General features: G+C 72.4%; 50 protein-coding genes and 1 pseudogene (2 of these 51 cut by a window edge). 24 read left to right on the top strand and 27 right to left on the bottom strand.

Going from position 1 to position 56,579, the window contains the following annotated elements; genetic code table 11:
- From OG875_RS30225 to OG875_RS30205, 5 genes and pseudogenes are all read left to right on the top strand, one after another.
- Window positions 1–681, top strand: partial view of a carbohydrate ABC transporter permease gene (locus OG875_RS30225; RefSeq protein ID WP_330177413.1) — the 3' portion only. It extends 141 nt beyond the left edge of the window; the window shows 681 of its 822 coding nt (coding positions 142–822); its start codon lies off the left edge, out of view; the stop codon is at window positions 679–681.
- Window positions 678–3,062 (top strand): annotated as a pseudogene (locus OG875_RS30220) (glycoside hydrolase family 3 N-terminal domain-containing protein); the annotation flags it as partial. The gene OG875_RS30225 and the pseudogene OG875_RS30220, both read left to right, overlap by 4 nt.
- 146 nt (window positions 3,063–3,208) lie before the next feature.
- Window positions 3,209–4,831, top strand: coding sequence for an alkaline phosphatase D family protein (locus OG875_RS30215; protein WP_330177412.1), 1,623 nt, complete (start codon window positions 3,209–3,211; stop codon window positions 4,829–4,831).
- Between the two features lie 150 nt (window positions 4,832–4,981).
- Complete coding sequence (locus OG875_RS30210; RefSeq protein ID WP_330177411.1) at window positions 4,982–5,848, top strand: helix-turn-helix domain-containing protein; 867 nt, start codon at window positions 4,982–4,984, stop codon at window positions 5,846–5,848.
- A 97-nt stretch (window positions 5,849–5,945) separates the two neighbouring features.
- Window positions 5,946–6,212: a DUF6296 family protein gene (locus OG875_RS30205; protein ID WP_330177410.1), complete on the top strand. Its 267-nt coding sequence runs from the start codon at window positions 5,946–5,948 to the stop codon at window positions 6,210–6,212.
- A 99-nt stretch (window positions 6,213–6,311) separates the two neighbouring features.
- Here OG875_RS30205 and OG875_RS30200 read toward each other — a convergent pair whose 3' ends face one another.
- Entirely contained in the window at window positions 6,312–7,364 is a 1,053-nt protein-coding gene (locus OG875_RS30200) for an iron-containing redox enzyme family protein (RefSeq protein WP_330177409.1), read from the bottom strand.
- Window positions 7,365–7,606: 242 nt separating this feature from the next.
- Window positions 7,607–8,635 carry an alpha/beta fold hydrolase gene (locus OG875_RS30195; RefSeq protein ID WP_330177408.1) on the bottom strand — a complete coding sequence of 343 codons (1,029 nt, stop codon included), beginning with the start codon at window positions 8,633–8,635 and terminating at the stop codon, window positions 7,607–7,609.
- A 253-nt stretch (window positions 8,636–8,888) separates the two neighbouring features.
- Between OG875_RS30195 and OG875_RS30190 the strand changes: the two genes are divergently transcribed.
- Entirely contained in the window at window positions 8,889–9,080 is a 192-nt protein-coding gene (locus OG875_RS30190; protein ID WP_330177407.1) for a toxin-antitoxin system HicB family antitoxin, read from the top strand.
- Entirely contained in the window at window positions 9,077–9,373 is a 297-nt protein-coding gene (locus OG875_RS30185) for a hypothetical protein (protein ID WP_330177406.1), read from the top strand. The genes OG875_RS30190 and OG875_RS30185 overlap by 4 nt, the downstream gene beginning before the upstream one ends.
- A 166-nt stretch (window positions 9,374–9,539) precedes the next feature.
- On the opposite strand, the gene OG875_RS30180 is transcribed toward OG875_RS30185, so the two are convergent.
- A complete protein-coding gene (locus tag OG875_RS30180) occupies window positions 9,540–11,441 on the bottom strand; it encodes an RICIN domain-containing protein (RefSeq protein WP_330177405.1) in 1,902 nt (633 codons plus the stop codon).
- Window positions 11,442–11,759: 318 nt separating this feature from the next.
- On the opposite strand from OG875_RS30180, the gene OG875_RS30175 reads away from it, so the two are divergent.
- Window positions 11,760–12,314 carry a TetR family transcriptional regulator C-terminal domain-containing protein gene (locus tag OG875_RS30175; RefSeq protein ID WP_443079303.1) on the top strand — a complete coding sequence of 185 codons (555 nt, stop codon included), beginning with the start codon at window positions 11,760–11,762 and terminating at the stop codon, window positions 12,312–12,314.
- Window positions 12,315–12,360: 46 nt separating this feature from the next.
- On the opposite strand, the gene OG875_RS30170 is transcribed toward OG875_RS30175, so the two are convergent.
- Window positions 12,361–12,951 (bottom strand): helix-turn-helix domain-containing protein, encoded by a 591-nt coding sequence (locus OG875_RS30170; RefSeq protein ID WP_330177404.1) that lies wholly within the window; start codon window positions 12,949–12,951, stop codon window positions 12,361–12,363.
- A 138-nt stretch (window positions 12,952–13,089) separates the two neighbouring features.
- Between OG875_RS30170 and OG875_RS30165 the strand changes: the two genes are divergently transcribed.
- The 3 genes from OG875_RS30165 (at window position 13,090) to OG875_RS30155 (ending at window position 15,666) form a co-directional block, all read left to right on the top strand.
- Window positions 13,090–13,782, top strand: coding sequence for a class I SAM-dependent methyltransferase (locus OG875_RS30165; RefSeq protein ID WP_330177403.1), 693 nt, complete (start codon window positions 13,090–13,092; stop codon window positions 13,780–13,782).
- A gap of 73 nt (window positions 13,783–13,855) precedes the next feature.
- On the top strand, window positions 13,856–14,350 hold the full coding sequence (locus OG875_RS30160; protein WP_330177402.1) for a MarR family winged helix-turn-helix transcriptional regulator: 495 nt from the start codon (window positions 13,856–13,858) through the stop codon (window positions 14,348–14,350).
- A complete protein-coding gene (locus tag OG875_RS30155; protein WP_330177401.1) occupies window positions 14,347–15,666 on the top strand; it encodes an MFS transporter in 1,320 nt (439 codons plus the stop codon). Before OG875_RS30160 ends, OG875_RS30155 begins: the two co-directional genes overlap by 4 nt.
- Before the next feature lie 18 nt (window positions 15,667–15,684).
- Here the strand turns inward: OG875_RS30155 and OG875_RS30150 are convergent, their stop codons facing one another.
- The 4 genes from OG875_RS30150 to OG875_RS30135 all read right to left on the bottom strand — a co-directional run bounded on the left by OG875_RS30150 (window position 15,685) and on the right by OG875_RS30135 (window position 20,975).
- On the bottom strand, window positions 15,685–17,130 hold the full coding sequence (locus OG875_RS30150) for a GH1 family beta-glucosidase (RefSeq protein WP_330177400.1): 1,446 nt from the start codon (window positions 17,128–17,130) through the stop codon (window positions 15,685–15,687).
- A gap of 217 nt (window positions 17,131–17,347) precedes the next feature.
- Window positions 17,348–18,277, bottom strand: coding sequence for a carbohydrate ABC transporter permease (locus OG875_RS30145; protein ID WP_330177399.1), 930 nt, complete (start codon window positions 18,275–18,277; stop codon window positions 17,348–17,350).
- A gap of 18 nt (window positions 18,278–18,295) precedes the next feature.
- Complete coding sequence (locus tag OG875_RS30140; protein WP_330177398.1) at window positions 18,296–19,384, bottom strand: carbohydrate ABC transporter permease; 1,089 nt, start codon at window positions 19,382–19,384, stop codon at window positions 18,296–18,298.
- Between the two features lie 202 nt (window positions 19,385–19,586).
- A complete protein-coding gene (locus OG875_RS30135; protein ID WP_330177397.1) occupies window positions 19,587–20,975 on the bottom strand; it encodes an extracellular solute-binding protein in 1,389 nt (462 codons plus the stop codon).
- Between the two features lie 272 nt (window positions 20,976–21,247).
- On the opposite strand from OG875_RS30135, the gene OG875_RS30130 reads away from it, so the two are divergent.
- On the top strand, window positions 21,248–22,276 hold the full coding sequence (locus OG875_RS30130; protein WP_330177396.1) for a LacI family DNA-binding transcriptional regulator: 1,029 nt from the start codon (window positions 21,248–21,250) through the stop codon (window positions 22,274–22,276).
- Window positions 22,277–22,423: 147 nt separating this feature from the next.
- Window positions 22,424–23,659 carry a D-mannonate dehydratase ManD gene (manD, locus tag OG875_RS30125; RefSeq protein ID WP_330177395.1) on the top strand — a complete coding sequence of 412 codons (1,236 nt, stop codon included), beginning with the start codon at window positions 22,424–22,426 and terminating at the stop codon, window positions 23,657–23,659.
- 20 nt (window positions 23,660–23,679) lie between these two features.
- Here manD and OG875_RS30120 read toward each other — a convergent pair whose 3' ends face one another.
- On the bottom strand, window positions 23,680–24,051 hold the full coding sequence (locus tag OG875_RS30120) for a DUF952 domain-containing protein (protein ID WP_330177394.1): 372 nt from the start codon (window positions 24,049–24,051) through the stop codon (window positions 23,680–23,682).
- Window positions 24,052–24,455: 404 nt separating this feature from the next.
- On the opposite strand from OG875_RS30120, the gene OG875_RS30115 reads away from it, so the two are divergent.
- Window positions 24,456–25,772 carry an MFS transporter gene (locus OG875_RS30115; RefSeq protein WP_330177393.1) on the top strand — a complete coding sequence of 439 codons (1,317 nt, stop codon included), beginning with the start codon at window positions 24,456–24,458 and terminating at the stop codon, window positions 25,770–25,772.
- Between the two features lie 32 nt (window positions 25,773–25,804).
- Entirely contained in the window at window positions 25,805–26,560 is a 756-nt protein-coding gene (locus OG875_RS30110) for a Clp protease N-terminal domain-containing protein (RefSeq protein ID WP_330177392.1), read from the top strand.
- Between the two features lie 63 nt (window positions 26,561–26,623).
- Here OG875_RS30110 and OG875_RS30105 read toward each other — a convergent pair whose 3' ends face one another.
- A complete protein-coding gene (locus OG875_RS30105) occupies window positions 26,624–27,703 on the bottom strand; it encodes a glutathione S-transferase family protein (protein WP_330177391.1) in 1,080 nt (359 codons plus the stop codon).
- 125 nt (window positions 27,704–27,828) lie between these two features.
- A complete protein-coding gene (locus OG875_RS30100; RefSeq protein WP_330177390.1) occupies window positions 27,829–28,719 on the bottom strand; it encodes a transglutaminase domain-containing protein in 891 nt (296 codons plus the stop codon).
- Window positions 28,720–28,833: 114 nt separating this feature from the next.
- Here OG875_RS30100 and OG875_RS30095 point away from each other — a divergent pair, with 114 nt between their 5' ends.
- Window positions 28,834–29,628, top strand: coding sequence for a nucleotidyltransferase domain-containing protein (locus tag OG875_RS30095; protein WP_330177389.1), 795 nt, complete (start codon window positions 28,834–28,836; stop codon window positions 29,626–29,628).
- Here OG875_RS30095 and OG875_RS30090 read toward each other — a convergent pair.
- The 6 genes from OG875_RS30090 to OG875_RS30065 all read right to left on the bottom strand — a co-directional run bounded on the left by OG875_RS30090 (window position 29,540) and on the right by OG875_RS30065 (window position 36,893).
- On the bottom strand, window positions 29,540–31,450 hold the full coding sequence (locus OG875_RS30090; protein WP_330177388.1) for a glycoside hydrolase family 13 protein: 1,911 nt from the start codon (window positions 31,448–31,450) through the stop codon (window positions 29,540–29,542). The two genes, OG875_RS30095 and OG875_RS30090, sit on opposite strands and share 89 nt — an antisense overlap.
- A complete protein-coding gene (locus tag OG875_RS30085; protein ID WP_330177953.1) occupies window positions 31,447–32,463 on the bottom strand; it encodes a glycoside hydrolase family 130 protein in 1,017 nt (338 codons plus the stop codon). The genes OG875_RS30090 and OG875_RS30085 overlap by 4 nt, the downstream gene beginning before the upstream one ends.
- A gap of 80 nt (window positions 32,464–32,543) precedes the next feature.
- Entirely contained in the window at window positions 32,544–33,377 is an 834-nt protein-coding gene (locus OG875_RS30080) for a carbohydrate ABC transporter permease (protein WP_330177952.1), read from the bottom strand.
- Window positions 33,378–33,463: 86 nt separating this feature from the next.
- Complete coding sequence (locus OG875_RS30075) at window positions 33,464–34,393, bottom strand: carbohydrate ABC transporter permease (RefSeq protein ID WP_330177387.1); 930 nt, start codon at window positions 34,391–34,393, stop codon at window positions 33,464–33,466.
- Window positions 34,394–34,407: 14 nt separating this feature from the next.
- Window positions 34,408–35,811, bottom strand: a complete 1,404-nt coding sequence (locus OG875_RS30070; RefSeq protein ID WP_330177386.1) for an ABC transporter substrate-binding protein — start codon at window positions 35,809–35,811, stop codon at window positions 34,408–34,410.
- Between the two features lie 2 nt (window positions 35,812–35,813).
- Window positions 35,814–36,893, bottom strand: coding sequence for a LacI family DNA-binding transcriptional regulator (locus OG875_RS30065; RefSeq protein WP_330177385.1), 1,080 nt, complete (start codon window positions 36,891–36,893; stop codon window positions 35,814–35,816).
- A gap of 454 nt (window positions 36,894–37,347) precedes the next feature.
- Here OG875_RS30065 and OG875_RS30060 point away from each other — a divergent pair, with 454 nt between their 5' ends.
- From OG875_RS30060 to OG875_RS30050, 3 genes are all read left to right on the top strand, one after another.
- Entirely contained in the window at window positions 37,348–38,571 is a 1,224-nt protein-coding gene (locus tag OG875_RS30060; RefSeq protein WP_330177384.1) for a hypothetical protein, read from the top strand.
- A 448-nt stretch (window positions 38,572–39,019) separates the two neighbouring features.
- The gene (locus OG875_RS30055) at window positions 39,020–39,538 is read left to right on the top strand and encodes a lytic polysaccharide monooxygenase auxiliary activity family 9 protein (protein WP_330177383.1); all 519 of its coding nucleotides are present in this window, start codon (window positions 39,020–39,022) and stop codon (window positions 39,536–39,538) included.
- Window positions 39,539–39,811: 273 nt separating this feature from the next.
- On the top strand, window positions 39,812–40,477 hold the full coding sequence (locus OG875_RS30050) for a chitinase (protein ID WP_443079301.1): 666 nt from the start codon (window positions 39,812–39,814) through the stop codon (window positions 40,475–40,477).
- 101 nt (window positions 40,478–40,578) lie between these two features.
- On the opposite strand, the gene OG875_RS30045 is transcribed toward OG875_RS30050, so the two are convergent.
- The gene (locus OG875_RS30045) at window positions 40,579–40,989 is read right to left on the bottom strand and encodes a DUF3592 domain-containing protein (protein WP_330177381.1); all 411 of its coding nucleotides are present in this window, start codon (window positions 40,987–40,989) and stop codon (window positions 40,579–40,581) included.
- Window positions 40,990–41,193: 204 nt separating this feature from the next.
- Entirely contained in the window at window positions 41,194–41,514 is a 321-nt protein-coding gene (locus OG875_RS30040; protein ID WP_330177380.1) for a hypothetical protein, read from the bottom strand.
- Window positions 41,515–41,622: 108 nt separating this feature from the next.
- Between OG875_RS30040 and OG875_RS30035 the strand changes: the two genes are divergently transcribed.
- On the top strand, window positions 41,623–41,787 hold the full coding sequence (locus OG875_RS30035) for a hypothetical protein (RefSeq protein ID WP_330177379.1): 165 nt from the start codon (window positions 41,623–41,625) through the stop codon (window positions 41,785–41,787).
- Window positions 41,788–41,904: 117 nt separating this feature from the next.
- Here OG875_RS30035 and OG875_RS30030 read toward each other — a convergent pair whose 3' ends face one another.
- From OG875_RS30030 to OG875_RS30000, 7 genes are all read right to left on the bottom strand, one after another.
- A complete protein-coding gene (locus OG875_RS30030; protein WP_330177378.1) occupies window positions 41,905–42,366 on the bottom strand; it encodes a DUF5954 family protein in 462 nt (153 codons plus the stop codon).
- 65 nt (window positions 42,367–42,431) lie between these two features.
- On the bottom strand, window positions 42,432–43,286 hold the full coding sequence (locus tag OG875_RS30025) for an NmrA family NAD(P)-binding protein (protein ID WP_330177377.1): 855 nt from the start codon (window positions 43,284–43,286) through the stop codon (window positions 42,432–42,434).
- 106 nt (window positions 43,287–43,392) lie between these two features.
- Window positions 43,393–44,883, bottom strand: a complete 1,491-nt coding sequence (locus OG875_RS30020; RefSeq protein WP_330177376.1) for a UDP-N-acetylmuramoyl-L-alanyl-D-glutamate--2,6-diaminopimelate ligase — start codon at window positions 44,881–44,883, stop codon at window positions 43,393–43,395.
- A gap of 507 nt (window positions 44,884–45,390) precedes the next feature.
- Entirely contained in the window at window positions 45,391–46,386 is a 996-nt protein-coding gene (locus OG875_RS30015; protein ID WP_330177375.1) for a DUF2510 domain-containing protein, read from the bottom strand.
- A 120-nt stretch (window positions 46,387–46,506) separates the two neighbouring features.
- Window positions 46,507–47,925 (bottom strand): carboxyl transferase domain-containing protein, encoded by a 1,419-nt coding sequence (locus OG875_RS30010; RefSeq protein WP_330177374.1) that lies wholly within the window; start codon window positions 47,923–47,925, stop codon window positions 46,507–46,509.
- On the bottom strand, window positions 47,918–49,372 hold the full coding sequence (locus OG875_RS30005; RefSeq protein WP_330177373.1) for an acyl-CoA synthetase: 1,455 nt from the start codon (window positions 49,370–49,372) through the stop codon (window positions 47,918–47,920). Before OG875_RS30005 ends, OG875_RS30010 begins: the two co-directional genes overlap by 8 nt.
- 73 nt (window positions 49,373–49,445) lie before the next feature.
- Window positions 49,446–50,738: an SLC13 family permease gene (locus OG875_RS30000; RefSeq protein ID WP_330177372.1), complete on the bottom strand. Its 1,293-nt coding sequence runs from the start codon at window positions 50,736–50,738 to the stop codon at window positions 49,446–49,448.
- A gap of 169 nt (window positions 50,739–50,907) precedes the next feature.
- Here OG875_RS30000 and OG875_RS29995 point away from each other — a divergent pair, with 169 nt between their 5' ends.
- Both OG875_RS29995 and OG875_RS29990 read left to right on the top strand, forming a co-directional pair.
- Complete coding sequence (locus tag OG875_RS29995; protein ID WP_330177371.1) at window positions 50,908–51,615, top strand: FadR/GntR family transcriptional regulator; 708 nt, start codon at window positions 50,908–50,910, stop codon at window positions 51,613–51,615.
- Window positions 51,616–52,150: 535 nt separating this feature from the next.
- Entirely contained in the window at window positions 52,151–52,792 is a 642-nt protein-coding gene (locus tag OG875_RS29990; protein ID WP_330177370.1) for a histidine phosphatase family protein, read from the top strand.
- A gap of 144 nt (window positions 52,793–52,936) precedes the next feature.
- Here OG875_RS29990 and OG875_RS29985 read toward each other — a convergent pair whose 3' ends face one another.
- The gene (locus OG875_RS29985; RefSeq protein ID WP_330177369.1) at window positions 52,937–54,133 is read right to left on the bottom strand and encodes a fatty acid desaturase family protein; all 1,197 of its coding nucleotides are present in this window, start codon (window positions 54,131–54,133) and stop codon (window positions 52,937–52,939) included.
- Between the two features lie 422 nt (window positions 54,134–54,555).
- Here OG875_RS29985 and OG875_RS29980 point away from each other — a divergent pair, with 422 nt between their 5' ends.
- The gene (locus OG875_RS29980) at window positions 54,556–55,356 is read left to right on the top strand and encodes a TetR/AcrR family transcriptional regulator (RefSeq protein WP_330177368.1); all 801 of its coding nucleotides are present in this window, start codon (window positions 54,556–54,558) and stop codon (window positions 55,354–55,356) included.
- A gap of 49 nt (window positions 55,357–55,405) precedes the next feature.
- Window positions 55,406–56,579, top strand: partial view of an MDR family MFS transporter gene (locus OG875_RS29975; protein WP_443079300.1) — the 5' portion only. It continues 389 nt past the right edge of the window; 1,174 of the gene's 1,563 nt are visible here — the first part of the coding sequence; it begins with the start codon at window positions 55,406–55,408; its stop codon lies beyond the right edge, outside the window.

Genomic DNA, 56,579 nt, shown 5'->3' with positions numbered 1-56,579 from the left:
CCGGAACAGGTCACCTTCGCCAACTACGCGGACAGCTTCTCCAACGGTTTCGGCCGGTACTTCGTCAACACCCTGATCGTGACGGCCAGTGTGGTCGCGATCGTGGTGGTCCTCGTACCGCCGCTGGCGTTCGCGATCGTCCGCAACCGGAGCCGGGCCACGTCCGGTGTGTTCCGGCTCTTCCTGCTGGGGCTGGCGATCCCCGCGCAGGCGGTGATCGTGCCGATGTTCTACGTCATCAGCCGGGCGGGGCTCTACGACCACCTGATCGGGGTCATCCTGCCGACGGCCGCGTTCTGCATGCCGGTCTGTGTGCTGATCCTGACCGGCAGCATGCGGGACATCACCGACGATCTCTTCGAGGCGATGGCCATCGACGGGGCGGACACCCGGCGCGTCTTCTTCCGGCTCGTCGTCCCGCTGTCGCGGAGCGGGCTGTCCACGGTCGTGGTGTTCGCCGCGCTCCAGGCGTGGAACGGATTCCTCTTCCCGCTCGTGCTCACCCAGTCCGAGGAGACCAAGGTGATCACCCTCGGTCTCTACAACTTCCAGACCCAGTACGGCGTCGACATCCCCGGTCTGCTGGCCGCCGTGGTGCTGTCCACCGTTCCTGTCCTGCTCGTCTACCTGTTCGCCCGCCGGGCCCTGGTCCAGGGGCTGATGGGTGTGGGAGGAAAGTGACCGCCGACGTGACCACCGACGCGACCGCCCCCGACGACACCACCGACGGCCCCCCGGACGGGGCCGTCTCCGGTGACTCGCTCCCGGCCGCCCGCGCCGCCCGGGTCGAGGAACTGATCGCCGCCATGACACCGGAGGAGAAACTGGCGCAGCTGTACGGACTGTGGGCGGGCGCCTCCGCCGACGGCGCCGAAGTCGCCCCGCACCAGCACGACATGGACGAGCCGCCGACGCTGGACGAGTTGCTTCCGTACGGACTCGGCCAGCTCACCCGCCCGTTCGGCACCGTCCCCGTCGATCCCGCCCTGGGCGCGCTCTCCTTGATGCGTACACAGGAACGGATCGTCGCGGGAAACCGGTTCGGCATCCCGGCGATGGCGCACGACGAGTGCCTGGCGGGCTTCGCCGCCTGGGGCGCCACCACCTATCCGGTCCCGCTGTGCTGGGGCGCGTCCTTCGATCCCGCTCTGGTGCGCACGATGGCGGCGGCGATCGGGGCCGACATGCGGTCCGTGGGCGTTCACCAGGGGCTGGCCCCCGTGCTGGACGTGGTGCGCGACGCACGGTGGGGCCGGGTCGAGGAGACGATCGGTGAGGACCCGTATCTGGTCGGCACCCTCGCCACCGCGTACGTCCAGGGGCTGGAGTCCACGGGGCTGGTCGCCACCCTGAAGCACTTCGCGGGCTACTCGGCCTCCCGGGCCGGGCGCAATCTGGCCCCGGTGAGCATGGGGACCCGGGAGCGGGCCGACGTGATGCTCCCGCCGTTCGAGATGGCGGTCAGGGAAAGCGGCGCCCGGTCGGTGATGCACGCGTACACCGACACCGACGGCGTCCCCTCCGCCGCCGACGAGGAGTTGCTGACCGGTCTGCTCCGGGACACCTGGGGTTTTCGAGGGACCGTCGTGGCCGACTACTTCGGCATCGCGTTCCTCAAGTCCCTGCACGGGGTGGCCGGTGACTGGGGCGGGGCCGCCGCGTTGGCGCTGACCGCCGGTGTGGACGTCGAGCTGCCCACCGTCAAGACGTTCGGGGAGCCGCTGCGGAACGCGCTCGCCGCCGGCGAGCTGGGTCCGGCGCCGGTCGACCGGGCGCTGCGCCGGGTACTGACGCAGAAGGCACAGCTCGGTCTCCTCGATCCCGGCTGGAGCCCGCTGCCCGCCGCGCTGGCCGGCGCGGATCTGGGCGCACCGGGGCGGCTGCGGGACACCGTGAGCCTGGACAGCGACGCGCACCGGGACATCTCCCGCCGTCTCGCGGAGCGTTCGGTGATCCTGCTGTCGAACGACGGGGTGCTGCCGCTGGAGCGGCCCGCCCGGATCGCGGTGGTGGGACCCCAGGCCGATTCGCCGACGGCGCTCCTCGGCTGCTACTCGTTCCCCGTCCATGTCGGGTCCCAGCACCCGGACGTCCCGGCCGGGGTGCCGCTGCCCACTCTGCTCCAGGGGCTCATGTCGGAGTTCCCCGGGTGCGAGATCGTCACGGCGGAGGGCTGCGGCGTCGACACGCCGGTCACCGACGGGTTCGCCGCCGCGCTGCGGGCGGTGCGCGGGGCCGATGTGATCGTCGCCGCGCTCGGTGACCGGGCGGGTCTCTTCGGGCGCGGGACGAGCGGCGAGGGGTGCGACGCGGAGTCGCTGGCCCTGCCGGGAGCCCAGCAGCAGCTGCTCGACACGCTGCTGGACACCGGCACGCCGGTGGTGGTCACGCTGCTCGCGGGACGCCCGTACGCGCTGGGCGAGCGGGCCGTCGACGGCGCGGCGGCAATCGTGCAGGCGTTCTTCCCGGGGCAGGAGGGCGCGCGGGCGGTCGCGGGGGTGCTGAGCGGGCGGGTCGGGCCCTCGGGGCGGCTGCCGGTGAGCGTGCCCCGGCGGCCGGGCGGCCAGCCGTCCACGTATCTGGCGGCGCGGCTGGCACGGGCCGGCGACTCGTCGAACATCGATCCGACACCGGCGTTCGGGTTCGGGCACGGGCTGACGTACACCTCGTTCGTCTGGTCCGGGCTGACGGCCGAAGGCGCGGCGCCGACCGACGGTGAGCTGCGGCTGTCGTTCTCGGTGCGCAACAGCGGCGGACGGCCGGGTACCGAGGTGGTGCAGCTGTATCTGCACGACCCGGTCGCCTCGGTGGTCCAGCCGGTGCAGCGGCTGGTGGGCTATCTGCGGGTGCCGCTGGAGCCGGGCGAGTCCGCCCGGATCAGCGCCGTCGTCCCGGCCGATCTGGCCTCCTTCACGGGGCGGGACGGGCGCCGTGTCGTGGAGCCCGGCGCGCTGGAACTGCGGCTCGCCGCGTCCAGCACCGACACCCGGCTCACCGCGCGGGCGGTCCTGACCGGCGCCGTACGGGAGGTGGACCACACCCGCGCGCTGCACGCCCTGATCCGGCGGGAGGATCACACCGGTCACACAGGTCGGGCGAGTCACGAAGGTCACGCGGACCGGACCCGTAACCCGGATCCCGCGGATCACTCGGATCACTCCGATGCGGCGTCAGAGACCATATGAAAAAGGGCATATGACTCTCCACCATGGGAAATCATCTGCCGGAATTCCGCGCCGCCGCCCGCCTTCTCGACCGCCGCCGCTTCCTGACCCGCGCCGGAGCGGCGGCGGTGCTCGCCTTCTCGGCGAACCTGCCGGCCGCCGGCGCGGCGACCGCCCGCCGGCTCGACCCGCGTGAGATCACCGAGGACCCGTTCACCCTGGGCGTCGCCTCGGGCGACCCGCTCCCCGCCACGGCGCTGATCTGGACCCGGCTGGCCCCGGAGCCGTACACGGCGGACAGCGGGCTGCCCGCCGGGCGGATCGAGGTGGAGTGGGAGGTCGCCCACGACGAGCGGTTCGCCCGGGTCGTCGCGCGCGGCACCGCGATCGCGCATCCCGAGTACCACCACAGCGTGCGCGTGGAGGTGCCGGGGCTGTCCGCCGGCCGTTTCTACTTCTACCGCTTCCGGGCCGGCGCCTGGATCAGCCCGGTCGGCCGCACCCGTACCGCCCCCGCCGCCGGGGCCCCGGCGGGCCGGCTCAGGTTCGCGACACTGTCCTGCCAGGCGTACTACCACGGCTACTTCACCGCCTATCGGCATCTCGCGGCCGAGGACCTCGATGTCGTCGTCCACCTCGGCGACTATCTGTACGAGTACCCGGTGGCGGCCGACGGCGGCTCACGGAAGTACACCGACCGTGTCCTGCCCGCGCACTACAACTCCGAGACGCTGACGCTGGAGGACTACCGGCTGCGGTACGGGCTGTACAAGTCGGACCCGGACCTGATGGCCGCGCACGCCGCGCACCCCTTCGTCGTCACGTGGGACGACCACGAGACCGAGAACAACTACGCGGACGAGACACCCGAGAACGACGTGCCGCCCGAGGAGTTCCTGCTGCGCCGGGCCGCCGCCTACCGCGCGTACTGGGAGAACCAGCCGCTGCGCGCCCCCCAGCGGCCCGAAGGACCCGACATGCGGCTCTACCGGCGCCTGCACTTCGGCCGCCTCGCCCAGTTCGACATCCTCGACACCCGCCAGTACCGCTCCAACCAGGTGCAGGGCGCCAACTGGCAGGTCCCCGGACCGGAGTCGAAGGACCCGGCGCGCACGATGACCGGCGCCACGCAGGAACGCTGGCTCCTCGACGGCTGGAAGGACTCGGACGCCACCTGGAACCTGCTGGCCCAGCAGGTCACGTTCGCCCAGCGGCGCGATGTGCCCCGCCCCGACTTCAAGCTGTCGATGGACGCGTGGGACGGGTACACCGCCTCCCGGCAGCGCGTCCTGGACGGCGCGGAGACGGCGGGGGTCGACAACCTGATGGTGCTCACCGGTGACGTGCACGTCGGCTACGGCTTCGACCTGAAGAAGGACTTCGACGATCCCGGTTCGGCCACCGTGGGGACGGAGATCGCCACGACCTCGGTCAGCAGCGACCGCGACGGCGCGGAGCGGCCCGCCAACTGGTCCAACCTCACCTCCGCCAACCCGCACATGAAGTACTACAACGGGCGCCGGGGATATACCACGTTCGCGCTCACACCCGACCGGGCCACGGTCACCTTCAACACGCTGACGGCGGTGACGACACCGGGCTCCGCGCTCACCCGCGCGGCGTCGTTCGTGACGGAGGCCGGCGCTCCGGGGCTGACACCCGCCTGACCGGCGCGGCGCCGGCCCGGCCCGAGCGGTGGACTGGACCTTTGAACCGGGCCGGCGACTTGTGCGCAGGAGATCAACAGGTCTGCCCTTCGGGGGAGTTGCTGTGGCAGACTGTCGGAACATGGCTGATGTGGGGCTCGGGGGTACGGGATGAGCGAGCCACGGTCGGCTCCGACGATCGGTCAGATCGTCCTCAGCAGACAGTTGTTGGCCCTGCGCGACCAGGCGGGACTCAGCCGGGAACAGGCCGGCCGGCTGCTGCGGGTCACGTCCGCCACCATCCGGCGGATGGAGATGGCGGAGGTGGGGCTCAAAGTCCCCTATCTTCAGATCCTGTTGCCCGCGTACGGCGTGCCGCACGACGAGGTCGAGGTATTCCTGCGGCTGGCCGACGAGGCGAACAGGCCCGGCTGGTGGCAGCGGTTCCACGATGTGCTGCCCGACTGGTTCAGCGGTTACGTCAGCCTCGAAGAGGCCGCGACGACCATACGGTGCTACGAGCCGCACTTCGTGCCGGGTCTGCTCCAGACCGAGGCGTACGCGCGGCACGTGCTGACCGCCGGCGCCCTCGGACAGCAGCTCAACAAACCGGACCGGGTCGAACGCCAGGTGGCGCTGCGGCTGGAGCGGCAGGCGCTGCTGACCCGCGCCGACGCGCCCGTCTTCTGGGCGGTCCTGGACGAGACGGTGCTGCGCCGGTTCGTCGGCTCGCGGGACGTGATGCGGGCACAGGTCGACCGGCTGCTGGAGGTGTCCGAGCTGCCGAACGTGACGCTCCAGATCGCCGAGTTCGCGGCCGGTCACCATCCCGGCACGTACAGCCCCTTCGTCCTGTTCCGCTTCGGCGTCCCCGAGGTCCCGGACATGGTCTACATCGAGTATCTGACCGGGGCGCTGTATCTCGACGAGGACAGCGAGGTCTCCGAGCACATGGAGGCCATGGACCGGATGGTGGCCCACGCGGAGTCGGCGCGGCGTACGAAGGAACTGCTGGCCGACTTCCGTGACGCGCTGTGACCGCCTGACGCGTGACGGCGCGGCCGTGGGCGCCGGAGGCGGGGATCGGCCGACGGGGTGACGATGGTGGTGGCGTCCATCGCGGGAGGAGGCTCCCATGGCATACCCGGAACGCTACGAGCTGGTGTTCGAAGAACCCGCTCCGGCGGACCCGACCGACCCCGCTCCACGGGAAGGCGTGGAACGGGACGCGGTGACGGTCCGGCGAACGGCCAGGGCCGGGGCGGGCGGATTTCCCGTCTACGAGGACGAGACCGGGATCGTACGCGCGGAGATCAGCGACCGGGGCGAGGTGCGGATGCTGGCCAGCGGAGGCCAGCAGGCACCCACGGCGCCGGTGCGGGCACGCTCGCTCGGTTCATGAACGGACGGACGGCCGCCGTCACCGCGCGTCGCGGCGACCCTTCACCGTGACGTGACGTGACGTGCGGGGCCTGGGGACTCCCGGTACGCCGGAGACGGCTCACCGGGACGAACGGAGCCCGGACAGTCCGTCCCGCCAGGCGGTGAGCAGTCTCTCGGCCAGGCGCGCGTCCAGCACCCCGGTGGCGTCCACCCCGAACGCCACGTCGGTCTCCAGCCACGGCTCGTCGTCCAGCAGCCCGCCGACCACCTCACGGCGCACGAGAGCCGGATCGGCGGTGAGGTGACCGGCGGGGTCGTGCGTCCCCTCGCCGGAGGGCGTGTCGTCGGGCGCGTACGCGCCGTAGAACCGTACGGCGGCCCCGCCCGCCCCCGCGCCCCGCATCGCCTCCGCGAGCCGGCGGGCCGCCGGGACGGACACCGCCTCGACCGCGGCGCGATGGCCCACCAGCGCGCCGCGCAGCGCGCGGTGCAGCCCGAACATCGACATCAGGTTGACGCTCGCCAGCATCTCGCCGGTCGTCACCTCGACATAGCGGCCGTACGCGGCGTCCAGACCGAGGTCCGTCATGAGATCCGCGTACAGCCGCGAGCGGCTCCGCCCGGCGTGGCCCGCGCCGAACTCGGCGAACTCCACGGCGGCCATCGCCGCCTTCGCCCGCCCCCGGAGCCGGGGAATCACCCAGGCGTACGGATCGGCCTCCTTGAGATGCTGGACGGAGCGCTGGGCGGCGTACTCGCGCAGGTGCCACAGCTCGCCCTCGTCCCTGAGGTAGTGCGACACGCTCGTCCCGTCCGGCGGTTCGACCAGGAGGTCGGCGAGCGCCTCGTCGACGTCGGCGCGCCGTTTGGTGTCGGCGCGCAGCGCGTCGAGGAAGTGGCGTTCGAGAGTGGCGCGGAAGGCGAGCAGGGCCGGGTCCCACTCCCAGGCGGGATCGACTCCGCAGAAGCCGCGGTAGTGCAGTTCGTAGCAGAGGTAGAGCGCGAGGTGCAGGTCCTCGCCGTAGGGGGCGGCGTCGTCGGCCGCCGTGCGCGCCGGAAGGGGGGTCCCGGAACCGGGGCGGCCCCGCAGGGCGCGGACGACCCCGTAGCTGAGGTCGCCACGGCCCGTCGGCAGCGTGGGGCCGGTCGGCCGGACGTCGGCGTTCTCCACTGACTTCACTCCTTGACCTGATCGGACTGATCAGCGTGCTCGGTCCGATCATTCTCACCGCTTCGACCGCTTCACCTCCTTTCGGGGGGTTTTGACGGCGATCCCCGCCGGACCGCGGGTAACGTGCCGCTCCGCCGCGCGTCCGGTGTCGGCGCCTTCCGTTCGCGGTGGCGCGGGCGGCCCGTGCCCCGTGGGTCCGGCGCGGCGGGCGCCTACCGCCGTCCGGGTGATGTGCACGAGGTTCACGGCGTGGGCAGCGCGCCCAGCCACTCGGCCAGCAGGCCGCCGACCTCCTCGGCGCGCTCCTGCTGCACCCAGTGCCCGCAGCCGTCGAGGATGTGGGAGGAGACGAGGCCGGGGAGGGTGACGGGGTAGTTCTCGACGGCGTCGGCCATCCACGCGAGGGAGGCGTCGCGGGACCCGCCGATGAACAGCGAGGGCTGGGTCAGCGGCGCGCCGTTCCAGGCGGCCAGGTCCGCCCAGTCCCGGTCGACGTTGCGGTAGCGGTTGAGCGCCCCGGTCAGACCCGTGCGCTCGAACTCGCCCGCGTAGACGTCGAGATCGGCCTCCGAGAGCCACCCGGGCAGCGGTCCCGCGGGGAACCGGTCGCGGAGCCTGCCGCCGGGCGGTACGAAGAAGAGGCTCCCCTCCCCCTCGGGCGGCGCCGTGTCCCCCGAGATCCCGGTGTAGAACCCGGCCAGCCAGCCGCGGACGTCGGGCTCGATCTCGGCCTCGGCGCGGCCGGGGGTCTGGAAGTAGCTGACGTAGAACTGCTCGTCGCCGCCGATCGAGGCGAACAGCGCGGTCGGACGGGGTCCGCCGGGAGGCGCGTACGGCACGCTCAGCAGGGCGACCGCGGTGAACACGTCGGGGCGCAGGAGGGCCGAGCCGGCGGCGATGTTGGAGCCCCAGTCGTGGCCGACGATCGTCGCCGTCTTCGCACCGAGGGCGTGGACGACGCCGACGTTGTCGGCGACATGGGCGAGCATCCGGTAGTCCTCGACGGCCGGGGGGCGGGAGGAGCGTCCGTACCCGCGGACGTCGATCGCGACCGCGCGGTATCCGGCGGCGGCGAGCGCGGGGAGCTGGTGGCGCCAGGAGTACCAGGACTCGGGGAAGCCGTGGACCAGCAACACGAGGGGGCCGGAGCCCTGTTCCACCAGGTGGATACGGCCGCCGGGGACGTCCACGAGGCGGTGACGGGCGCCGGGCGGGGCGACGGCGGGCGTGCCGGTGGCCGGCGCGGGCGGCGGGGTGACGGGGTCGGACATGGAGCCTCCTCGGCGTGATCGTTTCCGACGGCCATCATTCGCCGGGCCGCGGCCACCGGCCAAGCGGCCTTGCCGGGTCGGCAAACGGGCGTCCCGGCGCGTGTCGCCGCCGCTGCCCGCCGACCTCACCGGTTCGGCCGGCCGGCCCCGGCGAACGGTCCCGGGAGGTGGTCCCGGCGGGCGGCTTCATCAGGCGGTCTCAGGAAGTGACACCACATGGTGGGACCACCGCCCGGTTGCTACGCTCGGTCGCATGACCGCCATGACGCTCCGTATCCCGGACGAGATCAGCGCATCGATCAAGGCGGGCGCGGCAGCCGCCGGGCTGTCCCTCAACGCCTACATCGTGCGCGCCGCCCAGCGGCAGGCCGTGCTGGACTCGGCCCGCCGGCTCGCCTCCCTCGGCCTCGGCGAGGACCTGGGCGGCGAGGGCGACGCCCTGTGAAACGCGGTGAGATCTGGACGCTCGGGGACGGGCGGAACGTCCTGATCGTCTCGCTGGACGGTCTGGAGGAGGCGTACGGGGCGGTGCTCACCGTCGTCCTGCACGACGCCGGGCGCTACCCCGACACGGCGATGTCCGTGGTGATCGACGACCCGCTGCCCTCCACGGCCGTCGCGGTCAACCTCCAGCAGTTGCGGGTGACGCGCTTCGACGGCGCGAAGCTGCTCGGCCCGGTCGACACGGCGGTGATGGAACGCGTCAGCCAGGCGCTGCGCGCGGTGCTCGACCTCTGACCCCCGGCCCCGCGCCCACCCCTGGGAGCACCGACAACGAACGGGAGCCGATGAGCCCGGACTTCCGGACTCATCGGCTCCCGCGTGACGCCGGACGAGCGACGCCTGACGCCTGACCGGCTTCGCACGTGACGCACGTGACGCACGGTGACGCGTACGGCTACGGCTACGGCTGCGCCACCAGCCGGAACGTCTGGTTCGCCGCCTCCGTGCACGGCTGCTGGGTGAGCGTGGCGCCGTTCGCCGTACCGGCGCTCACCGTCAGGCACTTGTTGCTGTGCCGGGCGGCGAACCGGTAGCGGTCGGTGGTACCGATCCGCTGCGCCTGCCACTGCTGGTTGGTGGCGCCGGTGTAGCTCCACAGGTGGGCGCGGGCCCCGTCGGCGGTGGCACCGGACCCGCCGTCGATGTCCCACACCTTGTCGGCGTGCCGGTTGACGACCTGGTGGTAGCCGTTGCTGGTGGGCCGGAACTGCCAGGTCTGGTTGTTCGCCGCGGGGGCGGAGCAGGACCACTGCTGGAGTCCCGTGCCGTCGGCCGTACCCCAGCCGGTCGCGTCGAGGCAGGCGCTGCTGCCGCTGTTGACCACCTGGTACCACGCGGCCGGGTCGATGGTGCCGTTGCCCGGGTTGCCCGGGTCGGCGCCGGTCCAGACGAGGGTGGCGACGGAGCCCGCGGGCAGCGTGTACGTGGCCGAGCGCCCGGCGTCCGTGACGGAGAACGTCCGGGCCGCACTCGCGCCGTTCACGACGTACGCGGCCTTGCTGCCGTCCGGGTTCTGCCAGACGACGTTCTGCACCCCGCCCGCGCCCTGGCTGGTGGAGCCGACGCGGGTGGCGCCGGGCCGCACGAACTTGGTCAGATGACCGAGGACGTAGTACTCGGCGTTACGGGTGACCGTGCTGCCGTTGATCTCGACCACACCGTTGCAGCGGGTGGTGCAGTGACCCTGGTGGGGGCCGCCGCTCTGGTTCAGCGCGAGGTTCCACATGATCGTGGTCTCGCCGCCGTTGCGCATGTTGGCCACGACGAGGTTCTCGGCGTGCCACTTCAGCGTGTCGGCGAAGGTGTTGGCCTGGTTGTCGCTGTCGGTGCCCGAGCACTCGGTGAAGAAGACCCGCTTGCCGGCCTGCCGGATCTGCGACTGGCTGCCGGGCTGGCCGCCGTAGCAGTGGAAGGCGGCACCGATCACGCGGTTCATGCCCGGTGTCTCGGCGAAGACCTGGAGCGGGTAGTTCGGGTGGTCCCAGTTGTGGTCGTACGCCAGGAGGTTGGTCGGCAGACCGGCCGCCGTCAGTGTGCGGTCGAGCACCTTGAAGAACGCGGCCTGCTCCGAGGCGGTCATGCTCATCGACGGGTAACTCGTCGCGAACTCGGGCTCGTTCTGCACCGTGAGGTCGGTGAGCCGGATGCCCTGCTGCTGGTAGCCCTGGATCGACTTGACCAGGTAGTCGGCGTACTGCTGGTAGCGGTCGGTGCGCAGACTGCCGCCGTTGAGGCTGTTGTTGGTCTTCATCCACGCGGGCGGCGTCCAGGGGGTGCCCATGAAACGGATGCCGGGGTTGATCGACACGGCCTGCTTGAGGACCGGGATGATCGCCTCGTGGTCCCGGCCGAGGTTGAAGTCGCCCTGGTTGTCCTCGTACGTGTACGCGGCGCCCTGGTTGAAGTCGGTGGAACCGAGCGGCTGGCGCAGGTAGTTGAGGCCGATGCCGTCGCCCTGGGCGGAGAAGAGCGAGGTCATCAGGGAGTTCTTCTGGGCCTGAGGAAGCTGGTTGATCAGATACCCGGCCGCGCCGGTGACCGAGGCGCCGGCCCCGGTGAACTGCTGCTCGCGCTGAGCCGTATTGACATTGATGTCGATGGCCTGCGGAGTGGAGTTGAAGGTGATCTGGCCCGCCGAGGCGAGCTTGCGGCTCCCGTCGGCCGTGGAGATCCACACCTGGGCGGTGGGATCGGCGGCCTGCGCGGTCCCGGACGAGGTCAGTCCGAGGCTGCCGCCCAGCGCGAGCACGCCGAGGGCGGCGACAGCTTTGCGAACGACGTTTCTGTGCAGGGTTCTTCGCATGCGTGGGGGCTCCTGCCGGTTCGTGTGTCGAACGGATCGCCTGCGGCCGGGGCGTGCCGCGCCGGGGCCGGGGTGGCGCATCGGCGACATGAAAGCACGCTTACTAAGTACTTAGTAAGTCGTCGTACGGAAGTTGTACGGAACTTGTTCCGGGCGGCCCTCCGGCGCCCGTCCCGAGGGCGTGGCCGTGATCCCGGGAGCCGTAGACTGCGCACGGTGAGCAACAGACGAGCGGGGGACCGGGGCGGCGCGGCGGCCGGACCGGACCGGCCGCGCACCCCGCGCAGCGCGGGGGCGCGGCAGCGGCGCGAGGAGATCCTGCGCATCGCCATGGAGACGTTCGCCGCGCGCGGCTACAACAACGCGTCGCTGGCGGAGATCGCGGATCGCGCGGGGCTCACCCAGGCGGGTGTCCTGCACTATTTCCGCTCCAAGGAGCTGCTCCTGACGAGCGTGCTCGAACTGCGGGACCGGGCCGACATAGAGCAGCTCGGCCCGGACCGCCCGCGCGGTCTGGCCTTTCTGCGCCATCTGATCGACACCTCGCGGCGCAACTCCGAGCGGGAGGGCATCGTACGGCTGTACACGGTCCTGTCGGCGGAGAGCGTCACCGAAAGTCACCCCGCGCAGGAGTACTTCCGCAATCGGTACACGGGGCTGCGGGCCTTCGTCGTGGACGCGCTGCGGGAGGCGGCCGAACTGGGCGAGGCACGCGAGGACCTGGACGTCGAGAACGTGGCGAACGCGATCATCGCGGTGATGGACGGGCTCCAGGTGCAGTGGCTGCTGTCGCCGGGGTCGGTGGACATGGCGGCGTCGACGGAGCGGGTGGTGGCCTCGCTGCTGGCGTCGATCGGGCCCGCGAAGGACTGACGGCGGGTCCGGACAGCGCGCTCCACCGGGGCCCGCCGGGCGTCGGTCACTTCTCGGCGGGCCGTGCGCGTACGTGCATCCGCTCGCCCTGCTGGCCGAAGATGCTCAGGAATTCGACCGCGTCCGTGCCCACCCGGGTCCAGGCGTGCGGTGTACGGGTGTCGAACTCGGCCGCTTCCCCGGCGCCCAGTACCAGGTCGTGCTCACCGAGGAGCAGGCGGAGCCGGCCGGCCAGGACGTAGAGCCATTCGTAGCCCTCGTGCACCTGCTGTTCCGGTCGGCCGCTCTGCTCACGACCCGCCGGGATGATCTGCTTGTACGCCTGGAGTCCGCCGAGATGGCGGGTCAGCGGCACATAGGTCATGCCATGGCGGTTGAAGGGCCGCATATGGACACGGGGATCGCCGGTCGCGGGCGCGCCCACCAGCTCGTCGAGCTGCACGCCGTACGCCCTGGCCAGCGGCAGGAGCAGTTCCAGGGTGGGTTTGCGTCCGCCGGACTCCAGCCGGGAGAGCGTACTGACCGAGATGCCGGTCGTCTCGCTCAGCAGGGCGAGGGTGGTGCCGCGCTCCTGGCGCAGGGCGCGCAGGCGCGGTCCCACCCCGTGCAGGACGGTGGAGAACTCGTCGTCGGCCATGACTCCATTTGCCGCCTCGGCAACGAACTTTGTCAAACCACGAGGGCGGGGCCGACCATCACCGGCAGATGGTCGCGCCACGTCACCGGCAGATCCGCCGGTGCGGCGCAGGGGCGATCCGGTGAAGGAGACCTACCGATGACACACACCCGCACCAGCGCGGACGACGGCACGGACAACGGCACCGACGGCAACGGGGCCGACGGCACCAACGAGGAGTTCTGGGACGCCCGTTACGGCGAGAGCGACCGGATCTGGAGCGGCGACCCCAACGCCGTCCTCGTCCGGGAGATCACCGGACTGACGCCCGGCCGGGCGCTGGACCTGGGCAGCGGCGAAGGGGGCGACGCGATCTGGCTGGCCGGCCAGGGGTGGCGGGTGACCGCCTGCGACATATCCGGGGTCGCCCTCGCCAGGGCCCGGCGCCACGCCGCCGAGAAGGGCGCGGAGATCGCGGACCGTATCGACTGGCAGCGGCACGACCTGGGCACGTCGTTCCCCACCGGGACGTACGACCTGGTGTCGGCGCAGTTCCTGCACTCGCCGGGCGACCTGCCGCGCGAGGAGATCCTGCGGTCCGCGGCGGCGGCAGTCGCGCCCGGCGGCGTGCTGCTGATCGTGGGACACGCGGGGCTCCCGCCGTGGGAGCCGAACCCGCACCCGGAGGTCCATCTGCCGACTCCGGACGAGGTCGTCGCCTCGCTCGGCCTGTCCGACGGGGGCTGGGACGTGCTGCTCCGCGCGGAGCACGAACGCGTCCAGACCGCCCCCGACGGGAGCCCGGCCACACGCACGGACAACGCCGTGAAGGCCAGGCGCCGCGTCGCGTAGCGCCTGGCTCCGGCGTGCGGCGCCCGGACCGGACCGGGCCCGGCGATTGTCATAGCGCTGTTATATTAGCGCTATGACATCCTCGGACCCCACCACGCGGCCCGATCCCTGGCAGTCCCTGCACGTCCTGCTGGCGGAGCTGGACGCCGAGATCGAGCAGGTGTATCTCACGCGCGGGATCGAGGGGGTGCGGCCCCGGTTCGCGTATCCGCTGATCCGGCTCGCGCACACCGGGCCGCTCACCATCCGGGAGCTGGCCGAGTCGCTGGGGCTCTCGCACTCCGCGCTCAGCCAGACCCTCACCGCGATGCGCAAGGAGGGGCTGGTCAGCTCCGAGCCGGGGCCCGACGCGCGTACGCGGCGGATCGAGCTGACCGAGCGGGGGCGCTCGCTCGTACCGTTCCTGGAGGCGGAGTGGCGCGCCACCCACGCCACCGTCGCGGAGCTGGACGCGGAGATCCCGTACGCGCTGACCACCGTGGTCGAGGAGGTGCGGCGGGCGCTGGCGCGGCGGTCCATGCGGCAGCGCGTTCTCGACCACCTCGACCACCTCGACAAGTCGCGGTGAAGGGGCGCGACAGGTTCGTCGACACCCGTCCGCTGCGCGGCGGGGGGCCGTTCCGGGACCTGTGGATCGGGTCGACGTTCTCGCAATTCGGCGGCCAGACCGCCATGGTGGCGGTGCTCGCGCAGGTGTGGGAGCTGACCGGCAGCCCGGTCGGCACCGGCACCATCGGGCTCGTCACCGGAGTGGCCACGCTGCTGTTCGGGCTGCTCGGCGGCTCGCTGGCGGACGCCGTCGACCGCCGTACGGTGGTACGGGCCACGTCCTGCGGCCAGTTGCTGATCGCCGCCGCACTGTGCGCCCAGGCCCTGTCGGACAACCGGAACGCCGGCCTGCTGCTCGCGCTCGTCGCGGCCGGCTCCGCGTGCGGTGCGCTCGGCGCGCCCGCGCGCCGCACCTTCCCGGTCCGGCTGCTGCCCGCCGACCAGGTCGCCGCCGGGCTCGCGCTGAGCAACATCTCCTTCCAGACGGCGATGCTGGCCGGGCCCGCGGCGGCCGGGCTGATCATCGCCCAGTGGGGATTGCCCGCCGCCTACGCCGTGCAGGCCGCGACCGCAGCCGTCTCCCTGCTCGCGACGCTGCGCCTCCCGCCGATGCCGCCCGAGGGAACCGGGAAGGCGGGTAACGGGAGGCGCCGGGCGGAGCGGGGCGGGTGGCGGATCGTGACACGCCGTCCGACGCTCTGGGGCGCGCTGGCCACCGATCTGTCCGCGACGCTGCTCGCCATGCCCGTCGCCCTGTTCCCGCTGGTCAACGAGGCCCGTTTCCACGGTGATCCGCGCACCCTCGGCCTGTTCCTGTCAGCGGTCGCGGTCGGCGGGATCACGGCGGGCCTGCTCTCCGGCACGGTGACCCGCCGGCCGGGCGCCGGGCGGGTCCAGTTGACGGCGGCCGGCCTCTGGGGCCTGGCCCTGGCGGGCTTCGGCCTGGCCGAGCCGCTGTGGCTCGCCCTCGGCTGTCTGGCCGTGGCCGGGGCCGCCGACACCGTGTCCGTGGTCACCCGGAACGCACTCGTGCAGTTGGAGACCCCGGACGCCTACCGGGGCCGGGTGTCCTCCGTGGAGTACGTCATCGGTGTGGGCGGCCCGGAGTTGGGCAACTTCCGGGGCGGGCTGCTGGCCTCGGTGACCTCGGCTCCCTTCTCCCTGGTCGCCGGGGGGCTGTCGGCCGCCGTGGCGGTCGCCGTCGTGGCGGCGGTCAACGCCCCCCTGCGCACCTACCGCACCCCGTCGCCCGCGCCACCGGAGCAGCCCGCTCCCGTGGGGACGCCCGGCGCCGACGCGACCGAGGGCGCGACGTCACCGGGCGTCCCGTCGTAACAGGAGACCGCGGACGTGCTACTCGTCCCCCTCCGGGGCGCCGACCGCCAGGCTGCCGCTGCGGGTGAGCTTGGCGTACCAGTGGGCGCTGGCCTTGGGGGTACGCCGCTGGGTGGCGTAGTCGACGTACACCGCGCCGAAGCGGCGGCTGTAGCCGTACCCCCACTCGTAGTTGTCCAGCAGCGACCAGAGGAAGTAGCCGCGTACGTCGGCGCCCGCCTCGATGGCGCTGTGCACGGCGGCGAGGTGGTCCCGCAGGTACGCGATCCGCTCCGGGTCCCGCACCTCGCCGTCCGGGTTGGCGTAGTCGTCGAAGGCGGCCCCGTTCTCGGTGATCATCACCGGCAGTTCGGGGTGGTCGCGGCGTACCCGCATCAGCAGTTCGTACAGCCCGTCCGGGTCCACCGTCCAGCCCATGGCGGTCCGGGGGCCGGGGGTCTGGTGGAAGGCGACCTGGTCGGCGGCGGGCCACGGGCTGTGGTCGCTGGCGCCGTGCCCGTCGGACCGGTGGGCGGGCGGGCCGTCGTGGTGGGAGACGAGCGTCGGCGAGTAGTAGTTGACGCCGAGGAAGTCCAGCGGCTGGTGGATGAGCGCCGTGTCGCCGTCGTGCACGAAGTCCCAGTCGGTGAGGGACGCGGTGTCGGCCAGGACGTCCTCGGGGTAGGCGCCGTCCAGCATCGGTCCGGTGAAGACGCGGTTGGCGAGCCCGTCGATCCGGCGGACGGCGTCGTGGTCGGCGGCGCTGCCGGTCAGGGGACGTACCTGGTGGAGGTTGAGTGTGACGGAGACCCGCGCCCCGGCCGGGAGCCGGTCGCGCAGCGCCCGGACCGCGAGCCCGTGCCCGAGGTTGAGGTGGTGGGCGGCGCGCAGGGCGGCCACGGGGTCGGTACGGCCGGGGGCGTGCACCCCGGAGCCGTAGCCGAGGAAGGCGCTGCACCAGGGCTCGTTGAGGGTGGTCCAGGTGGTGACGCGGTCGCCGAGCGCGTCGGCGACGAGGGCGGCGTACTCGGCGAAGTGCTCGGCGGTACGGCGCTCGGGCCAGCCGCCCGCGTCCTCCAGGTGCTGGGGCAGGTCCCAGTGGTAGAGGGTGACGACCGGTTCGATGCCCTTGGCGAGCAGGTCGTCGGTCAGGCGCCGGTAGAAGTCGAGGCCCTCCTGGGACGCGGGACCGCTGCCGGTGGGCTGCACCCGGGGCCAGGAGACCGAGAAGCGGTAGGCGCCGACGCCGAGGTCGGACATCAGAGCGGTGTCCTCGCGCCAGCGGTGGTAGTGGTCGGCGGCGATGTCACCGGTGTCGCCGTTGCGGACCTTGCCGGGGGTGCGGGAGTAGACGTCCCAGATGGAGGGGGTGCGGCCGGCTTCCCGTGCGGCGCCCTCGATCTGGTAGGCCGCGGTCGCGGTGCCCCAGAGGAACTCGGGCGGAAAGACTCGTACGGAGGACGGGGTGGAGGGGGAGGTGGCCACGGGGGTCCCTTTCAGGAGTTGAACGGTGAGCCGTGTGGGGGTGAGTGGACGGGCGGGAGTCCGCGCGGGCGGGTGCGGGGACGTGCGCGGAGGGGCGGGCCGCCGGGGGAAAGGCCGGAAGCGGGCAGGGGGCGGCGGCCCGGCGCGGTTCCGGCGGGGCCGGGGGAACGGGGCGCGAACCGACGGAGATTGACGGGTCGTCGGCCGGGGAGGGCGGTCAGCCCTTGACCGCTCCCTGCATGATCCCGCCGACTATCTGGCGGCCGAAGACGATGAACATCACCAGCAGCGGAAGGGTGCCCAGCAGCGCGCCCGCCATGATCACGGACTGGTCGCGCACATAGCCCGCGCTGAGCTGGGTGAGGGCGACCGGCACCGTGGGGTTGGTCATGTCGAGCGCGATGAACGGCCAGAAGAAGTCGTTCCACGCGTGCACGAACGTGATCATGAAGAGAACGGCCATGGGCGGCCGGGCGATCGGCAGCACGATGCTCCAGAAGATCCGGAGCGAGTGCGCGCCGTCCAGCCGTCCCGCCTCGATGAGTTCGTCGGGCAGCGCCTCCTTGAGGTACTGCCGCATGAAGAACACACCGACCGCGCTGACGAGCGTCGGGAAGATGACCGACGGCAGGGTCTGCCCCCAGCCGAGGTCGGCCATCATCATGAACAGCGGGACGACTCCGAGCTGCGGCGGCACCAGCATCGTGCCGATGACCAGGAGCAGCAGCAGGTTCCGTCCCCGGAAGCGCAGTTTGGCGAAGGCGAACCCGGCCAGGGTGGCGAAGAAGACCGTCGACAGCGCGATGGCACCGGCCACGATCAGGCTGTTGATCATCGCCTTGCCCATCGCGGCGTCCTGCCAGGCGATGCCGAGGTTCTTGAGGAGATTCGGCCCCGGGAGGAACGGCGGCGGGGTCTGCGAGATGCGGGTGTTGTCGGTGGAGGCGGCCACCACCGTCCAGTACAGCGGGAAGAGCGAGACGAGCGCGGCGATGCCGAGCAGGACGTAGGCGAGGGGTCCGGCGTGGTGGGTGCGGCCGGCGCCGGGGCGCAGCGCGCGGGCGATCCGGAGGCGGCCGGCGGGCGCGGGGGCCCGGGGTGCCCGGTCGTGCGCGTCCGTCCGGACGGGCGCGGTGTCGATGGTCATGCGGCTGCTGCTCCCTGGTCAGGACGGTACGGACGGCGTGGACGGGGCCTTGGGGGTGGCCGGGGTCTTCCTGGTGGCCGAGGCGGGCCGTGCCGAGCGGCGTGCCCTGACGCCGGTGACGACGCGCTGGAGGACGAAGACGAGGATGAGGATGAGGAACATCGCCCAGGCGATCGTCGCGGCGCGCCCCATCTGGTAGTTGCGCCAGCCCTCTTCGTAGAGGAGCAGTCCGAGCGTCTGGTACTGGTTGTCGGCGCCGCCGCTGATGCCGTTCGGTCCCTGGCCGAAGATCAGCGGTTCACCGAACAGCTGGGTCGCGCCGATGGTGGAGAGCACGATGGTGAAGACGATCGTGGCGCTGATGCCGGGCACGGTGACCTGGCGGAACTGCTGCCAGCGTGACGCGCCGTCGATGGCGGCGGCCTCGTACAGGTCTCTCGGTATCGCCTGCATCGCCGCGAGGTAGAGCAGCGCGTTGTAGCCGGTCCAGCGCCAGATGACGATGGCGGAGATGGCGAACTGGGCGGGCCACTTCTGGTTCTCGAAGTCGATGTTCTCGACCCCGAGGAAGCCGAGGCCCCAGTTGATCATGCCGTAGTCACGCTCGAAGAGCATGGTGAAGACGAGTGCGGCGGCGGCGATCGACGTGGCGTACGGGGTGAGGACGGCGACCCGGAAGAACGTCGAGCCACGGAGCCGGTAGTTGAGGAGATGGGCGAGGCCGAGCGCCATGAGCAGCTGCGGGACGGTGGAGATGACACCGATGGTGAAGGTGTTGGTCAGCGCGTTCCAGAACCGGTCGTCGTCGATGAGTTCGGTGAAGTTGGCGAGTCCTCGCCACTCCATCCGGTCCAGCGACGACAGCTCGACGCGGTGCAGCGAGATCCAGAACGTGTAGAGGAGGGGGTAGAGCCCGAAGGCGCCGAAGATCAGGAAGAAGGGGGCGATGAAGGCGTACGGGACCCCGCGCACGTCCAGCCGGTGCAGGAGGTTGCGCCGCGACTGGCCCGCTGATCCGTCGCGGCGGGGACCGCTCTTCCCGGCGGAGCCGTGCGGGGGCGGGGGCGGCTGCCCGTCGGTGCGGGCTGCCGGGGTGGAGGTGGCCACGCGGGCGTCCTTCCGTGAGTTCCGTGTGCGTGCGGTCAGTTCCGTGCGGGTGGAGTCGGTGCGGGGTGGAGTCGGTACGGGTGGATCGCGTTCCGTGGGTGTCGTACGCCGCGGGGACGCTACGTACGCACCCGGGCGCGGGGCCCGGCGGCCGGGCCGGTCGAGGGGAGGCAGGACCCGGCCGCCGGACGGGATCAGCCGGTCACCGGGTGAGCTTCTTGATGCGCTCGTCCGTCGTCTTCCACGCCACGTCGGGCTTCTTGCCCTGCGACTCGATCAGCTGGAGGCCCGCCGAGAAGGTGTCCTTGATCGTGCCGTCCTTGCGGCCGAGGACCTGCTCGTCCGGGATCTCCTTGGCCGCGGCGCCGAATATCTGGCCGATCGGCGCGTCGCTGAAGTAGGCGGAGGTGCCGTTGGCCACGGCGGGGATGGACAGCGCCGTCTTCGACGACGGGAAGTTGCCGAGCTTCTCGAAGATGACCGCCTGCTGTTCGGGCGCGGTCAGCCACGCGACGAGGTCGGCGGCCTCCTTCTTCACCGGGCTCTTGTCCATCACGCCGAGGAACGCGCCGCCCCAGTTGGCGCCCTTGGGTGCCTTGGCGACGTCCCACTTGCCCTTGTTGGCCGGGCCCGCCTTCTCACTGATGTGCGCGAGCATCCAGGCGGGGCAGACCGTCGTGGCGAAGGTGCCGTTGGCCAGTCCCGGGTCCCAGCCGGGCTGGAACTGCCGCAGTTTGGCGGTCAGTCCGGACTGGGCGGCGCCGGAGGCGAGCGCCCAGGCGTCCTTGACCACGGGGTTGTCGGCGTAGATGAGCGTGCCGTCCTTGTCGTAGAACTGCTTCTCGTCGCCGTAGATCATCGCGTTGAACAGTCCGGTGGAGCTGTCCATGAAGGCGACCTTGGCCTTCTTGGAGCCCTCCTTGAAGTCCCGGCCGACCTCCACGTACTTGGCCCAGTCGCCCGCCCACAGCTTCTCGACCTCGGCGCGGTCGGTCGGCAGACCGGCCTGCTCGAACAGGTCCTTGCGGTAGCAGACGGCCATGGGGCCGATGTCCGTGCCGAGGCCGAGGAGCTTGCCGTCCTCGGTGGTGACCTGGCTCGACTTCCAGGGCAGGAAGTGGTCCAGGCCCGGTGTCTTGGACAGGTCGGAGAACTTGTCGGCCTGGGTGTCGACGAGTTCCTTGGCCCGGCCTATCTCGATGCCCTGGATGTCCTTGAGGCCGCTGCCGGCGGCCAGATGGGTCTGGAGCGCGGTGTAGTACGTCTGCTCGTCGCCGGCCACGTCGGCCTCGATCAGGATGTCGGGATTCTCCTTCATGTACGTGTCGAGGAGCCCGGACTCCTTGAACCCCATGACGCCGAACATGCCCATGGTGACGACGGTCTTGCCGTCCTTCGTCTTCGCCTCGCCGGTGTCGCCGCCGCCTCCGCAGCCGGCGACGAGCACGAGGGACAGACCGGCCGCGGCGACGGCGGCGAGGGTCGGGAAGCGGTGCGGCGAGCGGTGCGGGGAGGAGTTGGCGGAACGGTGCGGGAAGCGGGACGGGAGAGCGGAGAGGGTGGAACCGAGGCGATGACGGGCGGTGCCCATGTGCTTCCTCCTTGCGAGGCGCTCGACGCGCCGGAAGTGGCTCGATGACGACACCGGACGCGGGCCCGTCATCCGGTGTGCGGGAGAGTGGGAGCGCTCCCAATCGGTTGTGCAAGACTCTGCGGAGTACGTCGCACCGTGTCAAGAGTTGAAGACGTTTCCGTTGCCCGGAGATGTCCCGCGCCGAGAGGGGCGGAGCGGTCCGTCGCGGGTCAAGTGCCCTGCGTGGACGGGAACGGGGCCTCCCCGCGGGGCAGAAGTCAGGAGAATGGATGAGCAGCCGTAAACACCAAGATCCGCGGCCAACTCTTGAAGCCGTCGCCCAGCTCGCGGGGGTGGGCCGCGGAACGGTCTCCCGGGTCGTCAACGGTTCGCCCGGCGTCAGCGCGAAGGCACGAGCGGCGGTCGAGACGGCCATCGCGAAGCTGAACTACATACCCAACCCGGCGGCCCGGAGCCTCGTCACCAGCCGGACCGACTGTGTCGCGCTGGTGATTCCCGAGTCGGAGAGCCGGCTCGCCGCGGAGCCGTACTTCTCCGCCGTGATCCGGGGGGTGAGTGCCGAACTGGACGACACCGAGATGCAGTTGCTGCTGATCCTGGTGCGCGACCGGCGGGAGCTGGACCGGCTGACGCGCTTCGCGGCGGCACGCCGGGTGGACGGGGTGCTGCTGGTGTCGATCCACGACGACGACCCGCTGCCCGGTCTGCTGGAGGAGATGCGGATGCCGACGGTCCTGGCGGGCCGGCGCTCGCCGGACGAGTCGCTGAGCCATGTCCACTCCGACAACGTCGGGGGCGCGGCGGCGGCCGTACGGCATCTGCTGGACGCCGGGCGCGGCACGATCGCGACGATCACGGGACCGCTGGACATGGACGTCGGCAACAGCAGGCTCCGGGGCTGGCGCGAGGCGCTGGCCGCGCGGGGTACGGCGGTGGACGAACGGCTGGTCGCGGTCGCGGACTTCACCGAGGAGGGTGGGCGCAAGGCGATGGGCGACCTGCTCGACCGGGTGCCCGGGATCGACGCGGTCTTCGCCGCCTCGGACGTCATGGCGGTGGGCGCGCTGACCGAACTGCGGGAGCGGGGGCGGCGGGTGCCCGAGGACGTGGCGGTGATCGGCTTCGACGACTCGGTCATCGCCCGGCACACGACACCGGCGCTGACCAGTGTGCGCCAGCCCATCGAGGCGATCGGGCGCTCGATCACCCGGCTTCTGCTGGAGGAGATCGCGGAGCCCGCCACGGAGCGCCGTCAGGTGCTGCTTCCGACGACGCTGGTGGTGCGGGACTCGGCGTGACGGCGGGCGGAAGCGGGTAGCAGGGCCTCGCCCCCGTGGGCCGCCGCCCCGCACCGGCCGGCCCGCCCTCCCCTCCGCCGGCCCCTTCCGCCGCCCGCCCGACCCTCCCTCCGCCGTCCGTCCCTCGTCCGAGGAGCACCCGCACCCATGAAGATCCAGTCCGTCGAAACCGTCGTCACCAGCCCCGGCCGCAACTTCGTGACCCTGCGCGTGACCACGTCCGAGGGTGTCGTCGGGCTCGGCGACGCCACCCTCAACGGCCGCGAACTGGCCGTCGACACCTATCTGCGCGAGCACGTCGCGCCGTTGCTGCTCGGCCGCGACGCGGGTGCGATCGAGGACACCTGGCAGTACCTCTACCGGGGTGCGTACTGGCGGCGCGGTCCGGTCACGATGGCCGCGATCGCCGCCGTCGACACGGCTCTGTGGGACATCAAGGCCAAGACCGCCGGGATGCCGCTCTACCAGCTGCTGGGCGGGCGCAGCCGGCGCGGGGCGCTGGCGTACGGGCACGCGTCGGGCCGTGACGTCCCCGAACTGCTGGACTCGGTGCACGTCGTGCTGGCGCAGGGGTACCGGGCGGTGCGGATCCAGACCGGTGTCCCCGGGCTGGACGCGGTGTACGGGGTGGACGGCGGCGACGCCGCGACCGGGCTCGGCCTGCCGGCCGGGGACGGGGCGGCGGGCGGGCGGGCGCTGCCGTTCGAGGAGGTGTGGGACACGGCCGCGTATCTGCGCCACGTCCCGGCGGTCTTCGAGGCCGTACGCGAGGAGTTCGGCCCCGAACTGCCCCTGCTGCACGACGGCCACCACCGGATGACCCCGATCCAGGCGGCGCGGCTCGGCAAGTCCCTGGAGCCCTACGACCTCTTCTGGCTGGAGGACTGCACCCCGGCGGAGGACCAGGCGGCGCTGCGCCTCGTCCGGCAGCACACCACGACCCCGCTCGCCATCGGCGAGGTGTTCAACCACGTCAACGACTACACGACGCTGCTCGGCGAGCGGCTGATCGACTACGTGCGCTCCGCCGTCACCCACGCCGGGGGCATCACGGCGATGCGCAGGCTGCTGGACCTCGCGGCGGTCCACGGGGCCCGGTCGGGGATTCACGGTCCGGCGGACATCTCACCGGTCGGGATGGCCGCCGCGATCCATCTGGACGTGGCGATCCACAACTTCGGCATCCAGGAATACACCCGCCACTCGGCCGAGACGCTGGAGGTCTTCCGCCCCTCGTACACCTTCGACGGCGGTCTGCTGAACCCCTCCGAGGCACCCGGTCTCGGGGTCGACCTGGACCTGGAGGCCGCCGCGCGCTTCCCGTACTCCCCCGCCTACCTGCCGGTGAACCGGCTGCGGGACGGGACGGTGCACGACTGGTGAGCGCGGCGCGGGGCCCCGGCTCACCCGGTCGGGGAGCCGTCCCGCCCGACCAGTGACGGGCCCCGGCCGTCCTCACCGCGTACGACGTCCAGGAGCCTGACCACGGCGTCCCGGTCGAGCGGTCCCCGGATCCGGGCCGTACGGTGGCCGGGCAGCCGGGCCAGTGGCGAACGCGCGGGCGGGGTCACCCACTCGACGGGCACGCCGAGCCTGGTCTCGTCGACGACCAGGACGACACCGTCCGTGTCCTGGTGGAAACGCTCCACGATCATGAGGACCGCTTCCTCGGTCGGGGAGCCGTGGACGGTGCCGTCCACGGCGAGCGTCGGCGGCGCGTAGGGCAGGTCCGGATCTGCCGGCCAGTGGGACAGCGCGGCGAAGTGGTAGATCATGGGCCGGTTATAGCCGCGTGGCCGTCGCCGGACGGCGTGTTCGCCGTCGCGCTCACCGGATCGGCCCACGGAACCGTTGCGCGGCTGGTAACTTGCCGTCCATGAGCAGCCCCGAGTCCGACAGACTCTAGCCACCGGTCGCCCGGTGGCCGACCCGACGTCGAGGTGACGCCGTACGACCGCGCCGGTCGTACGGGAGACCTCGGCGGGGTCATGCCCCCGGTCCACCGTCGAGTGGGCCGCAGCTTCGCCCGTCCCGTCCGTGAACTCACCGGACGGGACCGGCGGTTGCCGTGATTCCCGGTCGTCCCCCGCGCGGTGACGACCGCCCCGGCCCGCTCTCCCCCGGGTGCGACCACCCGCACCGGCCTGTCAACTCACCGATCCTCCGTTGGGGTTCACTCATGCCATTCGCTGTCTACGTGCTCGGGCTCGCGGTCTTCGCCCAGGGCACCTCCGAGTTCATGCTGTCCGGTCTCGTCTCGGGCATCGCCGCCGATCTGGACGTCTCCGTCCCCGACGCCGGGCTTCTGACGTCCGCGTTCGCCGTGGGGATGGTGATCGGGGCGCCGCTGATGGCGCTGTTCAGCCGGACCTGGCCGCGCCGCCGCGCGCTGCTGGTCTTTCTGACCGCGTTCGTGGCCGCGCACGTGGTCGGCGCCCTCACCCCCGGCTACGAGGTGCTGCTCGTGACCCGGATCGTCGGCGCGCTGGCCAACGCCGGGTTCTGGGCGGTCGCGCTGGTCGCCGCCGTCGCGATGGTCGAACCGGCGGCGCGGGCACGCGCCATGTCGGTCGTGGTCGGCGGTGTCACCGTCGCCTGTGTGGTGGGGGTGCCCGCCGGGGCGCTGCTGGGCGAACACCTGGGGTGGCGGGCCGCGTTCTGGGCGGTGGCGGTCGTGTCACTGCCCGCGCTCGTCGCGATCGTGACCTCCGTCCCGGCCGAACGGCCGTCCGCCACGGCGACCAAGGAAGTGCCCGCGCATTCGCGCTCACACGCGCCCGAGCATGCCGCTCCGGCTCCGGCTCCGGCTCCTGCTCCTGCTCCTGCTCCTGCTCCTGCTCCTGCTCCGGAGCAAACGCCCACCGTACGCGCGGAGTTGCGCGCGCTCACCGGCCGGCGCGTCGTCCTGACCCTGCTGACCATGGCGCTCGTGCAGGGAGCGACGTTCTGCGCGTTCTCCTACCTCGAACCGCTGGCCACCCGGGTCACCGGGCTCGGTGCCGGGTGGGTGCCCGCGCTGCTCGCCCTGTTCGGCGTGGGTTCGCTCGTCGGTGTCACCCTCGCCGGCCGTGTCGCCGACGCGCGGCGGGGCGCGTTCGTCGTGGTGGGCATGGTGTCGCTCGCGCTCGGCTGGCTCGCGCTGACGCTGGGCGCGGCGAGCCCGGCGGCCGTGGTCGCGCTCGCCTTCGTCCAGGGACTGCTGGCCTTCGGGACCGGTTCGGCGATGATCTCGCAGGTGTTCCAACTGGCGCCCGACGCGCGGACGTTGGCCGGTTCCTTCGCGACGGCGGCCTTCAACGTCGGCGCCGCGGCGGGGCCGTGGCTCGGCGGTCTCGCCCTCGACGCCGGCTTCGGTTTCCGGTCGCCGGTGTGGGTGAGCGCGGCGCTGATGCTTCTGGCCCTGACCACGGCCGCCGCCACCCGGCTTCTCGGTCCGGACGGGGCGGGGATCAGGCCGGCGGCCGACACCCCCGGACAGATGTCAACTTCGAGTTGACACCCCGAAGGCCGTCAACCTAAGGTTGACACATGACGCATCCCATCCGGCTCGACGATCTGATCGCGGCCATCAAGAAGGTCCACACCGACGCTCTCGACCAGCTCTCCGACGCGGTCATCGCCGCCGATCACCTCGGTGACGTGGCCGATCACCTCATCGGCCACTTCGTCGACCAGGCACGTCGCTCCGGTGCCTCCTGGACCGACATCGGGCGCAGCATGGGGGTCACCCGGCAGGCCGCCCAGAAGCGCTTCGTGGCGAAGTCCCCCGGCGAGGGGACCGACCTCGACGCCAGTCAGGGGTTCAGCCGCTTCACCGACCGGGCCAGGCTGGTGGTGATGGCCTCCCAGGAGGAGGCGCGTGCGGCGGGCAACGACCAGATCCGGGCGGAGCACCTCGTGCTCGGGCTGCTCTCCGAGGCCAAGGGCATCGGCGCGCGGGCCATCGGCGCGCAGGGCGTGACCCCGGAGGCCCTGCGCGAGGCGGTCGAGGCGGTGCTGCCGCCGGCCGTGGCGAGCGTGCCCGACCTCATCCCGTACGACGCGGGCGGCAAGAAGGCCCTGGAACTCACCTTCCGCGAGGCGCTGCGCCTGGGCCACAACTACGTCGGGACCGAGCATCTCCTGCTCGCCCTGCTGGAGTTGGAGGACGGCAAGGGCGTGCTCAGCGGGCTCGGTGTCGAGAAGCGGGCCACCGAGGAGTTCATCGCCGAGGCGCTGGCCGCGTACGTCGCCGCGCAGGAGAAGGCTCAGGAGGCGGCCGGGGACGGGACGGAGGGCAAGTAGCCCCGGCCGGGCGCGCGACGCCCGCCGGTACGGACCAGCCCGTACCGGCGGGCGCGCGAACGTTCAGGGGCGTCCCGCCGCCGGGACCTCCTCGCCCGCGCGCACCGGGCCCGGCGGGGCGCCGTCGCCGAAGGGCCGGCCGCCCAGGCGCTCCCGGTGGTGCGGGGTCAGCCAGTCGGAGAGGTCGGGCCCCAGGGGGACGATGCCGGTCGGATTCACCCCGGTGTGCACCTGGTAGTAGTGCCGCTTGATGTGGTCGAAGTCGACCGTGTCGCCGAAGCCGGGCGTCTGGTAGAGGTCCTTCACGTACGCGTGGAGCACCGGATCCTCGGCGATCTTGTGGTGGTTGCACTTGAAGTGGCCGTGGTAGACGGCGTCGAAGCGCACCAGTGTGGTGAAAAGCCTGATGTCGGCCTCGGTGAGGGTGTCGCCCACCAGATAGCGCTGCCCGGCCAGCCGCTGGGACACCAGCCCGAGCCGGTGGAAGACGTCGCGGTACGCCGCGTCGTACGTGCGCTGATCGCTCGCGAAACCGGCCCGGTACACACCGTTGTTGACGTCCCGGTAGATCCCTTCCATCACCTCGTCGATCTCGTCGCGCAGCGGTTCGGGGTACAGGTCGGGGGCTCCGGGGCGGTGCAGGGCCGTCCATTCGGTGGCGAGGTCGAGGGTGAGGCGCTGGTAGTCGTTGGTGACGAGCCTGCCGCTCGGCACGTCCACGATCGCCGGCACGCTGACGCCCCCGGGGTAGTCCGTCTCACGGGCGTCGTACGCCTCGCCGAGGAAGCGGATGCCGAGCACCGGGTCGCGGCCGTCGGGGTCGAGGGTGAAGCGCCAGCTCCGGTCGTCCTGGATCGGGTCGGCGACGGCGAGCGAGAGCGCGTCCTCCAGGCCCAGCAGCCGCCGGGACACGAGGGCGCGGCTCGCCCAGGGGCAGGCGCGGCTCACCACGAGCCGGTAGCGGCCCGCCTCGACCGGCCATCCGTCCCGGCCGTCGGCGGTGACGCGGTCGGCGAAGTGGCTCCGGGAACGTGTGAAGGGTTTCCTGCCGTACGAGGCGTTCCCGCCGCCCCCGGCCCCGTCACCGTCCCCGGGGCCGCCTTTCGAACCGCCCTCCGCCGTGCTGCCCGTCGCGTCGCTCATGGCCGTCCTTCCCGGTCGGGCCCCCGGCGGGAGCCCGGGGCCGGACCTCGATCATCGGCGGACCGCTCGTCCACGCTCTGTTCCACCCTGTCCGGCGCGGGCGGAAACACACGTACGGCCGTCGGTCACACGGCTTCGTCCCGTTTGCGCAGGGCGTTGCGGACGGTGTCCGGCACGCGTACGCGGGCGTCGTCCCGGAGCGTCCGGGTCAGCTCCGCGAAGTGGGTGTCCGGATCGGTCGTGAGTACGGCGAGCCGGTCCAGCAACAGGCACAGGTCCTCGCCCATCTCGGAGTCGGGCCCCGGCATCGCGCCCCACACGTCCCACGGCAGCAGTTCCGTGCCGGTCAGCGCGGCGGCGTCCCGCATCAGATTGGCCGCGATCCACCAGTCGCCGGTCTCCTCCAGCATGGTCAGGCCGAAGAGGTCCGCGTCGACGGTGCCCGCGCGGTGGCGCTGCCAGGCGTCGCCGCCGACCAGGAAGGCGTCCCGGGGGACGTCGGTCAGGTCGAAGTCGACCGGGAACATCTCCCGCTGCCGGGCGTCGATCTGGGCGTCCACGAGGATCCAGCGGCCCCGCTCGCCGTTCCAGTACTCGGCGACCCAGTGGTCCTCGAAGCCGCCGGTGCCGAAGTAGCCGCCGAAGCCGCAGCGCGCGCGGGCCGGGGTCCCCTGGGCGCGCAGCATGGCGACCATGAGGACGGTGAAGTGGCGGCAGTTGCCGGGGAGCCGGCCGGCCGGTTCCCGTGCGGTGTCGAGCGGGCGGTCGTCGCGGGCGACGATCTGCTCCAGCAGGGTCGTCACCGGCCGGTCGTGCACGCTGGAGCGCTGCTCCTCGGACAGCGTCAGCCCGTACTCCCCGGCCAGGTGCTCGTGCACCAGCAGACCCTGCGCGACGGTCATGAGCCCGGCGACGTCTCTCGGCAGGGCGTCGAACAGCGGGGCGAAGCGGCCGGTCGACGTCATGGTCGCGGGCTGCGTGTAGAACGTAAGGGTGTCCGGATCGCTGGTCCCCATGGCTCCTCGTTTCGGGCGGTCACCCATTGATGTCACGTCGTCAGTTCGAACGTTTGTACGCACTATAGTTCCTTGGCCGCTTCCCCCACGTACCTCGGAGAGGTTTCCCGCCCGATGAACGCAGTCAGTGACCCCGCCCGCGACGGCGACCAGGATTTCCTCGACCGCACCGCCGACGTGCTCGCCGCGCTGCCCGCCGTGCGGGCCGTGACGCTGGGCGGCTCCCGCGCCCAGGGCACCGCACGGCCGGACAGCGACTGGGACATGGCCGTCTACTACGAGGGCGGCGGCGAGGGGGACTTCGACCCGGCGCGGCTGCGCGCCGTCGGCTGGCCCGGTGAGGTCTCCGAGATCGGCGGGTGGGGCGGCGGGGTCTTCAACGGCGGTGCGTGGCTGACCGTGGAGGGGCGCCGGGTCGACGTGCACTACCGCGATCTCGCCGTGGTCGGCCACGAACTCGCGGAGGCGGAGGCGGGCCGCTTCCGCGTCGAGCCGCTGATGTTCCATCTCGCGGGCATCCCCAGCTATCTGGTCGTCGCGGAACTCGGCATCAACCGTGTGCTGCGCGGTGAACTCCCCCGCCCCGCCTACCCGGAGGCGCTGCGCCGTACGGCTCCCGGGCTCTGGCTCGACCGGGCGCGCATGACGCTCGGATACACGAAGGACAACCACGTCCCGTACGGCAGGCTCACCGAGGTCGTCGGCAATCTCGCCGTCGCGGCGACACAGACGGCGCACGCCGTGCTGGCGGCGCGCGGTGAATGGGTGACGAACGAGAAGACGCTGCTGCGGCGGGCGGGGCTGCGGGACGTCGACATGATCACGTCGGAGCTGAGTACGGACCCGGGTGTGCTGGCCGGTTCGGTCGCCGAGGCGGAGGCCCTGTTCGCGTCGGTCTCGGCGTACTGACCGCGATCGCGCCCTCCGGCCGGTGGGCGGGTGCCGTGAGCGGCGGCCCGGCGGCGATGTCGGCGTCCGGGGCGGCCGGGCCGGGGCGGACCGCGTGGCCGACGTCGCCGTGGTCGGGGCACCGGTCGTGGACCGCTCCCGGTCCGGGCCGCCCGTTCGCCGGCGGGCGGGGCGCCGCCCCTCTCGCGGGCGCGGTCCACCGCCGCAGCCAGACGGCGGTGTCCGTCGGCAGCCGCCCGTGGTCCGTCAACGGCCCGCTCGCCAGGAGCGTCCGCGCCCCGGCGGGCAGGGGGACGGGCTCCGGGCCGAAGTTGACGGCGCACAGCAGCCCGTCGCCCCGGTCGAACGCCAGATGCGAGGCGCCCGGCTCGGAGAGCAGCCGCAGCGCGTGGCCGTCGGCCACGGCCCGCGCGGCCTCCGACCGGCGCAGCCGCAGTGCCGCCCGGTACAGCGCGGCCGTCGAGTCCGGGTCGCGGAGCTGGGCGGCCACCGTCAGCCCGGCCCACCCCTCCGGCTGCGGGAACCAGCACTCGTCCGGGGCGGCCGAGGAGAATCCGTACGGCGGCCGGTCGCCCTCCCACGGCAGCGGGACCCGGCAGCCGTCCCGCCCCCGCTCGGTCCCGCCCGATCGGCGCCAGACCGGGTCGCGCAACCGGTCGTCGGCCAACTCGGCCTGGGGCAGCCCCAGTTCCTCGCCCTGGTAGACGTACGCGGCACCCGGCAGGGCCAGCATCAGCAGCGCGGCGGCCCGCGCCCGCCGTACCCCGGCCGGCCCGCCGCCGTACCGGGTGACCGGGCGGACCGCGTCGTGGCTGGAGAGCACCCAGGTCACCGGGGCGCCCACCGCGCCCATGGCGGCGACGGACTCCTCGATCACCGTGCGCATCGCCGCCGGCTCCCACGGGCACTCCAGGAAGGCGAAGCCGAAGCTCTGCCCCATCTCGTCCGGGCGTACGTAGCGCCCGAGCCGGTCGGGGTCGAAGACGGCCGCCTCGGCGACGAGCAGCCGCTCCCCCGGCGGCGCGGCGCCGGGCGGTCCGGCGGGGTGCCCGGCGAGCAGTGCCCGCCAGCGGCGGTAGAGGGGGTGCAGTTCCTCGCGGTCGTAGTACGGCATCAGATGGTTGCGTGCCGGGTCCTCGTGCTGGCCGGGGCCCGCGTCCGGCAGGGCCGGGTCCTTGAACAGCGCGTGGGCGACGTCCACCCGGAAGCCGTCCACGCCCCGGTCCAGCCAGAAGCGCAGGATCCGCTCGAAGTCGGCGGGGACGTGCGGGTGGTGCCAGTTCAGGTCGGGCTGTTCGGGTGCGTGCAGATGCAGGTACCAGTCGCCGTCGCCGGCCGGTGTCCACGCCGGGCCGCCGAACGCGGAGCGCCAGTCGTTGGGCGGCTCCCCGCCCCGGTCGCCGCGGCCGGGCCGGAACAGGTAGCGGTCCCGGGCGGCGCTTCCGGCGGGCGCCGCCAGGGCCTCCCGGAACCAGGGGTGCGTGTCCGAGGTGTGGTTGGGGACGAGGTCGACCAGCACCTTCAGGCCGAGGGCGTGGGCCCGTTCGGTGAGCGTGCCGAGGTCGCGGAGGGTGCCGAGGTCGGGCGCGACGGCGGTGTGGTCGGCGATGTCGTACCCGGCGTCGACCAGCGGCGAGGGGTAGAACGGGGTGAGCCAGACGGCGTCGACCCCCAGATCCCGCAGATACGGCAACCGGGCGGTGGCGCCGGGCAGATCACCGGTGCCGTCGCCGTCGGAGTCCGCGAAGGAACGGGGGTGGATCTCGTAGCAGACCGCGTCCCGCCACCACGGGCCATTCGCCCGCGCGCCCACCCCCGTCATCCGACGCGTTCCAGCCGGGCCACTCCGATGTGGGCGTCGGCCATGCCGTAGAAGACGTGGCGTACGCCGTCGATCTCCTCGATCGCGGTGGGGAAGACGACGTTCGGTACAGTGCCCGAGCGTTCCTCCTCGGTCTCGGGCGCCATCAGCGGCTCGGCGGAGCGGGCGAGCACCACGGCCGGGTCGGCGGGGTCGAGGATCATCGCCCCGGCCGCGTAACTGACCTTCTGGTTCTGCGCGAAGGGGTCCTCGATGGTGCCGGAGACGCCGTGGTGGATGAGGAGCCAGCCCTCGGGGACCCGGATCGGGGCGGGTCCGGCGCCGATCTTCAGGCTCTCCCAGGGGTGTTCGGACAGGGCCACGAGGCGGTGGTCGCGCGGCCGGGCCAGTGCGGTGATGTCGCGCTCGGCCTCGGCGGCGGGGACGTACGAGATCCAGATGCCGGGCCGTTCGTCGGTCACTCCGGCGGGCAGGTGGACGCCCTCGCCGGGGCGGAACCAGCCCAGGTCCCACATCGGGCGGTGCAGCATCGCGTACGCCGGTTCCCCGTCCGGCCCGGGGACGGGCTCCGGGAAGTGCACGACGTCCTTGTTGGGGAAGAGGTTGAGGTCGGTGTCCAGGTCGGGCTGGTAGCCGAACTGGACGGGGCCGAGCCGCCGCCACCGCGTCAGGTCCTCGGAGACGGCGAGCGCGGGCTTCGGCCCGAGCGGGCCGTAGGCCACGTACGACATGACGTGCAGCCCGAGGGCCGGTATCCAGGTGACGCGGGGGTCCTCGACTCCCGCGTTGTTCCTGCCGCGTTCCCAGCCGGCGTCGGGGGCGAGGACGACCCCGCGCCGTTCGACACCGGTCGGCACGCCGTCGGTCAGGACGACCTCGGCGAGCCCGACACGCGAGACGTTGCCCGCCGACACGAGGCGGGGCAGCAGGTGCAGGGTGCCGTCGGGAGTGCGGCCGGACGCGGGGTTGAGCACGCCCTCGGCCTCGTTCGGCTCGCCGGGGAGCGGGGACATCACCACGCCCTGCCGCACGAGGCGGTAGGGGATCGTGGTGGCGGGGGTGTGGGGGGAGGTGTCGCTCTGGTGCACGGTGGTCAGCCCTTGGTTCCGGAGTCGATGTCGGTCTGGGTGAAGTGGCGCTGGAAGAGCAGGAAGAGCACCACGGCGGGTACGGCGAGAACGCAGGCGCCCGCCATGAGGGCGCCGGTCGGGTTGGCGACGGTGCCCTGGAGGTTGCTCATGAATCCGGCGAGGGACACGGCGAGCGGCTGCGCGTCCGCGTCCTTGGTCACCAGGAACGGCCAGAGGAACTCGTTCCACGGTCCGATGAAGGTCAGCAGGGCGCCGCTGAGCAGCGCGGGCCTGACCATCGGGATCGCGACCTGCCACAGGATGCGCAGTTCGCCCGCCCCGTCGATGCGGGCGGCCTCGAAGAACGCGGCGGGCACCTGGAGGAAGAACTGGCGGAAGAGGAAGACGGCCGTGGAGTTGATGGCGAACGGCAGGATCATCCCGAGGTAGCTGTCGCCGAGCCCGTAGTCGCGTACGACCAGGACGTACAGGGGCAGCATCAGCAGTTGGAAGGGCACGGTCTGCACAAGGAGCAGGACGGCGAAGAGCGTGCCGCGCCCCCGGAAGCGGAGCCGGGCGAGGGCGTAGCCGGCGAGGACGCCGAAGACCATGGTGCACAGCAGCACACCCATGGTGAAGATGCCGGAGTTGACGAGTGAACGGCCCAGCGAGATGGCCCCGTTGATGCTCTCGTAGTTGCCGGTGGTGGTGTTGCCGGGGCGGGGGACGGCACCGTCGAGGTCACCGGTGGTGACCTTCCCGAGGGAGCCGATCACCATGTAGTAGAAGGGGAAGAGGAAGGCGACCGCGCCGACGGTGAGGACGGCCAGCCGCAGGGGCCGGCCACCGCCGGTCATCAGGCGGCGCGCGGTGCTCCGGCGGGGCCGGGCGGCTGCCGGGGGCGGGGCGGGGGCGGTGGCGGGGGTGACCGTGCCGGCGCTCGTCACTCGGCTCCCTTCTCGGTGAACTTGCGGGCGACCAGGGCGAGTACGACCACGAAGACGACGAGTACGACGCCGAGCGCCGCCGCGAAGTCGGGGTGCGCCTGCTCGATGCCCTTCTGGTACATGACGAGCACGGGCGACGACGAGGCGTGGTCGGGTCCGCCGCCGCCGGTGAGGAGGTAGGGCTCGCTGAAGAGGTTGGCGCCGGTGATGACGGCGAACACCGTGACGAGGGTGGTGGCGTGGCGAACGCCGGGCACGGTCACGGAGAGGAAGGAACGGACGCGGCCCGCCCCGTCGATGGCGGCGGACTCGTACAGCTCCCTCGGCACGCTCTGGAGCGCGGCGAGGTAGAGCATCACGAAGAAGCCGAGCTGTTTCCAGGTGACGAAGACGGCGATCACCGGCATCGCGAGGCTGGAGTTGACGAGCCAGGAGGGGTCGGGGGCGAGGTCGCCGAGCAGGGTGTTGAGGAGTCCCTCGGCGCCGAAGAGGTACTGCCAGACGGCGACGAGCGCGACGCTGGCGGTGACGTACGGCAGGTAGTAGGCGGCCCGGAAGAAGGACCGGAAGGGCAGCCTGGCGTTGAGCGCGCTCGCCAGGACCAGCGCGAGCACGACCGTCAGCGGCACGTTGATCACGAGGAAGATCGCGATGTTGAGGAAGGACCGGCGGACGACCGGGTCGGTGAGGACGTCCTGGTAGTTGCTCAGTCCGACCCACGGGGTGTCGATGTCGGTGCCGGGCGCGGTGAAGTAGAAGCGGTGGAAGGAGATCCAGATCGTGTAGCCGAGGGGGACGGCGAAGACGGCGGTGACGAACAGGACGTACGGCGAGACGAAGAGCGCGCCGATGCCGGGCAGCCGGAGGCGTGGCCGGCGCGGCTGCCGGGGCGCGGTCGTCGGGGCGGGGATGCCGGTGGTGCTCATACGGGCCTCAGTCCTCAGTACTCGTCGAGGAGGGAGGTGATGTCCCGCGAGAGCCGGGGCACCGCCTCGCCGGTGGGTTCGCGGCCGAAGACGACCGAGCGCGTCCAGCCGTCCCGGAGCGCCTGCCAGATGTCGATGGAGCCGGCGACGGCGGGGACCTCCACGGTCCGGTCGGCCTGGTCGGCGAACGCCTTGTAGTCGGGGTTCTCGGCGAACCAGTCGGCGTACGTACGCGGCAGGTCGGGGCGCATCGGCATCTGGCCGGTGGCGGCGAGGAACGCGCCGTCCTGTTCCCGGGAGGTCGCGAACTTCAGCAGGTCCCAGGCGGTGGCGCGGTTCTCGCACGCGCTGAACATGGCCACGGACTTCTGGTCGCTGAAGGTCGATATCTCGGAGGCGGGGCGCCCGTCGGAGGTGGGCACGGGGACCACCCCCCAGTCGATGCTGTCCTTGTACGTGGCGACGGCCCAGGGTCCGACGGTCGACATGGCGGTCCTGCCGCCGCCGAGGGCGTCGCCGGGGAAGGTCTCGTTGGGGGCGAGTTTCTCCTGGTAGATGGTCCGCCAGAAGTCGAACACGCGGAGCCCGGCGGGGCTGTCGAACTGCGGCTCGCCGTTCTCGACCAGGGGCTTTCCGCCGCTCTCGGCGATGAAGGCCGGGTAGAAGTCGAACCAGGACTGGAAGAACTCGGAGGTCGGCGCGGGCCAGATCGCCGCGTCGGCGGCGCCGCTGTCCCGAATCGTCCGGGCACTGTCGAGGAACTCGTCGTACGTGGCGAGCCGAGGGTTCTCCGGGTCGAGTCCGGCCTTACGGAAGATGTCCTTGTTGTAGAGGATCATCACCGGGTTGCTCTTCCACGGCAGCTGGTAGTAGGAGCCGTCCTCGGAGCGGTACTGCGCGGCGCGGGGGCCGGTGCGGGTCTCGATGTAGCTCTCGCCGCCGGGGAAGTCGTCCAGCGGGACGAGTCCGGCCTGCTTCTGGAACTGCGGTACGGAGGCGGGCGAGGTGTTGAAGACCAGACAGGCGCTGTTGCCCGCGACGATCGACGCGCTCAGGGCCTCCTCGGACGTCTTGCCGGCGGGTATCTGCTGGGCGCTGACGTGCTGGTCGGGGTGGGCCCTGTTCCAGCTCGCGATCATCTTCTCGCCCCAGGCCACCTCCTGTTCGTTGTTGGACAGCCACACGGTGACGGGTCCGCGCGCGCCGGCGGCGGTGACGCTGTCGGGGCCGGAGCGGGAGCAGGCGGCGGCGGTCCCGGTGAGGGCGAGCGCGAGGAGGACGGCGACGGCTCTCGAACGCGGTGTACGCGGGGCGGGTGCCGTACGGCGTGTCCCCGGTGCGGGCGGGGCCGGCGTCCGTGGGGTCGGGGTCCGTGACGTCGGGGTCCGTGACGTCGGGGTCCGTGGGGTGCTCGGCATGGCTACTCGCTCCGTACGGTTGTCTCGGTGGTGGCGTGCCCCGGTGTGCCGGTGGCGGCGTGTCCCGGCGCGGGGCCCATGGAGCCGCGCCGCACCAACTCCGCCGGGGGCAGGGCCACATCGTCGGACCGCCCCTCGGCGATGACCTCGTCCAGCGCCCGGACGGCGGCGGCGCCCCAGCCGAGGGCGTCGGCGCGCGCGGAGGCGAGCGGCGGGTGGGTGTACTCGGCGAGCGGCGTGTCGTCGTAGCCGACGACCGACAGGTCGCCGGGCACGGTGAGGCCGAGCCGCTGGGCGACGGCGAGGCCGGCGGTCGCGGACAGGTCGTTGGCGTAGACGACGGCGGTGGGGCGGCGGCCGGGGGCGAGCGCGAGCAGTTCCCGGGTGGCGGTCGCGCCGCCCTCGGCGGTGAACCCGCCCGGTACGACCGGGCCTTCGGGCAGTGCCGCCTCCCGCATGGCCAGCTGCCACGACTCGCGGCGGCGGCGCGCGTGGCGGAACTCCTGCGGGCCCGCGACATGGGCGATGCGGCGGTGGCCCAGGGCGGCCAGTTCACGGACGGCGGCGGCGAAGGCGGGCCGGTCGTCCAGCCCGACGGAGCACAGTCCGCCCGCCCCGCCGGGGTCGCCCACCACGACGGCGGGCAGGCCGAGTTGGCGGGTCAGCGCGGGGCGGGGGTCGTCCACGCGCAGGTCGGTGAGGAGGACGCCGTCGACCCGGCGGTCGGCGGCGAGGCGGCGGTAGGTGGCGTCCTCGTCGGCGGGGCCGGTGACGTGCAGGACGAGCGCGTCGCCGCGCCGGGCGAGCACGGACTCGATGCCCGCGATGAAGGCCGGGAAGAAGGGGTCGGCGCCGATCGCGTCGGTGTCCCGGGCCAGGACGAGGCCGATGGCCCCGGCCCGTCCGCGCGACAGCGCCTGGGCGGGGCGGCTGGGGCGCCATCCCAGTTCCTCGGCCGCGACCAGGATGCGGCGCCGGGTCTCCTCGGCGAGTCCGGGCCGGTCGTTGAGCGCGAAGGAGACGGAACTGCGCGACACGCCGGCCCGTCGGGCCACGTCGGCGATGGTCGGACGCCGGTCCATGGGGTGTCTCCCTCTGTGTCGTACGTACGTCGGTGCGGTCGGGGGCGGTGCGGTCGCGCCTCGGCGCGGTGGTGCGTGGGTGCCGTGGTGGACCGGCGCCGGGGTGGACCGGTCGCCGTGGGGCGCCAATGCCGTGGGTGCGACATCGATCGTCTAAACCGGTTCAGCTCTCGTGCAATGGCAGCACTGAAGCGGTTTGGTACCGGGGATGTCAAGGGTCGGGACGACATCGGACGTCCGGAGGACGTACGGCGGGCGGAAAGGTCACCGTCCGGGGCGGCCCGTGCCGGTGGCGCGACGAACGGCCCCTCGTATGCCGCACACGAACCACGCCCCGGATGGCGCGGGCCCGGCAGGTGTGGGTTGGTGGGAACAACGCGTGCGCACTGTTCACGCACCGTCACCGAACACGGTGCGCGCCCGCCCGTGACGTCCGACACCAGGGAGCCGCGCCATGCCGCTCGACCCCACCGCACCCACCGACGACGATCACCCCTTCGACGCACCGCCCCGCCCGGAGGCCGCCCGGCACGCCGGGTCGCTGGACCCGATCACCGAGTCCGGCGAGGAGCCCATACGCACGCTGCTCTGGACGGCCGCCACCTACCGGCCGGTGGAGGAGGTGGCCGCGCTGGTGATGCTGCTGAAGCGGACCGGCGAGGTGCCCAACCCCGGTGACGAGGCCCTGCGGGTCGCCGCCGTGACCCGCCCCATGGACGAGGTCATGCAGCTCGTCGCCCTGCTGAACGAACCGCCGCACGAGATCGACGAGGCCGACACGACACTGCGCGCCGTGGCCGTCGGCCGGCCGATCGAGGAGGTGGCGCAACTGGTGTCGTACCTCGGCACCCACGAGGACGCGCACCCCTTCGCGACCGGCCACCGGAGCGCCGGGCGCGGAAAGCCGTCGCGGTCCGGGCGACCGGACGAACCCCGCGACTCCCGTGACGTGTTCGCGCGTCCCACGGAGAACGGCGACAGCGGGAGCGAATACGGCGACGACGCCTCCCGTGACGGCGTCACCGAGGCGGAGCCCGCGGCACGGGACGCGGAGCGCGCCGTACGCGACACCGTGCGCGAGAGCAGCCCCGAACCCGAGCCCGAGCGTGTCGCGCCGTGGACGAGCGCCCCGGCCGGTCCCCGGTCCGAGGTCCCCCGGCTCGACCCGGCCCCGGGCCGCCGGACGGGCGGCGGGTCCAGGAACCGTACGGCGTCCTCCCCGCACGCCCCGCTGCGTTCGCCGCTGCGCTGGCCGGCCGCCGCCGCGCTGCTCGCCTGCGCCGTGATCCATCTGCCGACGGGCTTCGCCGCGCCGCGCTCCGGCGGGTACGCGGCCGCCGCCGCCCTCGCCGTCACCGTGCTCTGTCTGGCGGCCGGTGTCTGGGTGGCGGTGGCCGACAGCGCGCGGATCTGGGTGGTGTGCGCCACGGCGTCCGCCGGGATCATCGCCGCGCACACACTGTCGGCGCTGGGCGGCGCCGATCTGCTCCGCGGCAGTCTGGGGGCGGGGGTCGGCGGGGCGAGCCTGCTGGCCGTCGGCTGTGCGGCGGTCGCCCTGGCGCTCGCCGGCACGGCGCTGATGATCCGTCAGATGGCGCTCCAGAGGACGCTGCGACAGGCGATGCGCCGCCCGGAGCGCCCCTCGGCGCCGACGGCGGGCATCGCCGAGGACGCCTGAGCGTCCCCGTCCCGCACCCCGTCCCCCGCTCGTGGCCGGTGACCGGCCACGAGCGGGGGACGGTCGCGTGCGGCACTCCCTCGACCGGCCGGGCCGGCCGGTCCGGGTGGAATCCGGTGGGGCCGGGTGGGCCGACGGCGTACGGGGGAGCCGGCCCGTGGCGTACGGAGGGGGCTCCCGCCGTGTACGAAGGGCCGTGCCCATGGGGTACGGCGGGGTCAACTGATCGTTCTTCCAGGCCCCTTGACGTGAACGCGGCGGCCTGTATGGTCTAGGCCAAGTGGTAAAGACCTTTGCCGAATGAACGCTCCCCGCGTGCTTTCGGAGAAGGCCCGTGCCATTGCCCTTCGCGCCTCTTGGCCCCACACCTGAGAGGCCCGCCCGTGCCGTATCCAGGTCCCCCCACGGACCGGACAGCGCGGGAAGACCTGATGTGAAGGAGTAACACATGCATTCGAAGAGGAAGATGGCCGTCGCCCTCGGTGCGGTGATCGCGCCGATCGTCGCGATAAGCCTTCCCGCCGGTTCCGCGAGCGCCCACGGATACATTTCCGACCCGCCGAGCCGTCAGGCCCAGTGCGCCGCCGGAACCGTCGCCTGCGGTGACATCAAGTACGAGCCCCAGAGCGTCGAGGGCCCCAAGGGTCTGACCAGTTGCAGCGGCGGGAACGGCCGCTTCTCCGAGCTGGACGACGACGGCAAGGGCTGGGCGGTGACACCGATCGGCTCCAGCCAGAACTTCAACTGGAAGATCACCGCGCGGCACGCCACCAGCACCTGGCAGTACTTCGTCGGCGGCCAGAAGGTCGCGGAATTCAACGACGGCGGCGCGCAGCCCGGAGCGACGGTCACCCACAACGTCAACTTCGGCGGTATATCGGGCAACCAGAAGGTTCTCGCGGTCTGGAACATCGCGGACACCGTGAACGCGTTCTACACGTGCATCGACGTGAACATCGGCGGCTGACGAATTCTCCCGCGGGGCCGGTAACCACGATCCCTCCGCCGGAGAAGCCCTGACCGCCGAACGCGTTCGACCGGTGCTCCTCCTGCGCCGGAGCGGGTCCGTCCCGTACGCCGGTGAGCCCCTGATCTGCTGAAAGGGGCTCACCGGCGGCTTCCCCCCACGCCCCCACATTGCGGGCCGCGGCATGTTCCGAGGCCCGTCCAAGGAGTGAATCCCTTGCGCAAGCGCCTTATCGGCCTGTTCGCCGCGACCGCGTCGGCCGCCGCTCTCTCCCTGACGTCGCTGGCCCCTCTCTCGTCCGCCGCCGAACAGGGCGCGGCCGATTTCATCGTCAGCGAATCGCAGTTCAACCAGATGTTCCCGGGCAGGAACGCGTTCTACACCTACGGCGGGCTGAACGCCGCGCTGAGCGCGTACCCGGGATTCACCGGGACGGGCAGTGACACCGTACGCAAGCAGGAGGCCGCCGCTTTCCTGGCGAACGTCAGTCACGAGACCGGCGGGCTCGTCCATGTGGTGGAGCAGAACACCGCCAACTATCCGCACTACTGCGACGCTTCGCAGCCTTACGGCTGCCCGGCCGGCACCGACAAGTACTACGGCCGCGGTCCCATTCAGCTGAGCTGGAACTTCAACTACAAGGCCGCCGGTGACGCGTTGGGCATCGATCTGCTCAACAACCCCGACCTCGTGCAGAACGATTCCGCCGTCGCGTGGAAGACCGGCCTCTGGTACTGGAACACCCAGAGCGGTCCGGGCACCATGACCCCGCACAACGCGATGGTGAACGGCGCCGGATTCGGTGAGACGATCCGTTCCATCAACGGCAGCATCGAATGCAATGGCGGAAACCCCGCCCAGGTGCAGAGCCGTATCGACAAGTACACGCAGTTCGCCGGAATTCTCGGCGTGGAACCGGGCGGCAACCTCAGCTGCTGAACCGGCCCCGGAATTGACCCGAGGGGTGGCACCGCCGACACCGGCGGCGCCACCCCTCGCGGCACCTCTCGGGCCTCCGGCCGCCGGTCTCCGTCAGCCCGTCAGCCCGTCAGTCGCAGCGCCGTGGAGAGGCCGCCCACCAGGAACCCGAGGCCCACGAGGACGAACACCACCTGGACGCCGTGGCCGTAACCGTCGATCCGCATCCGTTCGGGGCGCAGCGGGTCGTAGCGGAGCCGCACGGGGGTGCCGGGGCGAAAGCCGCCCACCCAGGACCGGCCGTACGGGGACTCCACCTCCATGTGGCGGCCGTCCTCGGTGACCCAGCCGACCACCGGCCGGTGCGTGCTGCCGCCCTGGTGGTTGTACGACGTCTCCAGCCGCACGACGGTGCCCGACGCCCGGACCCCCTCGCGCACGAGGGCGAGGGAGCGCCAGAGGCCGACGGCGCCGATGCCGAACACCAGGGCGCCGACGACGGCGAACACGAGCGGGAACAGCTGGCCAGGCACCGGTGAACGCTCCCTCGGTCGGGCTTCGTACCGGGAGGGGGGTACGCGGCGGCACCCCGGACCCGGGTCGTACGGCACAGTCTGCCCGTCCCTGGTCGTGCGTAACGTCTCACAGGTGGCGCGGCGGGTGTCCCCGGGGGACGGACCTCGTGGCGCGGTGAGGGCGGCGGACCCAGCTACCGGGGCCCGCCGCCCTCACCGATCTCAGGCGGACTCTGTGCCGTTGATCTTCTCTATCGCCTGGCGGGCGTGTTCGCCCGGGGTGCGGCCGGCGAGCGAGGAGACCGGCGCCGGTGCCACGGCCGCGGCCCGCGCGGGCTCCTGCGTGGGCTTCGCGGGCGTCACGGCGCGGGTGCGCAGCCGGTGGGCCACCGCCTCGTCGAGACCGACCGGGCGCTGCATCTGCTTCGCCAGCCGGCCGGCCTCCTGGCCGAGCGCGGCGACGTCCTCCCACGAGAGACGGACGACGACACGCAGCTCGGCCTCACCGTCCGGAAGGGCTTGCAGATTGCTGAACTCGTTCATGGGGCGGTCTCCTCGGCATGACTCGGTCGGACGTGCACAGAGGGATACGGACCTCTCCCCCGGCGTGTTCAGCGGATTCCGGCACCGCGCCGACCCGTCCGTAGCTGCGTGCGTGCGGACCCGCGCCGCGAACTGCGGCTGGACGTGCGGGGGTTGCTGCCCGCGCTGCCCCCGCTGCCCCCGCTGCCCGCGCTGCCCGCGCTGCCCGCGCGAGGACACCCGGTCCCGGCGTCGGCCTCGTCGTCGGGACCGATACCCGTGCCGCGCGCGTGAGGAAGCGCCACCGGTCCGGCGGGCGGAACGGGTACGCCCCCGCGCACGGCCGGTTCGCCGTGCGCGGGGGCGGTCGACGGAGTACCGGTCACTCACCGGCGGCGGGGCCGGTGGAGGTCACCCACCGGCGCCCGGCCGCTCGTCCAGTTCCTCGGCGAACTCCAGGTCGCCGGCCCGGGGCGGCTGCGGGCCGTGGCTCGTCATGATGACGGTTTGTTCGACCCGTACCACCCGGAACACGTCCTCCGAGATGATCACTTGGTCGTCCCCCCGTTCCACGGCGTCGGCCGCCCTCTCGAACCGTGAGGTGAACTCCGGTCTCTCCGTGCCCCGGACGCGCAGGATGGCGCCGAGGTCGAGCCGTGCCTCCTCCTCGGAGGGCACGGCAGGGAACAACTGCCGCCAGCCCCGGTCCTCGTGGATCATGGCGGCGTAGGCCGTGTAGTAGGAGACGGACATCCGGTCGTACTCGTGGCCGTCCAGCCGGAACTCCTCGCGAAGCTCCTCCTCACGCCTCCCGACCTCCAGCAGCCGCTGGGCCGCCACGTCGTCGAATGCGTCATCTGCGCTCGCTTCCATGCCCTCAGCGTGCCGTACGGCGGGCGCCGCGCGCGGACATTCGGCCACATGCCAGGGGCATCGGGCTACATTCCGGGGGCCGGGTCCCAGACTCCCGCGCGTGCGGCCCGGGTCGCGAAATCGGTGAAGTCCCGGGGTCCCCGGCCCAGGGCCTCCTCGACGCCGTGCACCAGATGCGCGTTGCGCCCGTCGTTGATCAGTTCGAAGAGGTCGGCGAAGTCCTCCTGCGCGCCCATCTCGGACAGGAAGTGCCGGTAGGTGTCCAGGCTGACCGGTGTGTAGGCGATCTCCCGCCCGGTGGCCTCGGTCAACTCGGCGGCGATCTCGGCGAATCCGAGCAGCCGGGGGCCGGACAGCTCGTAGGTGCGGCCGATGTGACGGTCGTCGGTGAGCGCGGCGACGGCGACGTCCGCGACGTCGTCCACGTCGACGAAGGGTTCGACGGCGTCACCGGTCGGCAGGGCCAGTTCGCCCCCGAGCACCGGGTCCAGGAAGAGGCCCTCGTCGAAGTTCTGGCTGAACCAGCTGGCCCGGACGACGGTCAGGTCCGCGCCGCTTGCCCGGACCCTGTCCTCGGCGGTCCGGGCGCCCTCCTCGCCCCGCCCGGAGAGCAGCACCACGCGGCGCGCGCCCCCGGCGACGGCGCGGTCCGCGAAGGCCCCGACGGTCTCGGCGGCTCCGGGGAAGGCGAGGTCCGGGAAGTAGCAGAGGTAGATGGCGCCGACCCCGTCCAGGGCCGCGTCCCAGGTGCCGGGGTCCTCCCAGACGAAGGGGATCTCGCCGCTGCGCGAGCCGACGCGCACCGGTACCCCGCGCTCGCCGAGCGACCGTGCCACGCGCCGCCCGGTCTTGCCCGTACCCCCGGTGACCAGGGTCAGCCCCGGCTCCGTCGCCCGTGTGTGGTGCGTGGTCTGTGTCATGCCGTCAGTCAAGTACGCGGCGCGCCCGGAGGACATGGCCCGGAAGCTCACCCGCATACGCGTGCGTCCAGGCCCCCGTGCCCGGTGATTCAGCCCTGCGGAGCGATCAGCCCTGCTCGGCGGCCAGTTCACGTACGGTCGCCATGTCGCTGAACGGGATCAGCGTGTCGCCGACGGTCTGGTACGGCTCGCTGCCCTTCCCGGCGATCAGGACGATGTCGCCCTTGCCGGCCGTCGACAGGGCGAACGCGATGGCCTCGCGCCGGTCCGCGTGGCGCTCGAAGGGGGTGCCGGTGGCGACGAGGCCGGGAGCGATCTGGTCGAGGATCGCCTCGGGGTCCTCGTGGCGGGGGTTGTCGGAGGTGAGTACGCACAGGTCGGAGTGGGTTCCGGCGATCCGGCCCATCTCGGCGCGCTTGGTGGCGTCGCGGTCGCCGCCGCAGCCGAACACCGTGACGACCTGGCCGGTGGCGAAGTCGCGGATGGTGCTGAGGACCTTGTCGAGGGAGTCCGGGGAGTGCGCGTAGTCCACGATGGCCGACGCGCCGCGTGGGGTCTCGAAGCGCTCGAAGCGCCCCGGCACCGGCGGCATCCGGTCCAGTGCCGCGACCAGCCCGCCCAGGTCGTGCCCGAGGAGATGGCAGGCGGCGACGGTGGCGAGCGCGTTGGCGACGGAGTACCGGCCGGGGACGGGGATCGCCGCCGGGTACTTGCGGCCCTCGTGGTGCAGGGTGAAGCGCGTGCCGAAGGCGTCCATCGTGAGGTCGGTCGCCCGGTAGTCGGCGTCGGTGTCCAGCGCGTACGTGGTCACCGCGCCGGGCATGAGCGCGACGATCCCGGCGCCCACCGGGTCGTCGGCGTTGACGACGGCCCGCCGGCAGAGCCCCTGGAACAGCCGGAGTTTGGCGTCGCGGTACTTCGCCATGGTGCCGTGGTCGTCGAGGTGGTCCTGCGTGAGGTTGGTGAACACACCGATGTCGAGGTACGCGTGGTCCACGCGGTGCGTCAACAGGCCCATGGACGTGGCCTCCAGGACGACGGTGCTCACGTCGCGGTCGCGCATCACCCCGAGCAGGTACTGGAAGTCGGGCGACTCGGGGGTGGTCAGTACGGAGGGCGGCATGGGGATCAGTTCGTCGCCGATGCGGCTGCCGGCCGTGCCGATGACCCCGACGACGGCCTGTTCGGCGAGCCGGAGCAGGGACTCGACCATGTACGAGACGGACGTCTTGCCGTTGGTCCCGGTGATGGCGACCATGTTCATGGCGAGGCCGGGGTCGCCGTGGTAGCGGGAGGCGACGACGGCGGCGGCGATACGGGTGTCCGGCACCCGTACGACACAGACGGCCGGGTCGGACGCCCGGAGGGCGACCGGCGGTTCGGCGGTCGAGGCGTCAACCAGTACGGCGACGGCGCCGCGCGCGAGCGCGGGTCCGACGGCTTCGGGCCCGCCTTCGCGGTGGCCGGGGACGGCGATGAACAGCGATCCGGGTGACACCCGGTGGGCGTCGAAGCAGGTTCCGGCGGTGATCTCGGTGTCCGGGTCACCCCGCAGGACTTCGTGGTCGTGCCCGACGAGCAGTGCGCTCAGCTTCACAGGGGGTCCTCTCGGAGGTGCGGCGCGTCGGCCGTCCGGGGTCACCCGTGAAGGTGCCGACAGCGTGCGGGGGCGTCGCGGGGTGGGGTGGGGGGTGCCGCTCGGCCCGGTCCGGGGCAACAGGCGGCTTCGCACGAAGGGTGCGGACGAGAGGAGGACGCCCGGGGAGAACTCCCTCCGGGCGCCGGGCCGGAATGCGGCGGCGGAGTCGCTAGCCGTGGCCGTGCAGGGCGCGGCACCGCGCGCAGGAGGCCGGCGGGCGGCCCTGCGTCGCGTTACGTGTGTACCCCATGGGGGCAGTGTACGGCCCGGCGGGCCGCCCCGGTCCCTACGCCGTCCGTCGGCGGGCGCCCGCCGTCCGTCGTCAGCCGTCGGCCGTCGCCGGTCGTTGTCCGGTTCGCGGCGAGCGCGGAACGGCCCACGGACGCCGGGGGCCGGTCGGGGTGACCGGGCGCCGGCGTCCGTGGGCCGTTCGCGGTGTTCTCGGTCCGCCGCGCGGACCCGGGGTCAGACCTTCTGGCCGGCTCCGCCGCCGAACTTCGCGGCCTTGATGCCCTTGGTGATCTCGTCCATCACCGACAGCGCGGGCGCCTTGGCGTTGATGTCGAAGCCGGAGCGCACGACGATCAGGAGGCCGTCGGCCTCGGGGGCGGGCGACGGGAAGACCAGCGACTGCACGTACCCGTCGTCGCCCTTGCCGGTGACGACCTTCCACCGGACCAGATAGCCCTTCTTCCCGGCGACGGTGACCGCCTCGGACCTCAGCTCCTCGTGCGAGGAGATCTCTCCGTAGCTCTCGCCGCCGTAGGACTCCTCGGCGTTCTTCTCGATGTCGGCCTCGGCCGCCGCCTTCGCCTCGTCGGCCTTGATCTCCAGGGCGAGGGCGGGGGCGGAGTTCACCCCGCCGCGTACGCAGGTCTGGTCCGGGGCGCCGGGGCAGCGGTGTTCGCCGGTGACCACTCCGGCACCGACGGGGCCCGACTGACCCGACCAGCCGTCCGGTACCGGAATGCTGATCCCGCTGGCCAGGTCGGTGGCGTAACCCTCCTCGGTCGGGATCTCCTGCCGGGGGCCGCCCTCGCCGTCGGGCGAACCGGGATCGCCCGGGTCGCCGGGGGGCTTCGAGCCGTCCGGTGCCGGGCGGTCCCGGTCGGGCCCGCCGGGGGTCGCGGACGGGGTCGGACCGGCCTTGCCCGTCCGGTCGTCGCCGTCGGTGTTGCCGTTGAGCAGGAGGAAGCCGCCGACGACGGCCAGCACCACCACGGCGGCCGTGAGCGCCGCGGCGATCCGCCGGCCGCGTCCGCCGGCGGGCCGGGGCGGCGGCGCCGACGGGTAGGGCGGCATGCCGGGCGCGCCCGGCCCGGACGGCGCGCCCCACGCCGGTGCCGAGTCGGAGCGGACCTGGTCGGTCCAGGCCGCCCCGTCCCACCACCGTTCCTGGAGCGGGCCTGCACCGTCATGTCCTGGGTCCGGATACCAGCCCGGCGGAGTCGTCTGCGTCACCCACTCACCTTAGGCATATGGTCCGATGAAGCTGCTGAGAGGCCCATGAGAAATCGCCGGACCTCGTCGCCGGATTCCCCCGACGCTCCCGCCCACCGGCGACGGTCCCGCCCGCCGGGCTCATCCACGGGGCTCGTCCCCGTCGTCGACGCCCGTTCCCGTCGCCCCGGCCGGCGGCACGATCCCCCGGATCACCCCCAGGGACAGCAGGTCCTGAGGACGCACCTTGAGGTGACCGGCCGTCGCCCGGACCTCCCCGGGGGGCCGTTTGAGGATCGCGGTGGCGAGTTCGGGCGCGATGACGGAGAAGTAACTGTCCGGTGTGGCCCAGGTGTTGCCCGGCGCCGCCAGCGCCAGCGCGCCGCCGGAGCCGCCCTCGCCGATCACCAGTGTGGTGACCGGCACGCGTGCGGTGGCGACGGCGGCGAACAGGTCCGCGATCGCGGCGCCCGCCCCGGAGCGCTCCGCCTCGGCGTCGTTCGCGGCGCCCGGGGTGTCGACCAGGGTGAGGACGGGCAGCCCCAGCCGGTCGGCGAGCCGGATCAGCCGGGCCGCGGTGCGGTATCCGGCGGGGAGGGTCGCGGTGCCGCACTGGGCGGCGTACGCGACCGCGCGCCCGTCACGCAGGCCGAAACCGCAGAGTGTGCCGGGGTCGGTGCCGCCGCAGCGGTCGCCGTTGACGTCCTCCCGGACCGTGAAGTACGCGTCCAGGTACGCCTCGGCGCGCGGGCGCCGGGGGTCGCGGGCCAGGGTCACCGCGTCCCAGCCGGTGGCGGGCGGTCCGGTGCGGCCGAGCGCGGCGGGCGGCTCGGCCGGTGTCCCGGTGGTCGCGGTGCCGGAGACGCCGCCGGTGAGCAGGGTCAGCCAGCGGCCGACGGTCTCCCGCAGTTCCTCGGGCCGTACCACCGCGTCGATATGACCGGCCGTCAGCTGCGCCTCGGCGGTGTACGCGTACGGGTCGGCGTCCGGCGGCCTTACCCGTGAACCCGCGAAGCCGATCTGGGCGCCCGGCAGGGCCAGGATCACATCGGCGCCCGCCCCGAGGGTGGCCCAGCCGCCGCCGGTCGTCGGGTCGCGCACCACGGCGATCCGGGGCAGTCCCGCCTCCCGGGTGAGGGCCGACTGCCTTGCCACGCGCTGGAGTTGGAGAAGCGCGCGCATGCCCTCCTGCATGCGGCTGCCCCCGGTGGCGATCAACGAGACCACGGGCAGCCGCCGTTCACGGGCGTGGCGGTACGCGGCCTCCAGCCGGTCTCCGGTGCGCTCACCCAGCGAGCCGCCGAGGAAGCCGAACTCGAAGGAGATGAGCACCACTTCGGTGCCGCCGACGCGGGCGGTGCCGCAGACGACGGACTCGTCCTCGCCGGTGCGCGCGGTCGCGCGGGCGCGAGCCGCGTCGTACCCCTGCCAGGCGAGGGGTCCGTCCGGCGCGGCGGAGTGCTTCGGCGGGGGCAGTTCGGTGAAGGAGCCGGGAGCGCCCCCGGTGGTGGTGCCGATGAGCGCGGCGACCGCCTCCCGGGCGCTCGGGCGGTCAGCCATTCAGGGCCCGCTTCATGATCTTGCCCATGTCGTTGCGGGGCAGCGCGTCCAGGTAGCGCACGGTGCGGGGCCTCTTGTGGGAGGCGAGCTGCGCGCCGACGTGCGCCGCCAACTCCTCGGCGGAGGGCGGGGATTCGGCCTGCGCGGGAACGATCCAGGCGACGATCCGCTCCCCCAGGTCGTCGTCCGGCTCGCCGGTGACGGCGGCCTCCCGGACGCCGGGATGCTCCAGCAGCACGTTCTCGATCTCGCCCGCGCCGATCTTGTAGCCGCCGCTCTTGATCAGGTCGGTGGCCTTGCGGCCGACGATGCGGACATAGCCGTCGGGGTCCCGGACGGCCATGTCGCCGGTACGGAACCAGCCGCCGTCGAAGGCCGCGTCGGTGGCATCGGGGCGGTTCAGATACTCGGTGAACAGGTTCGGGCCGCGCACCTGGATCTCGCCGACGGTCTCGGGGTCGTACACGGTGATCTCGGCGCCCGACTCGTCGACGAGCCGCAGGTCCACCCCGGCCAGCGGGACCCCGACGGTACCGGCGCGCGGTTCGCCGTCCGCGCGGACACTGGTGTTCATCAGCGTCTCCGTCATGCCGTAGCGCTCGACGACCCGCCGTCCGGTGGCCGCCGCGATGCGCTCGTGGTCGTGGACGGGCAGCGCCGCCGATCCCGACACCAGCAGGCGGGCCCCCTTGAGGGCCTCGGCGAGCGCGGGGTCGTCGGCGAGCGCCTCGGCGAGGCGGTGGTACATCGTCGGTACGCCGAACAGCATCGTGGCGCCCGAGGACAGCTCGCGCGCCACACCGTCCGTGCTGAACCGTCCGAGGTGGCGCACCGATCCGCCGCGCCGCAGCGGGCCGAGGATGCCGAGGATCAGCCCGTGGACGTGGAAGAGGGGCAGCGCGTGGACGAGGACGTCGTCCTCGGTCCACTGCCAGGCGTCCTCCAGCGCGTCCAGCGTGGCGGCGACGGCGCGGCGCGGCAGGACGACGCCCTTCGGGGGGCCGGTGGTACCCGAGGTGTAGACGATCAGCGCGGGCGACTCGGGCGGCGGCTCGGCGGGCAGCGCGGGGGCCGCGGTGGTGGTGTCCACGGTCGCGGGGACGTCGGTGTCGACGCGCGCCAACCCGGTGAAGACGGGGGGCAGTTCGGCGGCGCTTTCGGCGAGAACGAGGGTCGGTGAGCTGTCCGTGACGATGTGGGTCAGTTCCCGTTCGCCCGTCCTGGGGTTGACCGGGACGACGGGCACGCCCGCCAGCAGCGCGGCCACCACGCCCACCGCCGTGCCGAGGGTGGGCGTGGCCCAGACGGCCACCCGTGGCGCCCCGGCGATCCTGACGGCCAGGGCGCCCGCGAGCGACGCCAGTTCGGCGTGGCTCAGCGCCTGGTCGCCGAAGCGGAGCGCGGGGCGGGGCGACGTCGCGACGAGGGCCGGGAAGAGAGGGGACACGCGTCGTTCTCCTTGCTGTCGACGAGGCTGACCGGTCCGTCCGGGGGGACGGGTCGTCCGGGCGGTGGCGGGCTCATCCGAAGCCCGGCACCACCATCACCAGCCATACGGCTGCGGGTACGACTGCCACCACGATGCCTCCGTACACCATCAACTGCCGGAAGAAACGCTCCCGGTCGACATCGGGCGCGGCGGCCAGCACCAGGGCGCCGTTCGTGGAGAAGGGGCTGACGTCCACGACGGTCGCCGAGACGGCGAGCGCGGCTATCATGCCGACGGCTCCGATCTCGCCCTGGGCGAGGAACGGCACGGCGAGCGGGATGAGCGCGCCCATGATGCCGACGGAGGAGGCGAAGGCGGAGATGACGGCGGCGATGTAGCAGAGCAGGACGGCGGCGAGCAGCGGCACCCCGATGTCGCCGACGGCGTTGCCCGCGTACTCGATGGTGCCCATCTCCTCCAGGACGCCGACGTAGGTGAGCACACCGCAGATGAGCAGTACGGTCGGCCAGGCGACCTCGCCCACGGCCTTGCGGCTGGTGTCCGGCCAGAAGGCGCTGAGGACGACGGCGAGGGTGATGGCGGTGAGCCCGGCGTCGAGGTCGAGCACCAGGACGGCGACGACCAGGGCCGCGAGGGCGGTGAGCGTGGCGGTCCGGGCGGCGTTCAGGCGCGCGCTGTCGGCCGTCAGGGGTCCGGCGCCGGACTCCGGGCCTGTGGTGTCCTCGCCCTTCTCCCGTTCCTCGGTGCCGAGGTCACGGCCGGTCAGTTTCAGGCCGCCGAACAGGACGAACACGATCGCGGCGATGATCAGGTTGACGACGAGCGAGGCGAGGAAGAGGACGAGCGCGTTCCCCGGCAGGTTCTCGCGCTCCACCACGCCGTTGACGATCGACCCGTAGATGCTGATGGGCGAGAAGCCGCCGGCCTGGGCGCCGTGCACGACCAGCGCGCCCATCAGCAGCGGACTGATCCCGTACCGCGCGGCGAAGCTCAGCGCGATCGGCGCGACGATGGCGACGGCCGCCGGGCTGACGGCGCCGATGGCGGTCAGTGCCCCGGTGAGGGCGAACATCACCCAGGGGATCAGGGCTGTCCGGCCGCGTACGAGCCGGATCGAGGCGTGCACCAGCCAGTCGGTGGTGCCGTTGGCGCGGGCGATGGCGAAGAGGTACGTGACACCGACGAGCACCACGAACAGGTCACCGGGGAATCCGGCGAAGATGCCGTCGGCGTCGAGGCCGGCGACGAGTTCGCCGACTCCGAACGCGGCGGCGAAGGCGAGCGCGCCCATGTTGATCGAGCGGGTCGTGGCGATCACGAAGACGACCACGAGTACAAGGATCGAGATCAGTTCGGCGGACATCGGGGGCTCCCGTCCCTGGGTCCCGTTGACGAGCGGCCAATCGTTATTGGCCAAGTGGCTGGACCACTTTGGACAGGGGCCCGGCGGGGCGTCAAGGGATCTGACAGGAATTGGCTCAGCCACTTGGCCGCCGGTGTTAGGCTGCGGACGACCAGGTATGGGGGTTCGTGTGTCCGACGCACTGCGGCCGATGACCAGGCCGCGACTGTACGAACAGGTCCTCGACAGGCTCCGTCTCCATGTGGCGGACGCCGGGCTGCGCGCCGGCGACCGGCTGCCGCCCGAGCGCGAACTCGCCCAGCGGCTGGGAGTCAGCCGGGCGTCCGTGAAGCAGGCGATCGTCGTCCTCGAAGTGCAGGGGCTGGTCGAGGTACGGCACGGCGGAGGCACCTATCTCGTCCGCGACAGCCTCGACGCCGAACCGGTCGAGCGGCTCGTGGAACGCAAACGTCTGCTGCCCGACGTCCTGGAGGCGCGCGAGGCGCTGGAGACGAAACTCGCCGAACTGGCCGCCGAGCGGCGGACGGCGGAGGATCTGGCCGCGCTGCGTGCGGCACTCGACCACATGGCGGCGGAGATCGAGGCGGGCGAGCACGGCGCGGAGGGCGACCGGCTCTTCCACACCGCCGTGACGGCCGCCGCCCACAGCGGTCTGCTGGCCGAGTTCATGCGGTCCATCGCGGAACGGATCGCCGAGAGCCGCAACGAGTCGCTGCGCCAGCCCGGCCGCCCCCAGCGTTCGCTGACCCAGCACCGGGCGATCCTCGACGCGATCGAGGCGGGCAACGGGAAGGCGGCGGCGACGGCCATGCGGCGGCATGTGCGGACGGTGGCGAAGGTGCGCCTGCTCGACTGGAACCCGGGTGACGACGCCTGAGCCGTACGACTCGCCCGAGCCGTACGGCTCCGCTTCCGGGCCCGGAAGCGGAACGGGAGCCGGCGTCCGGTCCGGCGTGCGCCGCACCGCGCCCGCTCGGGGCGTCGGCCCGAGCGCCGGCGAGGTCGCCGAAGCGATCCGTGCGGACACCGTCGCGGCCCGCGGGTCCGTCAAGCGGGCGACGACGAGCCTCCCGGACGCGAGGAGCCCCGGCTGGTTCGGGGGACGTACCAGCCGGGGCCGTTCAAGAGGGTCGCGGAGCCGGAGTCGTACCGACCACGCCCTCATGTGAGTGAACGATCAACCATGGCGGAATGTTCCCTTCCCCTTCCACTTGCTCGTCGTGGCGGTCCGGTGGGCCTCACCACGGGCCCCCGGGACCGCGCCGGGCGCGCCCCGGGGTGGGGAGCCGCCCGTAGTGGGATCGTGGTGCCGTACGCCGGGCGGCGCCTCCCCGGATCCCGGAGCACCGGGGCCCCGGGACGCGAGCGCCCCCGGGCGTCAGGGCCTCGGCACGAACGAACGGATGGCACCCATGGGCGAGTTGATCCTGATCAGGCACGGCGAGACCGAGTGGTCCCTCTCCGGGCAGCACACCAGCCACACGGATCTCCCGCTCACCGCCCACGGTGAGAATCAGGCGCGCGCCCTGGTCCCGCTGCTGGCCGACCGGCAGATCGCCACGACCCTGGTCAGCCCACTGGCGCGGGCCCGGCGCACCGCCGAACTCGCGGGGCTGCGCTCCACCCGTATCTCCCCCGACCTGCACGAGTGGAACTACGGCGCGTACGAGGGCGTGACCACCGAGGAGGTCCGCCGCACCCGGCCGGACTGGGACCTGTGGACCGACGGGTGCCCGCCGGGGCCCGGCGGGCAGCCCGGTGAGAGCCCCTCCGACGTCGGCGAACGGGCGGACCGGGTACTCGCCGAGGTCCGGGCCGCCGCCGGGCGGGCGGAGGACGAGGACGTCGCGCTCGTGGCCCACTCGCATTTCCTGCGGGTGCTCACGGCGCGCTATCTGGGGCTCTCGGCGGCCGAGGGCGCGCTGTTCCGGCTGGAGACGGGCACGGTGTCACGGCTCGGCACCGAACACGGCGACCCGGTGGTCACCGCGTGGAATCTGGTGCTCCCCGCGAGCCTGCTGCGCACGGTCCAGGACCTCCCGCACACCGTCTGACGGCAAGCCGCGCAGAGCGTGGCCGGGCACGTACCCGCGCACGCGAACGGGCCGGCAGCTTCTCGCCGCCGGCCCGTTCGCATGTCCGGTCGTTCGCGTGTCCGGTCGTTCGTGTGTCCGGTCGTTCGTGTGTCCGATCGTTCGCTACGCGTCGATCTCGACCTTGGCCGTGACGTCCGCCGTGGTGTCGGCAGCGGCCGTGGTCCCGGCGTCGGCGCGCCCCTCGGCCTTCAGCCGGGCCTTCGCCGCCGCCTGGTCCGCCCTGATCGGCGCGCCCGCGTCGTGCAGGCTGCGCAGCGCCTGGCGGTACGAGGTGATCAGCCCGGTCTCCAGGTAGCTGACGCCCAGTTCCTCGCAGTGCTGCCGGACGATCGGCTGCGCCTCGCGCAGCTGCGGCGACGGCATGTTCGGGAACAGGTGGTGCTCGATCTGGTAGTTGAGACCGCCCAGCGCGACGTCGATGAACCAACCGCCGCGTACGTTGCGGGAGGTGAGCACCTGTCGCCGCAGGAAGTCGGGCCGGTCGTCACCGGTCAGGGTGGGCATGCCCTTGTGGTTGGGCGCGAAGATCGAGCCCAGGTAGAGGCCGAACAGGCACTGGTGCACGAGGAGGAACGCGATCGCCTTGCCGGGCGGCAGCACCACGAACAGCGCGCCGAGGTAGAGCGCGAAGTGCGTGAAGAGCAGGAGGCCCTCCGACGTGCGCTGCTTCAGCGAGCGGTCGGCCAGCGCGCGCACACCGGCGACGTGCAGGTTGAACCCCTCAAGGGTGAGCAGCGGGAAGAACAGGAACGCCTGCGACCTGCCCAGCAGTCGGGGCAGACCCTTGGCGGACTTCGCCTGGCCCTGGGTCCACACGAAGATGTCCGGGTTGACGTCCGGGTCGAGTTCCTCGTGGTTCGGGTTGGCGTGGTGCCGGGAGTGCTTGTCCTGCCACCAGCCGTACCCCATGCCGATGGCGAGGTTCCCGGCGAGTTTGCCCGCCCGTACGCTCGCCTTGCGCAGCCGGAACACCTGACGGTGCCCCACGTCGTGGGCGAGCAGGGCGACCTGGCCGAAGGCGGCGGCGAGGAAGGCGGCCACGGCCAGCGTCCACCAGCTGTCGCCGACGAGCGCGAAGGCGACCCAGCCGGCCGCGAAGAGACCGGTGACGACGGATCCGCGCAGCGCGTAGTACCAGGGGCGCCGGCGCATCAGACCCGCCGCGGCGATCTTCTTGGAGAGGCGGGCGAAATCGCTGCCCGTCTCCGCGCGCGCCTGGTCCGCGGCCTCACCCGCGAGATCGGCGCCTGGTTCCCGTACAGCGGAGTCCTCCGCGGTACGGGTGGTGTCGACTGACATACGGCCATGCCTTTCGGAAGTGTCACGACCGTGTGCCGGTGGATGACGGCTCGGCAGGCAGGGTGGCCGGTGAGGAACACAAGCCCAGGGGGACATCGCTGCCGGGTCGTGGACGGGTGGGCAACTGCGGCACACGGCGCGGTCGCCGCGTGCGGTGGGACTGGACCACTCCGGCGACGCGACTACTGGGTATGGCCGCTGCGAATGCCGCTGACTCCCCCACCGGGAACCGGTGCCGCTGCCCAGTCGGGGACAGCCGGTCGTCAGGGGCTGGGGCTCCTGCCGGTCAGTGTAGCCTGTGCGCCATTTGCGCTGCTTACACCGAGCCGACACCCGGTCGCAAACCATTTCCGACCAGCGCGGACAGTATTCCGGCCGACCGGGCCGTTAATAATTTTGCAGAGACTGCACGTTTGCATACCATGCGAGGCGTGACGACCAAGGGTGCCGGAGCGGGTCTCCGCGAGCGCAAGAAACAGGCCACGCGCGCCGCGCTGGCCGAGGCGGCCGTACGGCTGGCCGCCGAGCACGGAGCCGAGCACGTCACCGTCGAGGCCATCAGCAACGCCGCCGGTGTCTCGCCGCGCACCTTCTTCAACTACTTCGACAGTCACGACGACGCGTTCGTGATGATGGACACACAGATCGGGGAGCGCGTCCGGCGCGCGGTGCGCGACGCCCCCGCCGGACTCGCTCCGCTCGACGCCGTACGCGAGGCCATGGCGGCCGAACTGGCCGACGTGGAGCGGCGGCACGAGGTCTGGGGCCTGCGTGCCAAGGTCCTCAAGAAGTCCCCGCACCTGCTCGCCCGGGGCCTCGGTCTGCACATGGCCGAGGAGCGCGACCTGGCGCGGACGATCGCGCACCGGCTCGGTCCGTCCGCCGGCTGCGCGGCCGGCGACCGGGCCACCGACGGCGACGACCCCGCCGGCACGGACGCCGGACCCCGGGTGCGCGCCGACCCGGACGGCGCCACCGGCGCCGGGCCGGCCGCCGGCGCCGACACCTGTGACGAGGACGGCATCGCGCTGTACCCCCGGCTGCTCGCCGCCGTCGCCGGCACGGCCGTACGCGTGTCGATCGAGCACTGGTACGCGCACTCCCCGCCGACCCCGTTCCCCGACATCTTCCGGGAGGTCTTCACGCACCTGTCCGCAGGACTGCGCCGACCACCCGCCCAGACCGGCGACCGTCGCTCCGACGGCCGTTCCACGGAATCATGAGAAGGCCACCGTGACCGCAATCGAGGCGCCCGACCAGGCGCCCACCTCCATGACCAACAGACAGATACTCCAGGCCATGTCCGGTCTGATGGCGGGCATGTTCGTCGCCATCCTGGCGGGCACGGTGGTGGCCAACGCGCTGCCGCGCATCATCGCCGACCTGGGCGCCAGCCAGTCCGCGTACACCTGGGTCGTCACGTCCGAACTGCTCGCGATGACCGCGACGGTGCCCCTGTGGGGCAAGCTCGCCGACCTCTACAACAACAAGCTGCTCCTCCAGCTCTCGCTGGGCATGTTCGTCATCGGCTCGCTGCTGGCCGGATTCTCGCAGGGCGTCGAACTGCTCATCTTCAGCCGCGTGATGCAGGGCATCGGCGCGGGCGGTCTGACCGCCCTCGCGCAGGTCGTGATGGCGGCCGTGATCCCGCCGCGCCGGCTGGGCAAGTACGCGGGCATGTTCGGCGCCGTGTTCGCCGTCGGCACCGTCGCGGGACCGCTGGTCGGCGGGGTCATGGTCGACACGTCGTGGCTCGGCTGGCGCTGGTGCTTCTTCATCGGGGTGCCGTTCGCGCTCCTCGCGATCGCGCTGCTCCAGCGGACGCTGCACCTGCCCACCGTCCGCCGGGACGTGAAGATCGACTACCTGGGCGCGTTCCTGATCGTCGCCGGTGTCTCCGCGATCCTCATCTGGACCTCGCTGGCGGGCAACCAGTTCGACTGGGCGTCCTGGCAGACGGCCGTGCTGACCGGCGGCGGTGTGCTGCTGCTCGTCGGCGCCGTCTACGTGGAGTCGAAGGTGCCGGAACCGGTCATCCCGCTCGGCATCTTCCGCAACCGCACCGTCACGCTGACCACGATCGCGAGCCTGCTCGTCGGTGTCGCGATGTTCGGCGGCACCGTCTTCCTCTCGCAGTACTTCCAGATATCCCTCGGCAAGTCGCCCACGGTGGCCGGGATGATGGGTCTGCCGATGATTCTGGGTCTGCTCGTGTCGTCCACCGTCGCGGGGCAGCTCATCAGCGCCACCGGCAGGTGGAAGGTCTATCTGGTCGCGGGCGGCATCATCATGACCGCCGGTCTGGCGCTGCTGTCGACCATCGACGCAGACACCGGTTTCGGACTGCTCAGTCTCTACATGGTCGTCCTCGGTGTCGGTGTCGGTCTGCTGATGCAGAACCTGGTCCTCGCGGCCCAGAACGACGTCCCCGCCTCCGAGTTGGGCG

The sequence above is a fragment of the Streptomyces sp. NBC_01498 genome, assembly GCF_036327775.1.
Taxonomy (GTDB): domain Bacteria; phylum Actinomycetota; class Actinomycetes; order Streptomycetales; family Streptomycetaceae; genus Streptomyces.
The sequence above is the reverse complement of the archived record's forward strand: the minus strand, read 5'-3'. Positions and strand labels throughout refer to the sequence as shown.

What these genes read in the sequence shown, in the direction of transcription:
- OG875_RS30090 (WP_330177388.1), bottom strand. Translation starts at nt 31,450, where the DNA reads ATGACGGGGGTGGGCGCGCGGGCGAATGGCCCGTGGTGGCGGGACGCG.
- OG875_RS30160 (WP_330177402.1), top strand. Translation starts at nt 13,856, where the DNA reads ATGACATCCTCGGACCCCACCACGCGGCCCGATCCCTGGCAGTCCCTG.
- OG875_RS30040 (WP_330177380.1), bottom strand. Translation starts at nt 41,514, where the DNA reads ATGAACGAGTTCAGCAATCTGCAAGCCCTTCCGGACGGTGAGGCCGAG.
- OG875_RS30215 (WP_330177412.1), top strand. Translation starts at nt 3,209, where the DNA reads ATGGGAAATCATCTGCCGGAATTCCGCGCCGCCGCCCGCCTTCTCGAC.
- OG875_RS30120 (WP_330177394.1), bottom strand. Translation starts at nt 24,051, where the DNA reads ATGATCTACCACTTCGCCGCGCTGTCCCACTGGCCGGCAGATCCGGAC.
- manD (WP_330177395.1), top strand. Translation starts at nt 22,424, where the DNA reads ATGAAGATCCAGTCCGTCGAAACCGTCGTCACCAGCCCCGGCCGCAAC.
- OG875_RS30105 (WP_330177391.1), bottom strand. Translation starts at nt 27,703, where the DNA reads ATGAGCGACGCGACGGGCAGCACGGCGGAGGGCGGTTCGAAAGGCGGC.
- OG875_RS30080 (WP_330177952.1), bottom strand. Translation starts at nt 33,377, where the DNA reads ATGACCGGCGGTGGCCGGCCCCTGCGGCTGGCCGTCCTCACCGTCGGC.
- OG875_RS30190 (WP_330177407.1), top strand. Translation starts at nt 8,889, where the DNA reads ATGACCGCCATGACGCTCCGTATCCCGGACGAGATCAGCGCATCGATC.
- OG875_RS29990 (WP_330177370.1), top strand. Translation starts at nt 52,151, where the DNA reads ATGGGCGAGTTGATCCTGATCAGGCACGGCGAGACCGAGTGGTCCCTC.
- OG875_RS30145 (WP_330177399.1), bottom strand. Translation starts at nt 18,277, where the DNA reads ATGACCATCGACACCGCGCCCGTCCGGACGGACGCGCACGACCGGGCA.
- OG875_RS30210 (WP_330177411.1), top strand. Translation starts at nt 4,982, where the DNA reads ATGAGCGAGCCACGGTCGGCTCCGACGATCGGTCAGATCGTCCTCAGC.
- OG875_RS30195 (WP_330177408.1), bottom strand. Translation starts at nt 8,635, where the DNA reads ATGTCCGACCCCGTCACCCCGCCGCCCGCGCCGGCCACCGGCACGCCC.
- OG875_RS30055 (WP_330177383.1), top strand. Translation starts at nt 39,020, where the DNA reads ATGCATTCGAAGAGGAAGATGGCCGTCGCCCTCGGTGCGGTGATCGCG.
- OG875_RS30065 (WP_330177385.1), bottom strand. Translation starts at nt 36,893, where the DNA reads ATGGACCGGCGTCCGACCATCGCCGACGTGGCCCGACGGGCCGGCGTG.
- OG875_RS30075 (WP_330177387.1), bottom strand. Translation starts at nt 34,393, where the DNA reads ATGAGCACCACCGGCATCCCCGCCCCGACGACCGCGCCCCGGCAGCCG.
- OG875_RS30000 (WP_330177372.1), bottom strand. Translation starts at nt 50,738, where the DNA reads ATGTCCGCCGAACTGATCTCGATCCTTGTACTCGTGGTCGTCTTCGTG.
- OG875_RS29980 (WP_330177368.1), top strand. Translation starts at nt 54,556, where the DNA reads ATGCGAGGCGTGACGACCAAGGGTGCCGGAGCGGGTCTCCGCGAGCGC.
- OG875_RS30205 (WP_330177410.1), top strand. Translation starts at nt 5,946, where the DNA reads ATGGCATACCCGGAACGCTACGAGCTGGTGTTCGAAGAACCCGCTCCG.
- OG875_RS29985 (WP_330177369.1), bottom strand. Translation starts at nt 54,133, where the DNA reads ATGTCAGTCGACACCACCCGTACCGCGGAGGACTCCGCTGTACGGGAA.
- OG875_RS30165 (WP_330177403.1), top strand. Translation starts at nt 13,090, where the DNA reads ATGACACACACCCGCACCAGCGCGGACGACGGCACGGACAACGGCACC.
- OG875_RS30135 (WP_330177397.1), bottom strand. Translation starts at nt 20,975, where the DNA reads ATGGGCACCGCCCGTCATCGCCTCGGTTCCACCCTCTCCGCTCTCCCG.
- OG875_RS30030 (WP_330177378.1), bottom strand. Translation starts at nt 42,366, where the DNA reads ATGGAAGCGAGCGCAGATGACGCATTCGACGACGTGGCGGCCCAGCGG.
- OG875_RS30085 (WP_330177953.1), bottom strand. Translation starts at nt 32,463, where the DNA reads ATGTCCCCGCTCCCCGGCGAGCCGAACGAGGCCGAGGGCGTGCTCAAC.
- OG875_RS30060 (WP_330177384.1), top strand. Translation starts at nt 37,348, where the DNA reads ATGCCGCTCGACCCCACCGCACCCACCGACGACGATCACCCCTTCGAC.
- OG875_RS30100 (WP_330177390.1), bottom strand. Translation starts at nt 28,719, where the DNA reads ATGGGGACCAGCGATCCGGACACCCTTACGTTCTACACGCAGCCCGCG.
- OG875_RS30025 (WP_330177377.1), bottom strand. Translation starts at nt 43,286, where the DNA reads ATGACACAGACCACGCACCACACACGGGCGACGGAGCCGGGGCTGACC.
- OG875_RS30095 (WP_330177389.1), top strand. Translation starts at nt 28,834, where the DNA reads ATGAACGCAGTCAGTGACCCCGCCCGCGACGGCGACCAGGATTTCCTC.
- OG875_RS30180 (WP_330177405.1), bottom strand. Translation starts at nt 11,441, where the DNA reads ATGCGAAGAACCCTGCACAGAAACGTCGTTCGCAAAGCTGTCGCCGCC.
- OG875_RS30070 (WP_330177386.1), bottom strand. Translation starts at nt 35,811, where the DNA reads ATGCCGAGCACCCCACGGACCCCGACGTCACGGACCCCGACGTCACGG.
- OG875_RS30110 (WP_330177392.1), top strand. Translation starts at nt 25,805, where the DNA reads ATGACGCATCCCATCCGGCTCGACGATCTGATCGCGGCCATCAAGAAG.
- OG875_RS30010 (WP_330177374.1), bottom strand. Translation starts at nt 47,925, where the DNA reads ATGGCTGACCGCCCGAGCGCCCGGGAGGCGGTCGCCGCGCTCATCGGC.
- OG875_RS30130 (WP_330177396.1), top strand. Translation starts at nt 21,248, where the DNA reads ATGAGCAGCCGTAAACACCAAGATCCGCGGCCAACTCTTGAAGCCGTC.
- OG875_RS30115 (WP_330177393.1), top strand. Translation starts at nt 24,456, where the DNA reads ATGCCATTCGCTGTCTACGTGCTCGGGCTCGCGGTCTTCGCCCAGGGC.
- OG875_RS30170 (WP_330177404.1), bottom strand. Translation starts at nt 12,951, where the DNA reads ATGGCCGACGACGAGTTCTCCACCGTCCTGCACGGGGTGGGACCGCGC.